This window comes from Gordonia sp. SGD-V-85, assembly GCF_001456905.1.
GTDB lineage: Bacteria > Actinomycetota > Actinomycetes > Mycobacteriales > Mycobacteriaceae > Gordonia > Gordonia hongkongensis.
On the sequence record NZ_LNQO01000026.1, the window covers coordinates 1 to 57,671 of the forward strand.

46 protein-coding genes and 4 tRNA genes (1 of these 50 running past the window's edge) are annotated in these 57,671 nt (G+C 65.2%); 23 read left to right on the plus strand and 27 right to left on the minus strand.

What is annotated here, in order from left to right:
- Window positions 1-859: 859 nt before the first annotated feature.
- Both AS181_RS21740 and AS181_RS21745 read left to right on the plus strand, forming a co-directional pair.
- The gene (locus AS181_RS21740; protein ID WP_058253622.1) at window positions 860-2,542 is read left to right on the plus strand and encodes an HNH endonuclease signature motif containing protein; all 1,683 of its coding nucleotides are present in this window, start codon (window positions 860-862) and stop codon (window positions 2,540-2,542) included.
- 160 nt (window positions 2,543-2,702) lie between these two features.
- Window positions 2,703-4,184, plus strand: coding sequence for a PE-PPE domain-containing protein (locus tag AS181_RS21745; protein ID WP_058253579.1), 1,482 nt, complete (start codon window positions 2,703-2,705; stop codon window positions 4,182-4,184).
- Between the two features lie 402 nt (window positions 4,185-4,586).
- On the opposite strand, the gene AS181_RS21750 is transcribed toward AS181_RS21745, so the two are convergent.
- From AS181_RS21750 to AS181_RS21765, 4 genes are all read right to left on the minus strand, one after another.
- Window positions 4,587-4,829, minus strand: a complete 243-nt coding sequence (locus tag AS181_RS21750) for a hypothetical protein (RefSeq protein ID WP_058253580.1) — start codon at window positions 4,827-4,829, stop codon at window positions 4,587-4,589.
- Window positions 4,830-5,008: 179 nt separating this feature from the next.
- Window positions 5,009-5,085: transfer RNA gene (locus tag AS181_RS21755), tRNA-Phe, on the minus strand.
- A 33-nt stretch (window positions 5,086-5,118) separates the two neighbouring features.
- A tRNA-Asp gene (locus AS181_RS21760) sits at window positions 5,119-5,195 on the minus strand.
- Window positions 5,196-5,242: 47 nt separating this feature from the next.
- Window positions 5,243-5,315 (minus strand) — tRNA-Glu (locus AS181_RS21765).
- Window positions 5,316-5,497: 182 nt separating this feature from the next.
- Here AS181_RS21765 and AS181_RS21770 point away from each other — a divergent pair.
- The 3 genes from AS181_RS21770 (at window position 5,498) to AS181_RS21780 (ending at window position 8,484) form a co-directional block, all read left to right on the plus strand.
- Window positions 5,498-5,573: transfer RNA gene (locus AS181_RS21770), tRNA-Lys, on the plus strand.
- A gap of 505 nt (window positions 5,574-6,078) precedes the next feature.
- Window positions 6,079-7,572, plus strand: coding sequence for a vWA domain-containing protein (locus tag AS181_RS21775; RefSeq protein WP_139114249.1), 1,494 nt, complete (start codon window positions 6,079-6,081; stop codon window positions 7,570-7,572).
- 48 nt (window positions 7,573-7,620) lie between these two features.
- Window positions 7,621-8,484, plus strand: a complete 864-nt coding sequence (locus AS181_RS21780; protein WP_231742644.1) for an SGNH/GDSL hydrolase family protein — start codon at window positions 7,621-7,623, stop codon at window positions 8,482-8,484.
- A 68-nt stretch (window positions 8,485-8,552) separates the two neighbouring features.
- On the opposite strand, the gene AS181_RS21785 is transcribed toward AS181_RS21780, so the two are convergent.
- The 5 genes from AS181_RS21785 to AS181_RS21805 form a co-directional block, all read right to left on the minus strand.
- Entirely contained in the window at window positions 8,553-9,956 is a 1,404-nt protein-coding gene (locus AS181_RS21785; RefSeq protein ID WP_058253583.1) for a lipase family protein, read from the minus strand.
- A 243-nt stretch (window positions 9,957-10,199) separates the two neighbouring features.
- Window positions 10,200-10,535 carry a LuxR C-terminal-related transcriptional regulator gene (locus AS181_RS21790; protein ID WP_058253584.1) on the minus strand — a complete coding sequence of 112 codons (336 nt, stop codon included), beginning with the start codon at window positions 10,533-10,535 and terminating at the stop codon, window positions 10,200-10,202.
- Between the two features lie 124 nt (window positions 10,536-10,659).
- Complete coding sequence (locus AS181_RS21795; protein WP_058253623.1) at window positions 10,660-11,736, minus strand: hypothetical protein; 1,077 nt, start codon at window positions 11,734-11,736, stop codon at window positions 10,660-10,662.
- On the minus strand, window positions 11,736-12,818 hold the full coding sequence (locus AS181_RS21800) for a sensor histidine kinase (protein WP_175404378.1): 1,083 nt from the start codon (window positions 12,816-12,818) through the stop codon (window positions 11,736-11,738). Before AS181_RS21800 ends, AS181_RS21795 begins: the two co-directional genes overlap by 1 nt.
- A 95-nt stretch (window positions 12,819-12,913) precedes the next feature.
- Window positions 12,914-13,579 (minus strand): response regulator transcription factor, encoded by a 666-nt coding sequence (locus AS181_RS21805; protein ID WP_058253586.1) that lies wholly within the window; start codon window positions 13,577-13,579, stop codon window positions 12,914-12,916.
- A 232-nt stretch (window positions 13,580-13,811) separates the two neighbouring features.
- Between AS181_RS21805 and AS181_RS21810 the strand changes: the two genes are divergently transcribed.
- From AS181_RS21810 to AS181_RS21825, 4 genes are all read left to right on the plus strand, one after another.
- Complete coding sequence (locus tag AS181_RS21810; RefSeq protein ID WP_058253587.1) at window positions 13,812-14,651, plus strand: SGNH/GDSL hydrolase family protein; 840 nt, start codon at window positions 13,812-13,814, stop codon at window positions 14,649-14,651.
- A gap of 700 nt (window positions 14,652-15,351) precedes the next feature.
- Window positions 15,352-16,872, plus strand: coding sequence for a sugar transferase (locus tag AS181_RS21815; protein ID WP_058253588.1), 1,521 nt, complete (start codon window positions 15,352-15,354; stop codon window positions 16,870-16,872).
- A 62-nt stretch (window positions 16,873-16,934) separates the two neighbouring features.
- Window positions 16,935-17,966, plus strand: coding sequence for a GDP-mannose 4,6-dehydratase (gene gmd, locus AS181_RS21820; protein WP_058253589.1), 1,032 nt, complete (start codon window positions 16,935-16,937; stop codon window positions 17,964-17,966).
- Complete coding sequence (locus tag AS181_RS21825) at window positions 17,963-18,982, plus strand: GDP-L-fucose synthase family protein (protein WP_058253590.1); 1,020 nt, start codon at window positions 17,963-17,965, stop codon at window positions 18,980-18,982. Before gmd ends, AS181_RS21825 begins: the two co-directional genes overlap by 4 nt.
- Here AS181_RS21825 and AS181_RS21830 read toward each other — a convergent pair.
- A complete protein-coding gene (locus AS181_RS21830) occupies window positions 18,950-19,393 on the minus strand; it encodes an acetyltransferase (protein WP_231742645.1) in 444 nt (147 codons plus the stop codon). The genes AS181_RS21825 and AS181_RS21830 overlap by 33 nt on opposite strands.
- 77 nt (window positions 19,394-19,470) lie before the next feature.
- Here AS181_RS21830 and AS181_RS21835 point away from each other — a divergent pair, with 77 nt between their 5' ends.
- The 11 genes from AS181_RS21835 (at window position 19,471) to AS181_RS21885 (ending at window position 30,106) form a co-directional block, all read left to right on the plus strand.
- The gene (locus AS181_RS21835; protein WP_231742646.1) at window positions 19,471-20,760 is read left to right on the plus strand and encodes a glycosyltransferase family 4 protein; all 1,290 of its coding nucleotides are present in this window, start codon (window positions 19,471-19,473) and stop codon (window positions 20,758-20,760) included.
- Window positions 20,757-21,335, plus strand: coding sequence for an acetyltransferase (locus tag AS181_RS21840; RefSeq protein ID WP_058253625.1), 579 nt, complete (start codon window positions 20,757-20,759; stop codon window positions 21,333-21,335). The genes AS181_RS21835 and AS181_RS21840 overlap by 4 nt, the downstream gene beginning before the upstream one ends.
- Window positions 21,332-22,465, plus strand: a complete 1,134-nt coding sequence (locus tag AS181_RS21845; RefSeq protein ID WP_058253592.1) for a glycosyltransferase — start codon at window positions 21,332-21,334, stop codon at window positions 22,463-22,465. The genes AS181_RS21840 and AS181_RS21845 overlap by 4 nt, the downstream gene beginning before the upstream one ends.
- A complete protein-coding gene (locus tag AS181_RS21850; protein WP_058253593.1) occupies window positions 22,452-23,300 on the plus strand; it encodes a glycosyltransferase in 849 nt (282 codons plus the stop codon). The genes AS181_RS21845 and AS181_RS21850 overlap by 14 nt, the downstream gene beginning before the upstream one ends.
- Window positions 23,284-25,317, plus strand: a complete 2,034-nt coding sequence (locus AS181_RS21855; protein WP_058253594.1) for a GDSL-type esterase/lipase family protein — start codon at window positions 23,284-23,286, stop codon at window positions 25,315-25,317. Before AS181_RS21850 ends, AS181_RS21855 begins: the two co-directional genes overlap by 17 nt.
- Window positions 25,314-25,970 carry a hypothetical protein gene (locus AS181_RS21860; protein WP_058253595.1) on the plus strand — a complete coding sequence of 219 codons (657 nt, stop codon included), beginning with the start codon at window positions 25,314-25,316 and terminating at the stop codon, window positions 25,968-25,970. The genes AS181_RS21855 and AS181_RS21860 overlap by 4 nt, the downstream gene beginning before the upstream one ends.
- Window positions 25,967-26,656, plus strand: coding sequence for an acyltransferase (locus AS181_RS21865; RefSeq protein WP_058253596.1), 690 nt, complete (start codon window positions 25,967-25,969; stop codon window positions 26,654-26,656). The genes AS181_RS21860 and AS181_RS21865 overlap by 4 nt, the downstream gene beginning before the upstream one ends.
- Complete coding sequence (locus AS181_RS21870; protein WP_058253597.1) at window positions 26,656-27,378, plus strand: hypothetical protein; 723 nt, start codon at window positions 26,656-26,658, stop codon at window positions 27,376-27,378. The genes AS181_RS21865 and AS181_RS21870 overlap by 1 nt, the downstream gene beginning before the upstream one ends.
- Window positions 27,375-28,664, plus strand: coding sequence for an O-antigen ligase family protein (locus tag AS181_RS21875; protein ID WP_058253626.1), 1,290 nt, complete (start codon window positions 27,375-27,377; stop codon window positions 28,662-28,664). Before AS181_RS21870 ends, AS181_RS21875 begins: the two co-directional genes overlap by 4 nt.
- Window positions 28,661-29,749, plus strand: a complete 1,089-nt coding sequence (locus tag AS181_RS21880; protein ID WP_058253598.1) for a YveK family protein — start codon at window positions 28,661-28,663, stop codon at window positions 29,747-29,749. The genes AS181_RS21875 and AS181_RS21880 overlap by 4 nt, the downstream gene beginning before the upstream one ends.
- Window positions 29,750-29,830: 81 nt before the next feature.
- On the plus strand, window positions 29,831-30,106 hold the full coding sequence (locus AS181_RS21885) for a cyclic-phosphate processing receiver domain-containing protein (RefSeq protein WP_058253599.1): 276 nt from the start codon (window positions 29,831-29,833) through the stop codon (window positions 30,104-30,106).
- A gap of 3 nt (window positions 30,107-30,109) precedes the next feature.
- Here AS181_RS21885 and AS181_RS21890 read toward each other — a convergent pair whose 3' ends face one another.
- The 12 genes from AS181_RS21890 to AS181_RS21940 all read right to left on the minus strand — a co-directional run bounded on the left by AS181_RS21890 (window position 30,110) and on the right by AS181_RS21940 (window position 45,510).
- The gene (locus AS181_RS21890; protein ID WP_231742649.1) at window positions 30,110-31,075 is read right to left on the minus strand and encodes a cellulase family glycosylhydrolase; all 966 of its coding nucleotides are present in this window, start codon (window positions 31,073-31,075) and stop codon (window positions 30,110-30,112) included.
- Window positions 31,076-31,283: 208 nt separating this feature from the next.
- Entirely contained in the window at window positions 31,284-33,302 is a 2,019-nt protein-coding gene (locus AS181_RS21895) for an acyltransferase family protein (RefSeq protein WP_091344479.1), read from the minus strand.
- A gap of 136 nt (window positions 33,303-33,438) precedes the next feature.
- Window positions 33,439-34,941, minus strand: coding sequence for a polysaccharide biosynthesis tyrosine autokinase (locus tag AS181_RS21900; protein WP_231742651.1), 1,503 nt, complete (start codon window positions 34,939-34,941; stop codon window positions 33,439-33,441).
- 121 nt (window positions 34,942-35,062) lie between these two features.
- Window positions 35,063-36,406 (minus strand): polysaccharide pyruvyl transferase family protein, encoded by a 1,344-nt coding sequence (locus AS181_RS21905; protein ID WP_058253602.1) that lies wholly within the window; start codon window positions 36,404-36,406, stop codon window positions 35,063-35,065.
- Entirely contained in the window at window positions 36,400-37,665 is a 1,266-nt protein-coding gene (locus tag AS181_RS25220) for a hypothetical protein (RefSeq protein ID WP_058253603.1), read from the minus strand. Before AS181_RS25220 ends, AS181_RS21905 begins: the two co-directional genes overlap by 7 nt.
- Window positions 37,665-38,984: an O-antigen ligase family protein gene (locus AS181_RS21915; protein ID WP_139114250.1), complete on the minus strand. Its 1,320-nt coding sequence runs from the start codon at window positions 38,982-38,984 to the stop codon at window positions 37,665-37,667. The genes AS181_RS25220 and AS181_RS21915 overlap by 1 nt, the downstream gene beginning before the upstream one ends.
- A 53-nt stretch (window positions 38,985-39,037) precedes the next feature.
- The gene (locus AS181_RS21920; RefSeq protein WP_082653009.1) at window positions 39,038-40,042 is read right to left on the minus strand and encodes a glycosyltransferase; all 1,005 of its coding nucleotides are present in this window, start codon (window positions 40,040-40,042) and stop codon (window positions 39,038-39,040) included.
- Entirely contained in the window at window positions 40,039-40,536 is a 498-nt protein-coding gene (locus tag AS181_RS25510; protein WP_231742653.1) for a glycosyltransferase, read from the minus strand. Before AS181_RS25510 ends, AS181_RS21920 begins: the two co-directional genes overlap by 4 nt.
- 488 nt (window positions 40,537-41,024) lie before the next feature.
- Window positions 41,025-41,573, minus strand: coding sequence for an acyltransferase (locus tag AS181_RS24730; protein WP_231742656.1), 549 nt, complete (start codon window positions 41,571-41,573; stop codon window positions 41,025-41,027).
- A 26-nt stretch (window positions 41,574-41,599) separates the two neighbouring features.
- Window positions 41,600-42,601 carry a nitroreductase family protein gene (locus AS181_RS21930; RefSeq protein WP_175404379.1) on the minus strand — a complete coding sequence of 334 codons (1,002 nt, stop codon included), beginning with the start codon at window positions 42,599-42,601 and terminating at the stop codon, window positions 41,600-41,602.
- Window positions 42,602-42,697: 96 nt separating this feature from the next.
- Entirely contained in the window at window positions 42,698-43,999 is a 1,302-nt protein-coding gene (locus tag AS181_RS21935) for a UDP-glucose dehydrogenase family protein (RefSeq protein ID WP_058253608.1), read from the minus strand.
- Complete coding sequence (locus AS181_RS21940; protein ID WP_058253609.1) at window positions 43,999-45,510, minus strand: sugar transferase; 1,512 nt, start codon at window positions 45,508-45,510, stop codon at window positions 43,999-44,001. Before AS181_RS21940 ends, AS181_RS21935 begins: the two co-directional genes overlap by 1 nt.
- Before the next feature lie 700 nt (window positions 45,511-46,210).
- Between AS181_RS21940 and AS181_RS21945 the strand changes: the two genes are divergently transcribed.
- Window positions 46,211-46,528: a hypothetical protein gene (locus AS181_RS21945; RefSeq protein WP_058253610.1), complete on the plus strand. Its 318-nt coding sequence runs from the start codon at window positions 46,211-46,213 to the stop codon at window positions 46,526-46,528.
- Window positions 46,529-46,558: 30 nt separating this feature from the next.
- Here AS181_RS21945 and AS181_RS21950 read toward each other — a convergent pair whose 3' ends face one another.
- The 4 genes from AS181_RS21950 to AS181_RS21965 are packed head-to-tail and all read right to left on the minus strand — an operon-like array spanning window position 46,559 to window position 53,349.
- The gene (locus tag AS181_RS21950; RefSeq protein WP_082653013.1) at window positions 46,559-48,409 is read right to left on the minus strand and encodes an ArnT family glycosyltransferase; all 1,851 of its coding nucleotides are present in this window, start codon (window positions 48,407-48,409) and stop codon (window positions 46,559-46,561) included.
- Complete coding sequence (locus tag AS181_RS21955; protein ID WP_058253611.1) at window positions 48,406-50,370, minus strand: hypothetical protein; 1,965 nt, start codon at window positions 50,368-50,370, stop codon at window positions 48,406-48,408. Before AS181_RS21955 ends, AS181_RS21950 begins: the two co-directional genes overlap by 4 nt.
- Window positions 50,363-51,805, minus strand: coding sequence for a glycosyltransferase family 2 protein (locus tag AS181_RS21960; RefSeq protein WP_058253612.1), 1,443 nt, complete (start codon window positions 51,803-51,805; stop codon window positions 50,363-50,365). The genes AS181_RS21955 and AS181_RS21960 overlap by 8 nt, the downstream gene beginning before the upstream one ends.
- Window positions 51,802-53,349, minus strand: a complete 1,548-nt coding sequence (locus AS181_RS21965) for a hypothetical protein (protein WP_058253613.1) — start codon at window positions 53,347-53,349, stop codon at window positions 51,802-51,804. The genes AS181_RS21960 and AS181_RS21965 overlap by 4 nt, the downstream gene beginning before the upstream one ends.
- A gap of 1,239 nt (window positions 53,350-54,588) precedes the next feature.
- Between AS181_RS21965 and AS181_RS21970 the strand changes: the two genes are divergently transcribed.
- Window positions 54,589-55,848: an HNH endonuclease signature motif containing protein gene (locus AS181_RS21970; RefSeq protein WP_058253614.1), complete on the plus strand. Its 1,260-nt coding sequence runs from the start codon at window positions 54,589-54,591 to the stop codon at window positions 55,846-55,848.
- A gap of 107 nt (window positions 55,849-55,955) precedes the next feature.
- Here AS181_RS21970 and AS181_RS21975 read toward each other — a convergent pair whose 3' ends face one another.
- A complete protein-coding gene (locus tag AS181_RS21975) occupies window positions 55,956-56,855 on the minus strand; it encodes an alpha/beta fold hydrolase (RefSeq protein ID WP_175404380.1) in 900 nt (299 codons plus the stop codon).
- A gap of 30 nt (window positions 56,856-56,885) precedes the next feature.
- Between AS181_RS21975 and AS181_RS21980 the strand changes: the two genes are divergently transcribed.
- On the plus strand, window positions 56,886-57,671 hold the 5' portion of the coding sequence (locus tag AS181_RS21980) for an alpha/beta fold hydrolase (RefSeq protein ID WP_058253616.1). 138 nt of this gene lie beyond the right edge of the window; the window shows 786 of its 924 coding nt (coding positions 1-786); it begins with the start codon at window positions 56,886-56,888; its stop codon lies off the right edge, out of view.

Sequence of the window (57,671 nt, forward strand, 5' to 3'; positions counted from 1 at the left end):
GTCGCGCTTCACATGCCATCCGGGTGGCCCGGTCCTTGAGTTCCTCACTGTACTTGCGTGGTGCTGCCATGCTCTCCATCCTTCACAGGTTCGAGAGCCTCCGACAGACCCGGGGCGGTTCAATGATCGTCGCGATCGCGAGGATCAAGAACCACTCGACGGCGGCGGTGCCGTACACGCTGCGGACGACCACCCTGGTCGTGCGAGTTCTCATCGAATGAGTATGGCCGGTCCGACGAACGGAAGCGGCACGATTGCGCCGTTGCCGCTGGTCGAGCTGGCACCCTCCGCTGGTTGAGCCGGCCCCGATCGGAGCGAGGCGCCCACCCCCGCTGGTTGAGCCGGCAACGAGCCGCCAGGCGAGTCGCCCACCCCCGCTGGTTGAGCCGGCAACGAGCCGCCAGGCGAGTCGCCGTGTCGAAGCCACCTGGCGACCACCTCTTCCCCCGCTGGTTGAGCCGGCAACGAGCCGCTAGGCGAGTCGCCCACCCCCGCTGGTTGAGCCGGCAACGAGCCGCCAGGCGAGTCGCCGTGTCGAAGCCACCTGGCGACCACCTCTTCCCCCGCTGGTTGAGCCGGCAACGAGCCGCTAGGCGAGTCGCCCACCCCCGCTGGTTGAGCCGGCAACGAGCCGCTAGGCGAGTCGCCGTGTCGAAACCACCTGGCGACCCGACGATCTCAACCGGCGCCAACCCGGACGGCACCATACCGCAACGCCCAGAGCACATTTCGTCGACAACGATGTCACTCCTGTGGAGACTCATCCGGAATTGTCGGTGATCGGGTTTAGATTGGTTGGTAACAGATCACCCAGCTCGGGGCGGGTGATGAAAATCAGGCGTCGGGGGGCGTTGTGCGGGTGTGGACCGATCTACCGGGCGAGTACGTCGCCGGGGTCGATCCTGCCCACGCCGCAGAGACCGACATGGTCATGTTGATGGCCGGCCTCGACGCCACACGACGCGGCGAGTCCTACCTCGCCTGGCACCGCTATCAGACGATCGCGGCGATGACCGACCGCCTGATCACCACCAGCGCGTCCGGGTTCGTCATGGACGGCCACGCCGACTGCGCGGCCCGCATCGCCCGCCAAGCCGGGGTGTCCCGCCGGCACGCCGAAACCCTCATCGACGAGGCCCTCGCACTGCGCGATCGGCTCCCCGAGGTAGCGGACACGCTGCGTGACGGGGTCCTGTCGCAGTGGCAGATCCGGTTGGTCATCTCCCGCACCGAACTGATCCCCACCGATGACCCCATCACCCCCGCGTTGGATGCCGAGATCGCCGACACCGTGCGCCGCCGCACAGGTGTGTGGGACCGAGCGCGCCTGCGCGACATGGTCGACCGCCTCGTCTTCCGCCACGACCCCGACGCGGTACGCCAACGCCGCAAAGACGCCATGGATCAACGTGGGGTATGGACCCACGAACTGCCCGACGGCACCGCCGAACTCACCGCGGTGATGTCGGCGGAGAACGTGCGGATCTCGGCCAAAGCCGTCGCCATCCTCGCCGACTCGGTCTGCAAGCGGGATGGCCGCACCCAGGGGATACGACGATCCGATGCGATGTTCGCGCTGTTGACCCGCACCAGCTTCGACTGCCAGTGCGACGATGAACAGCCCTGCACCGCCGACATCCCGGACCCGCAAAGCGTCCTCGACGCGGTCCGCGCCGAAGTCGTGATCCATGTCGTCACCGATGCCACCACCCTGGCCGGGGCACCCGGGGTCGGGTTCCTCGACGAACACGGCATCATCAGCGACGAACATGTCCGTGACCTCGCCGCCCGCCCCGACGCCACCCTCAGCCCGGTCACCCCCGCCCGCACCCAACCCACCTACGTGGCCCCCAGCAACAACGACGCCGACCAGCGGCGGACCGCCCAGCGCCCGGCACCAGCCGAGGACACCCGAGCAGACGCCGCCACGACCGGCACCCGCGGCGGAAATAAAACGGACGCAGCCGAACCCGATCGACCCGTCGAGACCACCGCGAGTGTCGCGGTGGTCTACCCGGCGACGCACCCCGGCAACGGATACCGGCCCACCACGTCGTGCGCCGACTTCGTACGCGTCCGGGACGGATATTGCACCGAACCCGGCTGCACCCGTTCAGCGTTCGCGTGCGATCTCGATCACGTCACCGAGTACGACCACACCGACCCCGCCCGGGGTGGGGCGACGTCGAGTGAGAACCTCAACGCAAAATGCCGTCCCGGTCACCTGTTCAAAACCCACGGGGACTGGGTCGATGTGCAATACCGCGACGACGACGGACGCCTGGTCACCGAATACGAGACCCCCGAAGGGGTCACCCTGCCCGGCGACGCCGAAACCCTGGAAGACACCTTCCCCAACCTGCGGCGTATCCGGTTCGAACAAGCCGCCCAAGCCCCACCCACCCCACGGGTGATCACCGCCGTCAACCCGGAGCGCACGCACAGCCGACTGGACGCCAAACTGGCCCGCCGGCGACAAGAACGCGCCCGAAACAAGCGAGCCCGCGAAGAACTCGACCGGTTGGACCCACCCCCGTTCTGACAAACACGAGCGTTCCCCTGATCGGGTGAAAACTCGCCGGTAACTTGTCCTTCTTCCTTGCGGCTGCGAACATTTGACGTGGTTTCACGATCGTGGAGACCGAATCAAACATGCCAATGGCCGGTGATCAGGTCGGCGGCGGGGGCAAGGGCGGGAAGACATGAACGGATTTCGACGGACGCTGCGCGCGTCTACGGTGGGTTGCGCGCTGTGCCTCGGCATGGTCGTCCCGACGGCACTGCCCACCACCGCTGCGGCCGCACCGGTCTTGTCGGCCGAGACGTTGGCCACCATCGAGGGACTGAACGACGACGGCGTGTTCCGACCCGCGGAACCCGACGACGGGCTCGGTCCGGACTGGCTGTCGACGACGTTCCCGCACGTCGATGGGAACACGATCGTGGTGGTGACGCCCGGAACCGACGACGGCACCCTGTTCCCGCGCATCAGGGGACTCCGTGCCGGCCGTCAGGTTCTGGTCGTCGACTACCCGGAAGCGCTGGGCCCATTGGTGTCTGGCCGGTCTGGTGCCATCCTGCCGATCTTTGCCCCGAGTTACGACGCCTCTCGGGATGTCGCCGTCGACAACAACCTCAAAGTCATGCGGGCATTCGCACAGCAGACCGAGGGGCAGCCGTACGTCGTCTACACCGGCTACTCGCAAGGCGCCGAAGCCCTGGGCAATGCTGCGGAGATCGCGGTCGGTCAGCCGAACGGGATCGACGTCGACAACTCGACGATCCTGCTCATCTCCGATCCGCGGAGCCCGTGGGGCCTGAAGGCGTGGGCCGACAACAACATCGTCGGCTCGGTGTTCGAGCTGTTCGGCGCCGAGAGCAACGGAGCCCGCGATCCCGGTGCCACCGGCGAGGAACTTCCGGTGACGTCCGTGATCGTGGTCGGCGATCCGGTTGCCAACTTCCAGTGGCGAACACTCCGGCCGGTGAGTTCGCTGCTCGTGAACGCGGCCGGATTCATCGCGATCCATTCGGGCCTGGGCGAAGAGAACTACGGCAATCTCATCGACTACACCACAGCGCCGACGACGATGAAAAGCCGCGACGGCAATACGACGTACGTCGTCTATCAACCGAAACACCACCCGCTCACGTTGGTCGCGATGATCCTCAACGACGCGGTGGGTATCGAGCCGAGTGAAGACGATCTCGAGCGATGGGACGCGGTCAACAACGCTTTCTACCCGCTGGTGACGCCGACCGAGTCGAACGCCGCGGTGCCGGTCGAGTCGTCGTCGACCGACGACGAGGACGCGGTCACCGCCCGCCTCGCGGAACCGGCGGACCTGGGCGAACCGCTGACCGAGTCGCCCGCGCCAGCCGAGATCGAGAGCCCTGACGCCCCCGCCGAGGTGACCCCGTCCGGAGGACGCCATCGCGCACCCGAGAACGAGAACGCAGACTCGGACACAACTCCGGAATCGACCCCGTCTGAGGGCGGGCGGCACCGCCTCACCGGCAGCGGACGGCACTCCGCAGAGCCCGAGTCGGAGGACTCGGAGCCGTCTGACACAAGCTCCGATGCCGACACATCGACTCCGGCCGAGTACACCTCAGACGTGTCAGACACCGATAGTGACACCTCGTCTGATTCGAGCGACGCCGAGTCCGGTGCGGCAGCCTGACAGCTGAAAGCCGACCGACGACAACGTATCCAACGTCCCTACCGAGCCACTTGGCGGTAGCGCCGGCTCCTCGCCTCTCGGCGGAGCCGCCGACAAGTCCAGCGCGGGGCCGAGCAATCACCCCCTCGACCCCGCGCTGGTCGAACTAGCAGCTGGCCGCTGGTTGAACCGGCAACGAGCCGCCACCCCAGCTGGTTGAGCCGGCAACGAGCCGCTGGGCGAGCCGCCCACCCCCAGCTGGTTGAGCCGGCAACGAGCCGCTGGGCGAGCCGCCCACCCCCCGCTGGTTGAGCCGGCACCGAGCCGCTGGGCGAGCCGCCCACCCCCCCGCTGCTGGTTGAGCCGGCACCGAGCGGAGCGAGGCGCCGAGTCGAAACCACCTGGCGACCTACATCGAGAACCTCACCCTTGCCCGATGAGGAACGCCGCCACCGCAAAGGCGATGAGCACCAACGAGATCGCGCACCCGAGCACCACTTGTTTGGCGGTCGACATGGGTGCGTACGGGTCTTTGTACTCGTACCGGTAGGTCGGTGGGCTGGAACTCTCGGCGTCGGCAGTATGCCGCGCCGAGCCGTGGCTGGGTTGTTCCGGGAATTGGTCATGTGAGGGTAGACGCGGCGTACCCCCCGGTATCGCGTTCACCGGACCATCATGCCCGCGTCACGGAGATTTCGCACCTCGCGTGCGTCGTACGATCGGGTGAATCCGTTGTGGCCGTTGCGATTCGGACCACAATCACGGCTCGAACCTTCGCGTCTCACACGTCCAGCGTTCGCTCGAACAAAGAATCCCCAGCAGTCTCAGACTGCTGGGGATCGTTGTGGTGGCCAGAGTCGGGATCGAACCGACGACCTTCCGCTTTTCAGGCGGACGCTCGTACCAACTGAGCTACCTGGCCGGAAGGTACCGGTTGACGATGAACCGAAACCTTTGGCGACCCTGACGGGACTCGAACCCGCGACCTCCGCCGTGACAGGGCGGCGCGCTAACCAACTGCGCCACAGGGCCTTGTTAAATTATCTGCGCGGACCTCGTTACCGAGTGCCGCGCAGGCGTACCCCCTACGGGATTCGAACCCGCGCTACCGCCTTGAAAGGGCGGCGTCCTAGGCCGCTAGACGAAGGGGGCCGGTCGTGTTCTCCGTTGGGAGCTCGCATAGCTTATGACAGGTCTCGCGCAAACCACAAATCGACTGGTCAGCCCCATAAACGAAGCATCGCGACCAGCTCGACGACACGCACACCGAGGGTCACGTTCGCACCGTTTGCACACGTTGTAAACTCATCGACGCCCCGGCTCGCCGGGGCCCTGCCCCTATAGCTCAGTTGGTAGAGCTACGGACTTTTAATCCGCAGGTCCCAGGTTCGAGCCCTGGTGGGGGCACCATCATGACGATCCGAAGAGGTCCAGTGCCGAGGTGAGCGTCGATTCCCGCTGCGGTACCACCAGGACGCTCGTCGGCGTACCCGACGGGCTTCCGGACACAATCAGATTCTGCTTGCCGCCCAGAACCGCAGTTCAGATAGACCGAATACCGACCCGATGGCAGACCAGTAGTTCTGCCCGCGCGGCCGTTCTGAACCGGAGGCACGACCGCCTGCCTTCGCGCCCGAGTCGGCGCGGATTCAGTCTGGCCCTTCGCCGGGAAATGTGCGAACTCGCCTGAAGCACAGCGAGACTCGGTGTCACCTGATCGGACGAACTCTGTCTTCACGGGGCTCGTGGGACGACGGTGCCTGACTACGATCCTCAGGTGACGCTATCCGCCCGGCTGGGCTCTCTGGCCATCCTCTGTCTCCTTGTGGCCGCCTGTAGCACGTCGGGCGACGGCAGCCCGAGCTCCCCGTCGGAGAGCACGACCGCGTCTGCCGATTCTTCCCCGGTGGTCGTCGTGCTCGACGGATCAGAGTCGATGCTGATCGCCGACGCTCCCGGCCCCCGCATCGACGCTGCACGCGCCGCCGTGACTGATTTTGCGACCGGCCTCCCCGACGGCACACCGTTCGGACTCGTCGCCTACGGGAACACGCTCAACGCGAAGACGACGCGCCAGGCGGCCGGCTGCCAGGACGTCACGACGATCATGGATCTGGCACCCATCGACAAGGGGGCAGCAACCGAAGCCATCGCCGGTGTCGAGGCCCAGGGCACCCCACTGTCGAAGGCTCTCACCCAAGGTGTCGAGCTGCTGGCGGGCAGCGGAGGGTCCGTCGTTCTGGTCTCCGATGGAGAGGCAAACTGTCCGCCCGATCCCTGCGACACGGCCCGGCAGCTGCGCGCTCGCTACCCCGACGTCACGATCAGCACCATCGGCTTCCGTTCGACAAACACCCAGCTGGAGTGCATCGCCCGCGAGGGCGGCGGTGTGTACATCACGGCAGACAACTCGCAACAGCTCGCCGCACGGATTGCCGCCGCCCGTGACGCCGACTCGGCGTCGACGAAGCTGACCAACACCGGACTGGCCGGGGTGAACCTGGGGTCTCGGGCCGATGAGATCAGAGCCACGACGCCAGGCTTCCCGGAACTGTCCACGGGAACGGTGGACGGCGACCGCGTGGTCGTGCGCTGGCGCGACTGCGAATGGGTATTCGCCGAGGGCGTACTGGTCGAGATCCGCCCGCTCGGATCGGCGGTCACGACAGTCGACGGGGTGACGGTCGGCACTCCGATGAGTCGCGTCGTCGAACTGTTCGGCGAGCCGGTTCGTGACGACAAGGCCATGTCCACTGCATATTTCGCAGCAGATGAACCCCGCGGTATCGCGCTCAAGGTTTCCTACGACGGCGATGTCGCCAGCGGTACCGTCAAGACTCTCACCCTGTGCACGTGCCTGCCGAAACCGGCTTCGAAGGACGAGGCCGACAACTGCGGGCCCACAGCCGATTTCCCGAAGCTTCGGGTCGTCGCCAGGGGTGTTGATTGCCAGAGCGCCCTCCGTCTCGTCGAACGCTACGTCGACGATCCCCGCACCCAACGCGGTGATCGCGGCGCGCAACTCGATTCGTGGGGATGCAACATCCTCGGCGCCGCGGAAACCGAGGCGGGTGAACCTGTCATCCGCTGCAAGCGGCCCGACGGCGCGCAGGTCACGGTCGAGGAACCCAGGAGCGCGTCGGATGTGAACGCCACCCCGACGAAGCAAGAGGTCTGCGACGCATGGCAGAAAGTCTCGGACCTGTACCGAACCAGGACTCTGATCAACTCCCGTGGTCCTGCAGGTGGCCTCGAAGCTGTTGCCGAACTTGGCGACCTCGCCACGAGGTACCCGGACGAAGCCGTTCAGTACGAGGGCACATACCTGGGGGAGCTCGCGGACAACGGATCGGTGAGTATCTCCGCCTTCACCTCGCAGCAGAACCTGAAGGCCTTTTGCCGGGCCTGAGGTACTGCGCCACTCCCATACATCTCACAGAAGAACCGGAATACCAACATGATCGACGGCCACAGCTCCCTGATGACCCGCGTCCGCATCACGACTCTCGCAGCCCTCGTCTGTCTGCTCAGCACCGTGCTGGCGGTGCCCGCGACGGCGTCCCCGGGTGGTCCCGAATACGTCGCGTTGGGCGACTCGCGCGCTGCCGCGCCAACGAACGGATCCAGCCTGCGCCCAGACGGTTGCGGGCGCACACCCGACGGCTACCCGGTACACGTGGCCTCGCGGCTCGGACTCACGATGAGGTCTGTCGCCTGCGTCAACGCCACCACCGCCAATGTCACGACGACGCCCCAACTGACGCTATATGGTCCGCGTCCTGTCCAAACACACGCGCTGTCCCGGTCGACGCGGCTGGTAACCCTGTCGATCGGCGGCATCGACCTGCAGTGGTGGTCGCTGGTGTCGTCCTGTTTCACCAAGACGTTTGGCCCCGACGCGCGCTGCCGCGACAACGCCTCGGTCACAAGACGAATCAACTCCGGCCTGGCCTCACTCGCACCCAAGATCGACGCCACGCTGACCCGGATCGGACAGCGCGCTCCCAACGCACGCGTCGTTCTCGTCGGCCACGGCGGCTACTACGGACAGAACGGCTGCCCCGGTCAGGCGAACATCAGCACCGCAGACGCTGCATTCGTCCTACGGTTCTTCGAGCGCTTCAACGCAGTGCTCCGAGACTCCGCTCGGGCACACTCGGTTGTTTTCGTCGACGTGGCCGGACCTGCCGCCGGACATGACGCATGCGCAGGTTCAGCTCGATGGTTCGAGGGAAACATCTCACGGTCGGCAACCCAGGTCCGCCACCCCACCCCGCTCGGCAGCAAGGCCATCGCGGACCTGGTCGTCGCGGCGCTCTGAACCGACCCGTGGTTGCGCCGGCCCCAGCGGAGCGAGGCGTCGAGTCAGAGCCACCCCAGATCGTCCTGTCAGCGGCACTCACTCCGCGCGGGTTTCCCGCGCAGACGGTCGTCGAGCCACGTCAACGTGTCGGGCAGGCCGGCGAAGATCCCGGTCATGTGTTCGGCCGGGTACTCGCGGTACGACGCTGACGCCCTGAGCGCGCACTGCTCGGCGAACAGGGCGCGAGCCTGGCTCGCCGGTATCCACCACTCGTAGGTCCCGTGGTAGATCCGCAGCGGCATCGTCGCCCGGTGATCCTTCATCGAAGTGATCGCGAAAAGACGCTCGGCGACGGGTGAACGGTAAGGATCGGGGTCGGCCGACAGAAACTGGGTGGGTATGTGCGACACACCCAGGACACCCATCCCACTGGTACACAGGTCCCGCATCGGAGACGTGGCCAACCAGCGTGCCGCGTTGTTCGCCATCGCGAGGACTTCGGGACGTTCCCGTGCGACACCGAGCATGGCGGCGTGGAACACCCCGGAACCGAGGTTGGCGTTCATGGCCCCGGCCAGGGAGCGGTAGTCGGCCGGCACACCCCCGTATGCCGCGCCGACGATCCGCCCGGCCTGCTCCGGGGCGTAGGAATCGGCAAGCTTCGCCGCGGCATTCGTGGCAATCGCGCCACCGGAGTATCCGTGCATGGCGATCGGTCCGGTGGCGAAGTTGTCGGGGTCGAGCCGGCCTGCCGCCCGCAGCGAGTCCATGATCACGTGCGCTGCGACGTACGGTTCGGCGTACGCCATCCGGGGTCCGGTGTGGTCGGGCATGATCACCGCGTAGCCGCGGTCCAAGGCCAACTGCGCGAACGGCGGGATGAGGTCGGTGGTGTTGGTGTCGGCGTGGTAGCCGTGAGCAAGCGTGTAACCGGGCGTGCACTTCGTCCCGAGCGCGACGATCGGCGAATTGTGAACCAGCACCGGACGCGACCGCGGTCCCTTCCATGCCTTGGCAGGGACGAGGAGGGTCGCGGTACCGAAGATCGGCTGATCCCCGGCGTCGACGCTCCGGAACTTGATCTGGCGAGCCGACCGCAGCGGAACCGTCATCAGCAACTGCGCCGTGCGCATGACATCGCGAGTGGCGATCACATCTCCGGCAGCAAAGCGTGCGAGGTCGGCCGGCCATTGATCGAAGAACCGGTCGCCGCTCGGCGAGGGCATGACCGCCTCGCGAAGTTCCTGCAACTCGTGAGAGGCACCGGGCGTCACCGAGCGGGCAGGTATGCGGTGCAACCTCTTCACCGGCGGTGCCGGCACAGCGGCGTCGATGGCCTCGGGAAGCGCGGAAGGCGCCGGACCGAGATTCGGCGGCTCGGCCAACCCCTCCGCAGTTCCTCCGATCGCACCGATCGTCATCCCCGTCGCCATCACTGCAGAAATCGCTGCGCGCAGCGCCCAGCCCCGCAGGTTCCACCATGCCGGCATCGCCGATACTCCTCGTCACACAAGCGATCACGGACCGGAACACCCCGCTGGTCAGCCACTTCTCGCATCGAAATCGAACCCCCGTGATGATAAAGGGTTGGCGTTAACTGTCGGCGACGGCCCTGTTGACTGTCCGACGCCGTCACAGACTCAACCCCGCATCCGACGCCGCTCGGAAGTAGAGAAATCGCAAATTCGATCCCGAACGCGTCCTGACGACGTTCAGATCATCACGGGGTCTCTTCAGGCGAGGTTCCGACCGTCACTCGGATGTTGTTGCCTGCGTTGCGCTTCAGTTGCCTTGTCAAACAACACAGTAAGGCTGGCAATCTCTTCGAGGGTGCAGATTCCGTCTTCGATGGCCCTGATGAGCAGGGCGATCTTTGACGGCGCGGGTCGGCCGACGACTCGGTACTTGTCGCGGATCCGAGTGAGGTGAGTATGCACCGTGGATTCACCGACGAAGAGTCGTCGGGCGGCCTGCTGCTTGGAATCACACGCGAGCCACACGGTCAGCACCTCGATCTCGCGCTTGCTGAGGGCAGGCCGCCCTACCGAATCAAGAGCCTGAATCGTCATCGTTGCACTCCTGCTGGTCTGCTGTGGCTGATGGGAGTGACGTTAAGACGGTCGCGGTGTCGGCGACAGACCGATCTTGCGGGGGCACCCGCGATGGTGCCACCGCCCCGGGGGGCATCGATAGTCAAGCGAACGGTCTGCCCGTACGTGGGACGGCCTGGGTTCCGAGACGAGGAAGCTCCTCTACCTCATCGGCGGTGATCTCGGTGCGTCGTGTGCCGGCGGCATCGGTCACGAGTACCGAGGCCACGGTTTCCCGGCCGGATGGCCACATGCGTACGCACACGCGCCCGCCCGCCGCTTCTTGCAAGGCGTGTGCGGCTGCCTCACGCACTGAGGCAATGACAGCGGGGTCCTGTTCTGGCGTACCGGAATCGTCGAGAAAGATGACCTCCACGCCCCGCTGTCGCGCGCTGTACGCGGCTTCGTCGAGCTCGAGCGTGGACAGAATCGGCGCTCTCAGCCGGTCGCGCAGGTGGGCCTCGAGTAGTGCGCACTCTCCTCGCTCAGCTGCGGTGAGGGGTTCGCCTGACGCGATCTTCTCGATCATCGGGCGGGCGAGGCGATCGAGGTGGCGTGCTTGCTTCTCGCGCTCATCGGCGCCGGCGGTTTGCGCAGCCAGTTCGGCGACGCGTTCGGTTGTCTGCGCCCGTAGCGAGAACACCGCCTTCGCCGTGGGCCGAAGAGTGAACGACAGGAGAGTCGCCATCGCCAGAGGGGCTGCGTCGATGGCAACAAAACTGATGCCGTACGCAGCGCCCCGACCGACAGCGACGGCCCACACTGCGAACACAAGCACCATTCCGAGCAAGCCGATCCACGGCGCGATCCGCCGGCCGCGGACATTCATGAAGCAGTAGATCGACGTCCCGCCGCCGTGTATCCAGGTCTGCAGAGGCGAACTCAGAACCGCGGGGGTCGCCGACAACACAAGCGCACACGCCACCGGCCCCGAGGCGGTCAGCATCAGAGTCGTCCCGAACGGGAGAGGGTCGCCGGGAACGAGGACGAGGACGAGCGTCGCGGCTATCAATATGATCGATCCCAGTGCCGCCACCCAGGGAGTCGTGTAACTGTTGACCGTGGCCACGGTCACGATGACCATGGCGACGAGGTAGCTACCGATGATGAGCCATGCACCGCGCGTTCGCATTCCGAGCAGGTCGCGAATATCCTCGCGCCCACCGGTCGGGCTCACCATCACCGCACCCACTCCAAGAACACACGAGTGCCGCGCATCGGCGCCGACTCGATGGTGGCGGAGCCACCGATGTGCGCCATCCGTTCACGAATGCTGATGGCGATTCCGAGCCGGTCGGCCGGCACCGTCGACGGTTCGAAACCATGCCCGTTGTCGGCTACTTCTATGTGCAGCCGGTCATCCGTGATCTCCACCGAGACAATCGTCTTCGACGCCCGCGCGTGACGGCCGCTGTTGCGCACTGCCTCCCCTGCCGCCGCCGCGATTGTATGGACCACCGTGGCGGGATAGCCGGCGTCTGAGCTGTCGATTGTCCGGCGAACCTCGAAACGCCGGGTCGGGTCCACCGTGGCCGTCACCTCGCTGAGATGCGTCAGAACAACGTCGACGGTCATCGTGCCGTCGGTGTCGGCGTCGCCGCGGATCCTATCGAGTGCGTGCAAGGTGGCCTGGGCTTGAGCGGCCAACTGCGTGGAGTTCCCTCGGCGAGCGGCGACCAGCAAGGTCGCCATGACGCCGTCGTGGGTGAGTTGATTGAACCGTTGCCGCTCGTTCGCGCGGGCCTGCGACGCGGCGGCGGCCGCCGCCGTTCGGTAGGCCTGCGCCCGCGTGTCATCGAGAACCGTTGCGGTACGCATCCCCATGACCGCTGCGGCGAAGTACACGAGCGAGAAGGCGAATGCCCACGCCATATCCGGAACGAACAGCCCGCTGCGTGCGACGTCGCGGGCCACGTAGTTGATCGTGACGCTCGAGATCACCACCACCACAAGCACGACAAAGGCGTAGGTCGGACGCATGGCCAGTGCGGCGGCGATCGCAGCCAATCCACAGAAAGAGAAGAACCATATGCCGGTGGTTTCGGAAAGGTGCGCGCCGTTCCAGCCGAAACCCCACGTGAACACCGCCGCCAAATAGCCGCCGGTAGCAAACCCTGCACACACTCGTAGGGCTCGAGGCGACCCTCGCCATGCGAGCGGCCCCAGCGCGAGCCCGGGACCGAACACGACAACCAGTGCGGGCACCGTCCACCACATGTGCATCACTGCCAGTGACGCCGCGATAGCCGGGGAGGTGAGCACCAGGTACACCAGGTAGCCACAGGCGATGAACACAGCGAATTGCCGCAGAATCCGCTGACCTGCGGACTCGTCGAGTGCGACGTCGTGATCAGACGCTATCTCCGCCGTCGAAGCCGCCGCGGTATCGGTAGCCATCCGTCCTCTATCGCTCGAAACATCAGATGCTGCCGAGTCGGCGCGGGTCGCCCCACTGCGGCGTACTTCGTTCTGATCCGTCCGACGTAGTCACTGACCGTGTCCGGGGACAGGTTCATGGATTTGGCAACTCCGGCAGTGGATTCGCCTGCGGCATACAGCTCGAGGACACGTCGCAGCTGTGGTGGTAGGTCGACGAAGTCGTCGTCGGCATCGATCGCAGCCGCCCAATCCACCGTCGGAGTCTCCTCCCCCGAGAGCACCGCTCGGATGGCAGCCAGAAGTACGTCGTCGTCAACGTTCTTGCGCAACACCGCTTTCACCCCCGCACTGGCTGCCAACCGGACCAGATAGGGTTCGTCTCCGGAGGTGTAGGCAACAGCCGGGATGTCGAGTTCAGCGAGACAGTCGACGTTGATCTGCGGTGAACTCCCGTCCTCCAACCGCAGATCGAGGACGACCAAGTCGAGATCTCGGGTCACTGTCAGCAACTCCGACACCGTCGCCGCGCCGGCGGTGAACTCCAGGTCCGGCTGGTCCCCGAGAATCGCCCGCAGCCCGGCGACGATCGACGGGTGATCATCGACGACTCCGATCCGCGCGCGCTCGCCCCGTCGCACCACCATTGCGCAATCATGACCGACGCCCCTCGACCACGGTGGCAAAGTTGCACGGATCACATCCGCTCGCGCCTCGGGGACCGCGTGTTGACATCACTGACGCTAGCCCGTCGACTCGAAGCTCTGTATCGACTGAACGGGCTGTTCTCAGCCGGCCACAGGGCGCCATCGGACCGGCCTGTCAGACGGTGCCCAGACCCCTCGTAACGTTCACCGACACGGCTGGGATACTCCTGCCGTGACCCGATTCCGCCTCGCACTCGTCGCCGTTCTCGCCATCGCGATCAGCTGCGTGTCGGTACCGTCGCTTCTCGCCGCGCCGGCTGCACCCGCTTACGTCGCCCTGGGAGACTCCCGCGCCGCAGCGCCGACGCTGACCTCGGCACAGCATCCGGACGGGTGCGGACGTACCCGCGACGCCTACCCGACGCACCTCGCCTCCCAGCTCCGGATGAATTTCACCTCCGTTGCCTGTGTGAACGCCACCACGGCAGACGTCACGACCCGCCGACAGACGACATCATTCGGCGCCCGGCCCGTCCAGATCGACGCACTGTCGTGGTCCACACGCCTCGTGACTCTCTCGATCGGCGGCAACGACCTCCGCTGGTGGTCGATCGTCTCCTCCTGCTTCACGCCCAGGTTCGGCCAAGATGCCCGGTGTCGCCAGGATCGAGTCATGGCCGACCGGATGACCTCGGCCCTGACAGCCGTGGCACCGAAGATCGGCGCAACTCTGAGCACCATCGCCGCCCGTGCACCCCTCGCTCGCGTGGTCCTCGTCGGTCACGGCGGTTACTACGGCCGAACGGGCTGCCCCGGCCAGGCGAACATCAGCAACGCCGACGCCGCGTACCTACAATCCTTCTTCAAGAGATTCGACGCCATCCTCCGAACCGCCGCCGTCACCCGATCGATGACGTTCGTCGACGTCGCCTCCGCTGCCGTCGGACACGACGCATGCGCCGGAGCAGCACGCTGGTTCGAAGGGAACGCCTCGCAGTCCCAGACCCAACCCCGCCACCCGACGCCTCTCGGAAGCCGTGCGATCGCAAATCTGATCGCGCGATCACTCTAGGTCGAGCGCTCCACAACCGAAGAGCTACGAGCCGGTCCTCTCGTCGGGACAGCGCGAAGCGGACAACAGACACGCCGCGTCGGTACAAATCTGTGCCAACTCATCGGCGCGTTACGGCGCTTCGACGAACCGCCACGCGGCAGCATTCTTCACTCCCGACGTCCTATCGGCCTCCCTTTTCCGGCGTGATTCGTGAGCGTTGGGATTGCATCCCCGGCCGCTGGAAAAAACGACTCACAAACAGTGGCGGTCAATAGTCAACCGCGGTTCATCAACCTGGGATTGTCAACTAGAAAATCGCGGGTGATTGTCATCACAGGCCATCCAGCCCTTTGCCGTACTCGCCAGTAGGCATCGGACAAGCAGTACATGCAGGTCAGACCACCGAGAGACGGTGCCGAGGTGGCCCATCGATGTCGTGTCAACACGCTGATCGCGTTTCGAGACAGTCGACAAGAATCACGTGACAAACGTTTCCGGGCCGCTTTGACCAAGACAGATGAATCGACCCGACGTCGGGCATTGAGTCATTCGTCCCACTTACCGGCCTTCCTCGACAATGCGGTGCCACGGACCAGACAAACGTCGAAAAGAAACCGTGTGAATGGCGCGGAATGCGTTGTAGTGTTCCGATTTGCCAAGGCAGCGAGCCGCTCGAATACACCGGCCGTTCGCCTGTTGTTTCACTCAGGGGGAGTACATGAGCGTTCCCATCGACCGGGTCACGCGTGCCTTCGTCGGCACGGAGCGTACTCCTGACGCGACGCCGACGACGCCGCACCGATGGCTGGTCGCGTACGCGCGGCACGTCGCCTGGACCGACCTGGCACTCATCTCGATCGCCGTCCTGGCGGGGCAATTCCTGCGGTTCGGCGCCGACCCGTTCCGGCCGATCGGACGCGACGGTATCCCCGCACTCCTGGTCACCGTCACCCTCATCGTGGGGTGGCAGACAGCGCTGCGCGTCACCCAGTCCGGTGACCCGCGCATTCTCGGCGCCGGGCCGGTCGAGTATCACCGTGTCCTGAGCGCGTGCTTCGCATGCTTCGGCGTCTGGGCGATCGCCGACGTGGCCTTCGCACTGGGTATCGCCCGCGGCTTCATCGCCATCGCGCTGCCGGCCGGCACCCTGATGCTCGTCGCCGGACGATGGGGCTGGCGACGACATCTGTTGCTGGGCCGCGAAACCGGACGATACCTCCGATCGGTCCTGGTCGTCGGCTCGCGATCGTCCGCGCGGGCACTCATCGATCGGTTGGACGAGAATCCCGCTCTGGGTTACCGGGTCGTCGGGGTCTGCCTCACCGATGTGCCCGGCGCCGCTGCCACACCGCGATTCTCCGGACTCGCGACCCACCTCGGGGGCGCCGACGTCCCGGTCTTCGCCGGCCACGACCGCGCTCCCGAACTGGTCCGCACCTGCGGGGCCAACACCGTCGCGGTCACGTCCGCCGACGCTCTCGGACACCGGGCGATGCGCGAACTGTCGTGGGAACTCGAGAACTGCGACGTCGAGATGCTCGTGGCCCCGGGACTGATCGACGTCGCCGGTCCGCGGATCACCGTGCGGCCCGAGGCGGGACTCCCGCTGCTCCACATCGATCGTCCGCGGTACAAGGGTGCCAACCGTTTCCTGAAGCAGACCTTCGACAAGGTCCTGACAGTGGTTGCGCTGGTACTTCTTTCGCCACTGCTCGCCCTGTGCGCACTGGCCGTCAAGCTCGACAGCAGAGGTCCGGTGTTCTACCGCGCCGAACGCATCGGCACCGACAACACCCCGTTCGTCATGTGGAAGTTCCGGTCGATGGTCGTCGACGCCGACACCATGCGTGCCGGTCTCGCCGTCCGCGACGACGGAAACGGGGTCCTGTTCAAGCTCCACACCGATCCGCGGGTCACCCGCGTCGGCCGGATCATTCGGCGCTACAGCCTCGACGAGCTGCCGCAGTTGTTCAACGTGCTGGGCGGGACCATGAGCCTCGTCGGTCCGCGCCCGCCGTTGCGCGAGGAAGTCGAATCCTACGACCTGGTCGTCCGGCGGCGCATGCTCGTCCGGCCGGGCATGACCGGCCTGTGGCAGATCTCCGGACGCAGCGACCTGTCGTGGGAGGACTCGGTGCGTCTCGATCTCTCCTACGTCGAAAACTGGTCGCTGACCTCGGATCTCGCCATTCTGTGGCGCACCGCGAGTGCGGTCCTGTCCCGCCGGGGCGCCTATTGACCGCCGCGTCCGACCACCCTCCGCACCACCACCACGGATCGACACCATTCGAAGGAAGCATCATGAAAAAGGCCCTGATCACCGGGATCACCGGTCAGGACGGCTCCTACCTCGCCGAGCTGCTCCTGTCCAAAGGCTATGAGGTACACGGACTGATCCGACGATCGTCGTCGTTCAACACCGCCCGGATCGACCACCTCTATCAGGACCCGCACGACCCGTTCGCCCGACTCTTCCTGCACTACGGCGATCTCAGTGACGGCGCGCGACTGGTGACGCTGTTGGCGTCCATCGACCCGGACGAGGTCTACAACCTGGCCGCGCAGTCACACGTCCGCGTCAGCTTCGACGAGCCCGAGCACACCGGTGACACCACCGGCATCGGCTCGGTCCGGCTGCTGGAGGCGGTGCGCCAGGCCGGGATCCGCTGCCGGTTCTACCAGGCGTCCAGCTCGGAGATGTTCGGCGCGTCTCCCCCGCCGCAGAACGAGGACACCCTGTTCTACCCGCGCTCGCCGTACGGCGCGGCGAAGGTCTACTCGTACTGGGTCACCCGCAACTACCGCGAGGCCTACGGTCTGTTCGCGGTCAACGGCATCTTGTTCAACCACGAATCTCCCCGTCGCGGAGAAACATTCGTGACGCGCAAGATCACCCGTGCCGTCGCCCGGATCAAGGCCGGTGTGCAAAAGGACCTCTACATGGGCAACCTCGACGCGGTGCGCGACTGGGGCTACGCACCGGAGTACGTCGAGGGCATGTGGCGGATGCTGCAGGCCGACGAACCCTCCGACTACGTACTCGCGACCGGCGTTCCCTTCACCGTCCGCGACTTCCTCCAACACGCCTTCGACCACGCCGGCCTCGACTGGCACGACCATGTCGTCTTCGACGAACGCTATCTGCGCCCCACCGAGGTGGACTCGCTGATCGGCGACGCGTCGAAGGCCGAACTGGACCTCGGGTGGCGAGCCGCGGTCCGCGCGCCGGAGCTCGCGCGGATCATGGTCGACGCCGACATAGCAGCCCTGAAATGCGAAGGCACGGAATGGATCGACACGCCGCACCTGGTCGCTTGGAGCCGGGCGTCATGACTCGACCTGTTCGACGACGTGGCTGGGAGTCCGGCCCGCTCGACCCGCTGACCTCTGTGTACGTCGCGGGCCACCGCGGACTCGCCGGATCGGCTCTCGTGCGTGCGCTGCGGCGCCGTGGTATCTCCGACATCATCGGGCGGACCAGCCGTCAGCTTGACCTCCGTGATCGGCACAGCGTCTTCGAGTTCTTCGCGCACAACACACCTGACGTTGTGATCCTGGCCGCTGCCCGCGTCGGCGGGATCGCCGCCAACAACACCTGGCCCGTCGATTTCCTGTCCGAGAATCTGCGCATCCAAGTGAACGTTCTCGACGCGGCGGCTGCGTACGGCGTGGAACGCCTGCTGTTCCTGGGGTCGTCGTGCATCTACCCCAAGTTCGCCCCGCAGCCGATCCGGGAGGACGCGCTGCTCACCGGCGCCCTGGAACCGACCAATGACGCGTACGCGGTCGCCAAGATCGCCGGGATCATGCAGGTGCAGGCGACGCGACGCCAGTACGGACTGCCCTGGATCTCCGCGATGCCCACCAACCTGTACGGACCGAACGACAACTTCTCCGGCGAGACGAGTCACCTGTTGCCGGCGATGATCCGACGCTACGAGTCGGCGCGCCGGGGGGCCGCGCCGAGCGTGACCAACTGGGGCAGCGGGACGCCGCGTCGCGAACTCCTCCACGCCGACGACATGGCCGAGGCCTGCCTGTACCTGCTCGAGTATCACGACCACCCGCGCCAAGTGAACATCGGTACCGGCGTGGACCATTCGATCGCGGAGATCGCCGAGATCGTCGCCGACGCCGTGGGTTACGACGGCGCCGTCGAGTGGGATGTCAGCAAGCCCGACGGAACGCCGCGAAAGCTGCTCGACGTCAGCACGATCCACGAACTGGGTTGGCGGCCGACGATCGGTCTCGAACGGGGTGTCGCCGACGTGGTCGAGTGGTACCGGGCGGCGCACCACCCGGAGCCGGGCCGGTACTCAGAGGTCGGGGCCGGCGATGTCCGGATCTGAGTCATCGGTGATCGCCGACGACACCACCACCGTCGCGGGCGCGACGTCCCGGGAGACCACCGCAGCGGCGCCCACGACGGCGCGTCGGCCGATCGTCACCGGGCCGGTCACCCGCGCACGCAACGCAATCCACGCACCGTCCTCGACGACGAGCTCCCCGTGCGCATCGGCCGGACACCGCAACACCGCGGCCTGGGACAGCACGACGTTCGCGCCGATCCGGATCGAACCGGCGCCGTCCAGCGTCACGCCCTCGCCGATCCACGAGTCCTCGCCGATCGCGAGCCGTGCCGGACTGGTCACCCGTACGCGTGGCCGCATCAGCACACCGCGACCGATCTGCGCACCGAACACCCGAAGCACCGCCAGGCGAAGCGAATTGGGCACGAACACCCACCCGCTCGCACGCATCACGAAAGGCCAAGCCAGCGATGACAACTGAGCTAACACGATCCCCATCGTATCGAATCGGGCGCCTTTCGGGCCCGGTGAGCCCTGCCGAGCCACCGGTTCGGTCCGGGGGCCGCAAGTGTGTCGACTTCATCGCGATCAACTACGCCCCCGAGGTCACCGGTATCGCGCCCTACGTCACCGACATCACCCGGCGCCTCGCCGCCCGCGGGTGGAGCGTGCGCGTCATCACCGGTTATCCGCACTATCCGCAGTGGCGGCTCGACGGTGACATGTCGGACTACACGTCCACCGTCGTCGATCACGGGGTCATCGTGGTGCGGGTGCCGCACAGCATCCCGGAAGGTACTGCGCTGGTGCCCCGCTCACGCATGGAACTCGAGTTCGGGCTGCGCGCCATCGTGGCACACCTGCGACCGGAAGCGGTCACCGTCATGGCCAGTCCCCCGCTGATCGCGTCGGCGCTGGTGATGATGCGCCGCAAGGTCGGGCGCCGCGCGCTGTCACCGATGGGGGTGTGGGTCCACGACCTGTACAGCCAGGCGGTCAGCGAAGCGGCGGCCGGCGGCGGCTTCAGCCGCACCCTGGTGAGCAGGCTCGAGAAGTTCGCACTCTGTGCGGCCGACGAGGTCGCGGTGGTGCATCCGCGCTTCGGCGAGATCATCGTCGACCGTCTCGGGGTCGACCCGGCGGCGGTGACCCACGTCCGCAATTGGACGCAGGTGCGCCACGAGCCACGCGCGCCTCGAGACACCGCGCGGGCCCGGCTCGGCATCCCCGTCGACGCGATCGTCGCGGTTCACGCCGGCAACATGGGTCAGAAGCAGGGCCTGGAGAACCTCGTCGAGACCGCCCGCCTGATCTCCGAATCCGCTGATGCCGCAGTGCGGAAGATCCACCTGTATCTCGTCGGGGACGGCAACCAGCGTCGGTTCCTCGAAGATCGCGCACGCGGCTGCGCGGACGTCACGTTCGTCGATTCACTGCCCGACGACCAGTTCCACCTCATGCTCTCCGCCGCCGACGTCCTGGTGGTCAACGAGAAGCCCGGTGTGGTCGAGATGTCGCTGCCGAGCAAGCTGACCACCTACTTCAGCTACGGGATCCCGGTGGTGGCAGCTGTTTCCGATGAAGGGATCACCGCTGCCGAGGTCCGGCGTTCGCGCGCCGGTGTCGTCGTCCCGGCCGGCGATCCGGCCGCGTTGCTCTCGACGATCGCACACATCGCCACCGACACCGCCGCGGCCCAGACGATGGGCGAAGCCGGCGAGAGGTACTCGGAGGAAGTGCTCGGTGCCGACGCCGCCGTCGAGAGGTTCGAGATGTGGCTGCACAAGCTGTCGCACCATGCCTCGGTGTGGGCATGACCGTGACGACGCCGACCACGACGACCGCGCGCTCGGAGATGCTGTCCGAGCTGGAACCCCGACGCCTGCGCGACTACATCGTCGACAAGTCCGATCGCGGGCGCAATCGCGTGTGGATGGTCACCTGGCTGGGTGTCGGTGCCGTGCTCCGTAGCGGGGTAGGCGGCACGCTGCTGCGCTCCTCCGTGCTACGCGCCTTCGGCGCGCGCGTGGGCGCCAGGTGCGACATCCACCGGAGCTTCCGGGTCCACTTCCCCTGGAAATTGGACCTCGGCGCGGGGGTTCGTATCGACCGCGAGGTGTGGATCATCAATCCGGAACCGGTGTCCGTCGGCGCCGACTGCTCGCTCGGGCCGCGCACGGTCATCTGCTCGGGCGGACACGATCACCGCTCGCCCACCTTCACCCGCACGAGCGAGTCGGTCGTCCTCAGTGCGCGATGCCACCTCGGCAACGGGGTCACGGTGCTGAAGGGTGTTGTGCTGCAACCCGGTACGCGGGTTCCGGCGGGCGCGGTGGTGATCCCGTCGATCTCGGCGAAGTCGCGTCGGACGACGTCAGGCGGCCGGCCATGAAGATCCTGCAGGTACTCACACTCCTGTCACCGACCGGCGAGTTCGGCGGGCCCGCAACCGTCGCGGTCAACCAGAGCCGCGCGCTGGCCGCACGGGGACACGACGTCACGCTGATCGCCGGCTCACGCGGCGGGCCGGCGTCGGTCCCCGACGTGCCGGGTGTTCGTGTCCACACGTTCCCGACGCGAACCGTCGGCCGCGGGCACAGCTGCTCGCGCATCGTCGCGCCGTCGATGCTGCGCTGGATACGGGCGCACGCAGACACTTTCGACGTCGCCCACGTCCACCTCGGACGTGACTTCGTGACCCTTCCCGCCGCACGCCTCCTGTCGAGGAGCAACGTCCCGACTCATGTGCAGACACACGGGATGATCAATCCGCGGCCGTCGCTGCCCTATCAGGTGATCGACCGGACCCTCACGATCCCGGCGGTGCGCGACGCTCGAACGGCGTTCTATCTCAACGACATCGAGCTGCGGAAGCTGCGAACGGCGGTCGGCGACGCACCCCGGTACTCCTACCTAGGCAACGGCGTGCCGCTGCCCGACACGGTCTCGGCAGCCCCGCGAGACGGACTACCCGAGGTCCTCTTCCTCGCCCGGCTGCATCCCCGGAAGCGAGCGGTCACCTTCGCCCGCGTCGCCACCGACCTCGCGCCGCGATTCCCGGCCCGCTTCACGATCATCGGACCCGACGAGGGCGATGGGCCTGCCGTCGACGAGGTGCTGCGCACCTTCTGCGCGACGCACGACGCCGAGGTCGCCGACCGCGTCCGGCGCGAGCCGCCGGTCGCGACCGACCGGGTGGCCGGTCGACTCGCACAGGCCACGATCTACGTTCTCCCGTCGATCCACGAACCGCTGCCGATGTCGGTCCTCGAGGCGATGGCCGCCGGGCTGCCGGTGGTGGTCACCGACACCTGCGGATTCGCCGGTCTGGTTGCCGATGCCGACGCCGGCCTCGTCGTCGACGACTCGATGCGCGCATTGTCCGCGGCCCTGACCGGTCTCCTCGCCGACCCCGACCGGGCGCGCGCGCAGGGCCTGCGGGGGCGGCGCGCCGTCGAACAGCACTGGGGCATCACGTCGATCGCACAACAACTGGAGGAGCACTACGATGCGGTCAGCTGAGCTCGCCGACACGACGGACAGCGTGGAGACAGTCAGCATCTCAGTCCTCGTTCCGTCCTTCGATCCGGGTGCTCACTTCGAGCCGGCGATCCGGTCGGCACTGCGCCAGTTGGGTCCACACGACGAGATCGTCATCCAGGACGCCGGTTCCACGGATGGAACCCAGGACCTCATCGCCGCTCTCGCCGAGACGGACCCGCGGGTGAAAGCCGTGATCGAGGCGGACGAGGGTCAATCGGACGCCCTCAACCGAGCGCTGGCGCGTGCCACCGGACAGTGGGTGCTCTGGCTCAACGCCGACGACGTCCTCGTCGAGGGAGCACTTGTCGCCATCCGTGCCGCGGTTCGTGAGTCACCCGGCGCGACGGTGCTCACCGGAGATCATCAACTGCTCCGGGCGGCCGGTGATGTGGTCGGGACGTACCGCGGCAAGCCCATCGAGACGCGAACCCTGCTGCGACGGTCCACGTGCGCGTCGTTCTCCGGGTCGGTGATCATCCGCCGCGACTATCTGGAGTCTCTCGGCGGGTTCGACGCGCATCTGCACTGCACGATGGACTACTCCCTGCAGTTCCGTATCGCCGAAACCGCGCCGGTACAACAGTCGATGCCGGTTCCGATCGGCGCCCTGCGTTTTCACGATGCTTCGAAATCGGCCAACCTGTGGCGGACCTTCCTCGTCGAGTCGTTCCGACTGCGGCTGCGATATGCGACGTCACCGACGGAACGCCTGCTGGGCCTCCTGGGCACCGCCGAGCAACTCGTCTCGTTCCTCGTCTTCCGGATCCGGTTGACGCCGGGCTATCGAAGGTTGCGCGGTGTCCTCCGCGATTGAGCAAGGTCACGCCGACAAACGGCTGCGCACCGACGCCACCGTACGGATTCTGGCCCGGGTGGCGAGTTCCGCGATGCTCGGTGTCTTTCTGCTGCTCCTGGCCAGAGCACTGCCCGTGGACACCTTCGGGCAGTACATCCTCGCCTACACGCTCGGCGTGGTGGTCGGCCTCGCCGCGGGTTTCGGTGCACCGATCCGGGTGATGCGTGTCAGCGCATCCGACGACACCCCCACCGCCGCAGCTCTGTACGTCGCGCACACCGTCGCGGTATCCGGCGTCTTCCTCGTCGCCGTAGCGGGTCTGATCCTCGCCGGGTTGCCCGCGATCGTCGTCGCGGGCGTGCTGTTCGCCTACTCCGACACCGTCCAGAACTTCGCGCAGAGCTTCCTGGCCGGCACCCATGCGCACACCGCCGCCAGTTGTCTCGTCGTCGTCCAGCGTGCCGTACCCCTCGTGGTGTGGGGCGTGTTGGCGCTGTCCGGTATCGGCCTCGATGCCGCCGCACTAGCCGTGATCTTCTCGTGCACGGCGGTGACCGCACTGGTGGTGCCCGCGGTTCCCATCGGAGTCCGGGGATTGCGGTGCGCCGCCGGTCAGCTCCGCCGGCCCGGTGCTGAAACCGTCCGTTACTGGGCGCTCGCGATGTCGGGAACACTGGCACAGCTGCAGGTCTCGGCGCTCGCCGTCTTCGCCACCCCGCTGACCGTCGGCTATTTCGCGATGGCCACCCGCGTCACCGGGCCGCTCACGCTGCTGTCCGCCGCGCTGTCGACAGTTGCGGTCCCCGAACTCGCTCGCACCGTCGACGACGCGTCGACGTTCGACCGGATCTACCGCCGCTACCGGAACCTCGTCATCGTCTACTGCGTCGTCGTCATCCTCGCGGCATGGCCGGCCGCCTGGGCCGTCGTGCACGTCGTCGGCACCAAATACGAACCTGCTCAACTGCTGTTGACCGGTGTGATCATCGCGGCCGGGATCTCGTCGCTCTCGCAGGCGATCAGCGCCAAGCACATCGCCGCGGGACGCCCCGACTCGGTGACCGCAGCGATCGTCCTGGGTGGTGGGGCCACCCTCGCCCTCCTGGTCCTCGCCGGCGCGCTCGACCACGTCGGCGCGATCTGGCTCGCACCCATCGCCGGTCAACTCCTCGTACTCGCTGCCCTGCTCTCCGACGTCCACGAAGGTGGGAGAATGACCCGACTCGTCCGAACTCATTGGGAAAAAGCGCTTCTCGCGGTCACCGTCGTGGTTCTCACCGCCACCGCCGGAGTGGCCTTCGCAGTCGCCCGCGAACCCGCAACCGACACCGCGGCGCAGAGCGCCGGGGTCGAGGTCACCTCCGCCGCATCGACGTCGCGGTCGGCGAACGGCGCTGGGGTCGGAGGCGCAGCGACCACCGATGCGGCGGTGAAGATCCTCGTCGTCGGTGACAGCTTCACCGAGGGAACAACATACGGCGGGAAGGGCAGTTCGAACTGGACCCGCATCGCCCAGGGCCGGCTGTCCGACGCCCGACCCGACACATGCCCCGTGCTGTTGCGGGTGTCCGGCCGGGGCGGCGCCGGGTACCTGACCACCGGTATCAGGCACACCACGTTCGCCTCCGAGGCGCAACGACTGCTCACGCCCGACGTGTCGGCGATCGTGCTCGTAGGCAGCGGCAACGACCTCTCGCATCCGTCCAAGCAGTACCGCGCCGCGGTCGACGACACCATCCGGGCCGTGCGCAAAGCCCGACCGGACCTGCGCGTGGTGATCGTCGGACTCTCCTGGATCCACGACGGCCCGATCGGCCCGGACTATCTGCGCGCCAACAGGTTGCTCGCGGACGCGGCGAAGCGGCACGGCGTCTCCTTCATCGATCCGAACAGATCCGGGTGGTACTCCGCCCCCCGCGACCATTCGATCGTGGGTGCCGATCACCGTCATCCGACCGACGAGGGGCATGCCCTCATCGCGGATCACATGACGCCCGTCCTCCAAGGTCTCGCGCGGAAAGGCAAGTGCGCATGAGCCCGCTGCGAGCCACCCGTGATCGCGTGCGGGTCAGCCGCGTGGTGACCGCTCTGGGAGTCATTTTCTGCCTCGTACTGATCCTCACGATGGGGATGCTCACGTACTCGTTCCAACACGACACGGTGCAGGCGACGTCGCGCGTCGTACTCACCTATGAACGCGACGCACTGCAACCGCCAGAGGATTTCGATCCCGCACCCACGATGCTCCTGACGCGGAGTATCGAGTCGTACTCGTCCTTGGTCACGAGCGAGAACTTCCTCCGTCGGGTGATCGACACCCACCACATCGCGATGAGTCCCGCCGACCTCCGCCGTGCGGTGTCGATCACGGCCCCACCCGAGACGACGATCATGGATTTCACCGTCCGCGGCGACGACGCGCGCACCGTCGAAGCTGCCGCCATGGGCGTCGGACGTGAATTCACCGCAGCGCTGGCAGAACTCGAGTCACCCGCGCCGATTGCATCGCTCGTGCTCGGGCCGGCCGATGCCGGCCAGACATTCCCGGATGCGCTGCTGCGCAACGCTCTGCTCGCGACCCTGGCAGGTCTGACCGCACTGGCGCTCGCCGTGATGTTCACCCGACGCCGCGCCGACCGACCACTCCCCCACCCCACACCGCCCGCTGATGTCTGGAGGACACCATGAAGCGACCCAACAAGTGGCTCAGCCTGATCGTCTGGCTGCTCCCCGCGTCGAAGGCCAAGAACGCAGCGCTGCGTGCCCTCGGCAACGCCATCGGACACGACGTGAGCCTGGGACCGAACCTCGTGCTCGGCTGCGGACCGTTTCGGATCGGAGACCGCGGAGTGATCGCCCCGTTCAACATCTTTCGGCAGATGGCACGAGTCGAACTCGAGAAGGACAACTTCATCGGGCGGCTGAACCAGTTCACGTCCGCGCCGTCGTATCAGAAGTTCAGCGACCGCGCCGGGGTGTTGTCGATGGCTGAACAGGCCGCCGTCACGAACCGTCACTACTTCGACTGCTCGGGCCGGATCGAGATGGGGCCCTACAGCGCGGTGGGCGGCACCCGGAGTCTCCTGCAGTCCCACGAGATCGACATCGTCGAGGACCGGACCACCATTGGCACGATCACGATCGGCGAGCGGAGCCTCACGGCGACCGCCTGCCTCATCCTCAAGAACGCTGCCGTTCCGCCCTATTCGCTCGTCGCCGCCGGCTCGGTGGTGACCGCGTCGACCGATTCCGCCACTGGCGATGCCGGACTGTATGCCGGCGCTCCGGCGCGATGGCGACGCGACCTCCCCGAATGCAAGTGGTGGTACCGGTCGTCGTACATGACGCCGGTGCGGGAGGTCGAGGGTTTCTGATGGTTCCGACCCCCAAATTGCGGCTGCCGACGACGGCCTTGGCGCTGATGGCCGTTGCTGTCGTCGCCCTGGTTTCGGCGTGCGATACCGCGGCTCAGGCCGAACGATCCGACGATCGTGTCGCGTCGGCGCAGGGCGCCGCCGTACACGTCGACTATGCCACCGCGGCCGCCGTGCCACCCGGTTTCGTCGCCGTCGAACGTGGCCGCAACAGCCACCCGCTCCGCGTCTCGGACGGGCGTCTGCTGCACGGCACCTCGTCGGCATCCGGTGCGGCGTCGTACATCTCGACCGACCTCTCGCCCGTCCGGGTCACCCGCATCGGCGCGACGGTGAGTTTCACCGGAGACGATGCCGGGGCGGTCGCCCTACTCGTCAGCGCAAAACCGGTCCCGCAGAACGAGTCCGACGCAGCACCCGACGCCGCGGTGCACTTCGTCGCGACCCGGACGCGATGGTCGTATGCGATCTGGCAGGCGGGTGACGCCGGACAGACGATCCTGGGCCAGGGCACCTACCGGACCGCGTTCGATCGTGACGCGGCCCGGTTCGAGATCAAACTGGAGGCGGGCCGGGCGAAGGTCTATCTGCCCGACGCCACGTCGATCGTGTTCACCGACAACCGCATCGCCGAGTTCGGCGGCAGCTGGGCGACCTGGGAACTGTACGAGGATGCCCCGGGCACGAGTCCGGCGTCGTTCCGCGAGTTGTGGGCGTCATGACCATGATCTTCGCGACGCTGCTGGTGGCACTGGGACTCTTCGTCGCAGTCGCCTACGACAGGCAGTGGGCTCAGCATGTCGATCGGTTCCTGTGCAGCTGGCTGATCGCGTTGACGGCGTGGCCGGTCATCGTCATCTACGCCGTGGCCCCGGCGTTGTGGTCGTCGGCCGACGCCGCCGGCGCGATCTTCGCGGTCCTGCTGTACGGCCCCGCAGCGGCGATCAGCGTGGCGGCCGCACTGCATGCGGTGGCCACCCGCTACTTCCGCATCGACGGTTCGGCGGCGATTCTCGCATTGCTGATGCTGTACGCATGCGCGGCCATGATCGTCGACGGGTCGGGTCGGATCGTCAATCTCCTGATGTCGATGGCGCTGCTGGTGGGATTCGTGTTCCGCTACCGATCCTTCGAACTCGACGACGTGGCCAGGTCCGCCCGCATCGCCCTCGTCGCGACGACAGCGATCCTGCTGGTCTCGGTGCTGTTCAACTCGTCTCGGGTCGTCGGCGCATGTCGGATCGACAAGTGCACCGATCTCGGCGCGGTGCTCACCTCACCGTTCGCCGGCAACGGCAACCTCGCGGGGATCACCATCACGGCACTGCTGCCGTTCGCCGTGTATCGAGTGGCCATGTGGCGTGTGCTCGCCGCGGTCGCCGGGGTCGTGTTGATCGGCCTGCTGGCCGGCAGCCGAACGGCTTTCGGCGGAATCGCAGTGGCCGGTGTGCTCGGGGTGTTGCTGGCCGTCCCGTCGATCACCTCTCGCGTGCGCAACCTGATGGTGGGTCTCGCACTCGTGGCGAGCGCGGTCTACTCGCTGTTCCCGCTCTACATCGGTTACACCAACGCCGATTACAGCTTGCGGGGTTATCTGTGGAACCAGGCGCTGCGGGAGATCCCCGATCAGTGGTTCTTCGGCCACAACCCGGCGTTCTGGGTGGAGTCCGGCGCGTCGTTGTTGTTCAAGGCCAACTACTCCCCGCACAACGGCTGGCTGGAGATTCTCCTCTCGGTCGGGGTCTGGGGCGTCGTACTGATCGTCCTGGCCGCCGTCGTCAAGGTGGTCCAGACGACCGACGGCACGACACGGGCATATCTACTCGCCTACTTCAGCACCATCCTCGCCCTCAGTTCGCTGGAGGCGGTGTACGTCCCGTACTTCCTCGGCATCGCGCCGTTCGCGGCACTCCTCCCGTACTTCCTGTACCACCTCCGTTCGCCCCGATCCCTTTCACCCGTGCGCAGTCACGAGGTGTCAACCGAGTCACAGATGGAGCTCCGATGAAAGTCCTCAATGTCATTGCCGCGAAATGGATGCTGGTCGTGGCATTCACCCTGATCGGTCTCATCGCGGCCATCGGGTACTCGCTGCTACAACCCCAGACCTACGTGGCGACCGTCCGGACGTACATCGCCACCGGCACCTCCGACATGTTGGAGGCCTACCAGGGGAATCAGGCGGCCCGCGCAAGTATCCAGACATTCGCGGTGCTGGCCACCGATCCCACTGTCGCGCAGCGGGCGATCGACAGGTCGGGAGTCGACATCTCGCTGCCACAGTTCCTCTCCGAGATCTCGGTCAGTGTCCCGCCGCAGACTGTCATCCTCGATGTCTCGGTCCAGAACTCGACGTCGGCCGACGCGGAGCGGTTGTCCACGGCACTCGCCCAGGAACTCGTCGGCACGGTCACCGCTCTGCAGGAACCGACCAGCGGCGGTCCGGGTGCGCTGCGCCTGGTGGTCGTCGACCCGAATACCCAAGGCGCCGTGCGTGAGCAGCTCATCGACCCGATACTCCTCGGCATCGGCGCGGTGGGCGGCGCACTCGCCGGCTCACTGATCGCGCTGATACTCCACAGGCGACGCGGTGGCATGTCTGATGTGGAGGGATTCGACACTGTCCCCGACGGCCCGACCACCGGTGACATCGAAGTCACCATCAATCGCCCGTCGAGCGCGATGCGAAGCCAGCACCAACCGCTGGTTAAGCCGGCACCGACCCAGCCCCCGCTGGCTGAGCAGGTGACGACCCACCAACCGCTGGTTGAGCCGGCACCGAGCGAAGCGAGGCGCCGTGTCGAAGCCACCCGCCCCCCGCTGGTTGAGCCGGCACCGACCCACCAACCGCTGGTTGAGCCGGCACCGAGCGAAGCGAGGCGCCGTGTCGAAGCCACCCGCCCCCCGCTGGTCGAGCCGGCACCGAGCGAAACAGGCAGCCGCCCCCCGCTGGTTGAGCCGGCACCGAGCGAAGCGAGGCGCCGTGTCGAAACCACCCCCCGCCACGCCACTTACACAGCTCGCCACACCCTGAGCCGGCACTCCGCCACGCGGCACGGCGGCGGATTCGCGGGGCCTGGCCGGTCCATCTGACAGTTTCGCGAAGCGGTACCTCCGGGAGCTGGCGTAAAAGAAGATGCCCTAGCCGCCCTCGCCCGGGCATGATCGTCGGTCATGAAGTTGTGGGTCGACGACCTCCGCATCCCGCCAGAAGGCTGGGAGTGGGCCAAGACAAGTGCTGAAGCAATCGACCTCCTCGACGCCCGAGTCGAGGAGGTCGATGTGATGTCACTCGATCATGACCTCGGCGGGGATGACACGACCCGGGCGGTGGTGCTGTGGATGTGCGAGCACGAACGTTGGCCGCGCGAAGTCCGGGTGCACAGCGCCAATCCCGTTGGCGTCGAGTGGTTGACCGGGATGATCGACCGGTATCAGCCCTGCGCGTAGTCCTCAGCCAAGAACTGCTTGCAGAGCACCGACAACTGGTTTCGGCGAACCGTCGAAGCGGTACAGCCCAAAGTTCGAGTTGTCTTCCGCCTTGTTGGCGGACAGGTCGCGAGTGGTGAAGAGGAAGATCGCTGCTATCCACGGCAGGCCGTTGGCCCGGTTCACAGCGTCGACGATGATGTCGGACTGGACGGCTTCGGTGGTCGATGCAGGGGTGTTCCCGGTCGGCTGACCGAACTCGGTCACCCACATCGACTTCGTCGAGTCACCATTCGCCACCATGATCGCCCGCCCCTCGGGCAGAACGGCCGCTCCCCCGCCGTCACCTGCCCGGGGGTCTGCGGTGATCGGATACGGCAACGTATACGGGTGTACGCCAATGCCATTGAAGTACGGCTTCGCGCCGAGGGCGTACATGTCCGAGATGAAGGTGACATCTCGCGTTTCGGTGCGGAGACTCGACAGTCCGCCGGTGATCACCTGCTGGTTGGCGCCTGCCGCTCGGATGCCGCCGAACGCAGCTTTGAGCAGTGGAACGTACTCTCCAGCGGTGGGCGGGATCAGATAGTGGGCGAGGTTCGGCTCGTTCCACACCTCCCACGCCGCCACCCGTGACGAGTACCGAAGTGCAACCTGCCGGGCGAACTCACCGAAAGTCGACGGGTCGGCGGGAGAGTTTCCGTTCAGGAGCGGGTTCGCACCTGGCTTCTGCGCCCAGACCGGCGCCGGTCCCTCGAGGTTCATCAGGATGGACAGGCCTTTGGAACGCGCGGCGTTCACCGCGGAATCCAGGCGTGTCCAGGTGAAGGTGCTAGGACTCGAAGGTTGCAGCAAGTTCCACTTCGCAGGAATCCGAATAGCCGTCGCGCCGGTCGCCTTGATCTGCTCGGCCTCGCCCGCGAAGTCGGCGCCGACGTACTGGGTCGAGATCGAGGCCACGCCGACGACGACACGAACTGCTGCGTGCACTGGAGATCTAGAGATCACTGTCGTCGCGGCTACAACCACGACAACGACGAGTGTGAATATGAAGCGACGCATGAGCCCTCCAAGCCGAGTCCCACTCATTGTCTCTGCATCGGCACGCGCGTGCTGAGGTTTTCGACCTAAACGCCTCCACCTCGACCTCGACCGTCAGCTCCGCGAGTGCGCTCCTGTCTCGCGTCTGCCCAACCGGTCAGGCAAGCGCCTTCTCTATTGATGAAATGAGCTGCGGTGACAGAGTTTTGGCGTAAGTGGCAGATACATGTCCGTTGGTGTCGCGATAGACGATGACGTCGCCGATGACCGCGGGACAGGCAGCCTGATCACAGAACGATGCGGTCATATCGAGCAGTGTTGCACCGGGAAGCTGCCGCGCCGCACCTATGAGTGGATCGGGGGTCGCCAGCGCGACCTCACGAGGTGTCGAGCAGTTCCCCGTGTTGTCGCTGCCGCCCAGAGAAACGCGAGTGAGACAGTTCAGGGTCTCCTCTGGCACAGCTGGGTTGTCGGCAACGACGAGAACCTTCGTGCCTCGTGATGCCACCGGTCTCCAAGCGGCGAGATACTGGTCGACGTCTCCGAACTCCCTGCTCGCCGAAGTGATCACGAGGTCGTACCGCTCGCTGAGCAACTTATCCTGCATTTGCGGCAGAACTGTCTTGTCGCAGTCACCACCCGAGCGGATGACCCACTGGCATCCGTTGCCAACGAACGTGGTCATGCTCCATCGGTTTTCACGCAGATACGGCGATAACGCCGGGAGAAGCATGGCGGCATGGGAATCGCCGACCACCGCGATTCGTCTCGCATTTGGACCGTCGTAGCCGTAGACACAGTTGCGGAGCTCACGGCCTTGTTCCCGATAACAGCGGTAAGCGCCTTGAGTATCGTCCGCGAACGAATCGATTCCCGGCAGGAGTGGTTTGGACGGATCCCGTAACGGACATCCGGGAACTTCCAGGGCCGCGGCACCTAGACATGAAGGTGCATCGTCCTCCCGTGGGGCAACATCGGCGACAACAAGCTCCTGATTGGCCTGCGATTGGGCACTTCGCTGATCAGCTGATTCGACGACCAGGGCACCCATCAGAGCCGCGACTCCCAGGAATGCACCGGCGGTCACCCATCCGGTTGTTGCGCGCCACGGCAATCTGCCGCGGCTGCGCGAATCGGACTCGAGCCACGACGACCGACGAATCGGATTCTCGTACAGGTGAAACGTCACGACGGTGAGAACCGCTGTGGTGACGAGCGCGGTCAGGTAGTACGGACCTCCCTCGGGTATTACTGCCGCGAGCAACACGATCACCGGCCAGTGCCACAAGTACAACGTGTAGCTCACTTCGCCTACGTACACCGACGCCCGATTGGTCAGATGCGGAACAGCCCGTTCCTTGACCCCGATGAACGCAGCGATCACCAGCGCCGTCGACAGCACGGGTAGCGCTGCGCCCGGCCCGGGAAAAGTGCTGTCCGCACTTATCAGGAAGAGCGAAGAAAATACCCCGGCCAGACCGACGTAAGAAAGGAACGGCCTGATCTTCGAAGGGATACGAGCAAGAACAGGGGTACAGATCGCGAGCAGTGCGCCCACTCCGAGTTCCCAGATACGTGTAAAAGTCGAAAAGTACGCGGCGGTGGGAGACGCGAACGATTGCCAACAAGCCCACCCGAACGATGCCAGGCAGATCGCGCCCATCGCCGTTGCGATCCATGCCTGTCTTTTCGGGGGGTAACGTCGCCCTCGCCTCGAGAACCTTCTTGTGGCCGCGAAGAGCGCCACCAGCAGAACCGGCCAGACGAAGTAGAACTGCTCCTCGATCGACAGTGACCAGTAGTGCTGTAGCGGTGACGGGGGCTGGCCTTGCGCGAAGTAGTCAGTCCCGGTCCTTTCGAACCGCCAATTCGACAGGAAGATGGTCGCCCAGAGCCCGTCGATGAACGCGCCCTTCGCTCTTGTCTCGGTCAGTAAGACATAACTGACGATCACCGTTGCGACGATGACCAGCATCGCGGACGGGATGATCCGACGCGCACGATGCACATAGAACTTGCGGAACGACAGCTTGCCGGTTCGCGAGCGCTCTCTAATCAGAACGCCTGTGATGAAGAAGCCCGACAACACGAAGAACACGTCAACGCCGACGAATCCGCCTCGCGGCCAACCGAACAAGTGGTCGGCCACGACCGCCAGAACCGCGACCGCACGCATGCCCTGGAGGTCCAGGCGGACATGAGAGCGACGGGCGTGCGATGCTGCCGATCGCTCCTGCGCAGGTGATTCAACCGTCACAATGATTCACTCCCCGGCGTTACCCTCGAACCCCACCCGATAGCTTCGGTGATGCCTAGGTCGTGGATCCGGTAGCAGTCCCCACGCGAGGAACGTCGCCTTCGACACTCGCCTGATCCCGGGCAGGAGCCACGTGCTTGCCCGTTGCTCGCTCCCTCCCGGCCATCTGCTGTTCATAGGAGTAGTAGACATACCTCGAGTCATGAGCCGAGACGTCGTTGAGAACTATGCCCAAGATCGACGCCTGTGCGGTACGGAGCGAGGAAAAGGCGGTTGTCAGGTCCTGAGATCGGGTTCGTCCAGCACGAACAACCACCAATGCTCCGTCTGTGAACTGCGACAGGATCGCTGCGTCGGCAACCGGGAGTACCGGCGGTGTGTCCACGATGACGAAGTCGTAGCTTGATTGCAGGGCCTCGATACCGTCCTTTGCCCTGTGAGATCCGAGTAGCTCCGCAGGGTTTGGCGGCAGAGCGCCGGCGACCAAGACGTCCAATCCATGTACCGGACCTGCCTGTACGAAGTCGGAAATCACGCCGTCTCCCCGCAGGAAGCTGGTCAGGCCCACGGCTCCGGTGAGACCCAGACGACGAGCAATAGAGGGGCGTCGCAAGTCTGCGTCGACCAGCACCACGCGGTTGCCGTCCTCCGCCAGTGCCGCCGCAAGATTCATCGACGTGGTCGTCTTACCCTCGCCCGGCCCGGGACTGGTGACCAGGATGCACCTCGGCGGTTCGTCCACCCGCACGAAAGCGAGGTTGGTTCGCAGACGCCGGTAGCCCTCAGCCGCCCGGGACGAACCAACCGAGAAGTCGATCACCGGGTTGCCGTCCAGATTGTTCTCCGAGGGGACCTCGGCGAGCACCGCGGACGACACACTCCGTTGCACTTCGTCGCCGTTGCGGAGCCGAGTGTCGAACCGCTCCCGCAACACCGCGATGAGAAGACCCAGCACCAGTCCAACCAGGACTGCCAGCACCGTGTTGCGTGCCGTACGCGGCGAGAAGGGTTCGTCCGGCTGAACAGCCGGCGACACGACTGTCAACTTCGCGAGTGGCTGACTTGCTTCATTCGGCTGCTCGAGCGTCGTCACGTACGAGGTCATCGCCTCGGCGACACCGTTGGCGAGCTGGGTCGCCAACGCGGGATCACTGTTCTCCGCCGAAATGCGGAGCAGCACGGTGTCCGGATTGCTGGTCGCAGAAAGCGACTCGCGAGCATCGTCGATACTCATCTGAAGGCCGGAGTCGTCGAGAGCCTCTCGGATTATCACGTCCGAGTCGACGAGTTCCGCGTATGAAGCGACGCGCTGTTGCGATGCCAGCGAGCCCTGATACGCACTCTGCGCGTCTGCCTCAGTTCCGGATGTCACGTAGAGCTTTGCTGAGGACACATACAACGGGGTCTGCAACAAGCAATAACCCAACCCGAGGCAGCCGATCACCGCGCCGGACAGCGCAACAATCCACCAGTTTCGCCTGACAAGAAACCGCAGATGGTCCATCGAGAACGAGCGCGCCGTCGGCGCGCCGTCCGGGGCGATATTGCTACTCGTCAAGGTCTTCCTCCAACTATTCGACTTTTTCATAGTTCGTCTGCGCATGCGATCGATATGGACCATCGATGACGCAGAATCGCTCGTCGGCTCCGGCGATACTGCGTGTCACTCCCTCAGCGAACTATGAAGCGCGCTCATGCACAGAATGTACGGGCTCTGGGGTATCAGAACGAAACGGTGGCAGAATAAACGCTTTCAAAGCCAACTCCTTGAGGTGGCGACGCAGTTCTGGGCTGACACCTCCGGTCTGGTCAACAACCTTCCCGAGACGTTCGAAGAATATTCTGCTGACGTCAGAGTCGACTTCGATCGCGCCGTCTGGACTGCGCAAATGCTCGTAGAGGCCTGCAACCTTGCCCTGGGTTGAGAGGGTCGATGACGGCGTCCCCGACAGTGACGCCAAGACGGCCAGGTGCATACGTCCAGTCAAAACCATCAAACCTCCACGGCACACCTCGTACACCTGCGACGGCGTGAGCAAGTCATTAACGAGAATAATGCCGGGGTCGTCAAACCGCGCGGCGAGATCGCGGAGATAGACATTGTCACTCTTTGTCGCGCGCACGACGTGAGGGAGCAGAATAATCGAAATTCCGGCTGACCTGAGCCGTTCCACAACTCGAACGTAGTGCCCGATCAGGTCGGCATCACTCCCGACGAGACCGCTCATGTTCAGCACTACGAACTCGACCTCTGCGGTGACAAAGTTATGAAGTTCAGTGGGAAGGGTCCGATATGACGCGGCGAGGTCTGGTGCCGGATGGGCGAATACTATGTCGGCGCAGAGGCCGGCCTTGCCCGCAACACCGGCAGATACCATCCTCGACTGCGACACCGGGTCGCGCAGCCACAGATCCGCATGCTTGTTGACGATCCGCGCTGCCGTCAGGCACGAGGGACGGGCGCGGTCGCTCCAACTGAAGCCCAGCACAGCTGCTGGCACTGACGCGCGGCCGAACAACCCAGTGACCGACCACCGATTGAGCGAGGCGACGAGGTTGTAATTGCCGTCCATGATGTCAGCCCCCACCAGCATCACCCTGGACACGCCGTGCGTGAGAGTCCCCAGCTCGAAAACATCGCGCATGTGACCCGCGCCCAAACCGTAGATGAGCTCGGGGAGCGGAACGACTTCGACGTCAAGCGGATTCAACCAGTCGGGAATCTGAAAGTCGTTGACCGATCTGACCACCAATGTCACCGGCCCAGACGCGTTCCACACGGCCGATTCGACCAAGGCTTGGTCACCGATGTTGCCGCCGCCCGGCGGCGCCACGATGAGAACCCTGCCTCCCTGGCGCCTATCACCTCGGTGGCCGATCCCCGACTGTCTCTTCACTCTGCCCGCCGCAAAGACGACGCGATTCAGCCCGTGGATCGCGAGGAAGGCCAGCGGCTGGTCCAATAAGGCGCGGGCGCCGGCCTTCAGACTCGACAGCAGTGACTCAAATGCAGACCTCAACATTTCAGACGACGCTCCTCTGCCCGAATCAGGCGGGTTGCAACGACGGATGACGCACAGGTCCTGACACCGGTCCCGATCGCAAGACCTACCTGCGATCCGCCGGCTCCGCCCAGGAATGAACCCACTGCGACCGCCAATAGCGTGAATGGCGCCGCCACGAGTTTGACGACGGATGACTTGGAAACTTGCCCGATGGCGCGAAGCGACAAACCTGGTCCAACGCTCGCAGAATTGAGCGCGAGGGCCAACGCGGCCAGAGGAAGAATGGAAAGTGCGGCATCGGTTGACGAACCACCGATTGCTGCCAGCCATGAATTCGGTACCGCCGTCACGATGAGCAGATAGGCGGCGACGACACCGAACACGACGCCCGCCAACGCGAACGGAACGATCCTCAGCCGCTTGATGTCTCCCCTGGCAGCAGCTCTCGCGCACAGAGGCCCCAGCGCGAAGATCAATCCGACGAACAGAACCGAGGCGGGAGTGAGGAGCAATAGCGCAACCCGAACCTCGCCCGCAGCGTCAAGCCCGGAGACAGAACCTACGATCAAGATCGAGATCTGTGTGAGGCCACCCGCCACGATGTAGTCGAGCATGTAGAAGCTTCCAGGTCGGCGCAACCGGCGGACCCAGGACCGCACATGGTCAAACGGTAGCCGGAAGCCATAGCCTCGAAGGCCGACGATAAATGCGGCCACAGCGCCCAATCCCCATGCGCAGATCATCGACCACAGCGAATTGACTTGGATGAGCACCACCAAGAGCGCGGACTGAGTCAGCAACCACGCCCCCTCCGCAGCGAATGCTCGGGTCAAGCGACGCTCTGCGACGAGCACAAAACGCAGACAGTCCTGGGCGGCCGCAAGCGGAGCGAAGACGACGAACACCAGCACCGCGGTCCGATAGTCAGGCAGCAAGACCAGTAGGAGCGGCAACACCGCGAGCGCAGCGATCGCGCCGAGGACCAGAGAGCTGGCCACTGCTCCACGGGCCCTCGCGCTCGGGTCCATGTCCGCGACTGTGCGCTCGCCGAACGACACCGGCTCACCGGTATACGCGCGCACGAGTCCGACGAGAATCCCCGCAATCGACATGATGACCGCGTACACACCGACGGCGTCGGTCGTCATCGCACGAGCGACAGCCATGGTCAGCAAGAAATTCGACGCATTCGAACAGACCTGCACGCCAATAGCGAACGTAAGGCGGCCCGCTCGGCGCTGGTTCGCCAGCGTTGTCGCAACGCGCGTTGAGGTCATCAGGGGTGCCGTCCTGAAGCCTGGTTCGGTCCGCGCAGCGTGACAAGCGGGCCTGAACCGATCAGCGCTGCCACGACGACCAGCAACTGTGACGATCCGGCGTCCCGCATGTACGGGTGGATGAGCATCGCCACCACCATCACTGCGGCGAATACGAAAGCGGCACGCCGTGATGCGTCGAACTGTGAGTCTGGCGCGCCGGCACGTCGAGACCGACCGAATCGCAGCTGGTACATGAGGCTCGCGTACATCGCGATAAACCCGACGAAGGCGAGCAGACCGCCGGCGACCAGCACGGAGATGTACTGCGATTCGACGTACGCGAACACGCGGTCAGTGCTTCGTATAGGTCCGTGGCCGAGTAGGACGTTGTCCAGGAAGAGGGGTAGGTAGTCTTCTCTCCAGACTTCGATTCGAAAGGCTATAGTCTGCGGGAGGATCGAGTCCTGATACGTCGCGGATTGCTGCTCTTCGAGCCGCCGTGAGAAAAGGTCACCGAGTGGCGTGAACGCGGTGACGGCGACCGCCACCAGAAGCGCCCACGCCGCGACTCGAGTCGAGCGGCGAATACCCACCGCGATGAGACTGGCTGCGGCAGCCACCAGGACCATGTCGAACGTCAACGCAGAACCTAGTCCGGCGACAATTCCTACGGCACAGAACAACTGGGTGAACTTGTGATCGAAGACACTCTGGCCGCGTGCCCAACCCACGACAAGCAGAACAAGGGCGAGGGCCATGATGCTGGCGAAGGCGTGCCATGAATTGAACAGTCCGATGCTGCGACTGATCTTCCAGTCGAGCGGTTGCAGAATCCGTTCGCTACCCGTGAGTGCAGCCGTCATCGACAACACCGGCGCGACACGCAATGCCTGCAATAGCCCCAGCAGACCCATCAGCGCACAACCGATGAGAACGTAGCGTATCGCCAGTCGCGGCAGTCCCGGCAATGCCCTGCCATACGAGGCGCCGAAATAGATGGCCAGAAGCGCCAACGGTCCAAAGCACACGGATGCGAAACTCAGATTCCCCAATGTGGGATCGAGGAATTGGTGGTAGGCGGTTGCCACGAACAACGCAAGGATGTAACCCAAGATTCCGATTGCGAGCGGACCTGCTGAGTTCACCTTCGCACCCGCTACGACGAACCCAAGAATGAGGAGCAGTGCGACGATCTCGGACAGCTTCAGTCCGGGCACGACGAGCCCTCGCTCGGTTCCGGATAGCAGCGGCATCAGTGCGATCAGGACTGCGATGCAATGAGTCCAGGGCGACACGACGCCCGCTTCTGCCACCGCCTGAAGCTGATTGTCTTTCAACCGAGAAGGATCAACTGTCCCGGTGTCTCCGCTTGTGTGTGAGGGTGGCGCACTCATCGCTTACCTCGCAGTGAGGGCGTGCGGCGCCCACCGAAGGGGGCCCGTGCTTCAGCGGACTTCACGACCCGACGCAATTCGTCGATCGCAACCGACTGGTCTGCTCGTACCTCCTCGAATCGCGTCCGTGCAAATCCGGCGAGTGCGTCGGCATCCCTCAACGCACGGGTGACGGCCTCCGAGATCGCTTGTGGATCAGAGGGATCAACATAGATCGCGGCGTCAGCATGGAAGTCACGCAATACTTCGAAGTCGGAGGTGACCTGAGGTTTGGCCGCGGTTATCGCCTCATATCCCGCTCTCTGCATCGTGTGTTCTCGCGTCGTCAGCGCAATCACCACGTCGCAGTTCGCGAGCTCTGCCTCGTAGTCCTCATCCGTGAGGTATCCAGTGAACAGCACGTTGGTCGGCGCAGCGTGTCTTATCGATAACGGCGCCTTGCCGGTGAATCGGAACTCGATCTCGTCGGTGACGAGATGCCCTGCTGCGAACAGTAGTTCGTCGATAGGCTCGTCGTTTGCGTACCCCAGTGGACACAGGACGACATTGGGTTTGTGCGCGAACGGTCGACCACCAGGCTCAGGCATGCGTTCGGGCAGCGGATCGTGGAGAACGATTGCTTCGACACCCGCCCGGTTGCACTGCTGCTGCAGTGCGGAATTGGTGACGATGCACGATCCCCCCCGCAGAAGCGCGAAGGTCAGCTTCAAGAACGGTCGCCATTTGGGGTTGAGAAAGGCACCGGTGTGAAGGTCGGCGATGACCGGGAGACGCGGGAAGCAAACTCGAACAAGCACGAGCAACGGAAATGGCGGAAGCATCAGAATCACCGAACTAGGCCGCTCCCGTCGGAGTTCGCGCACAGTCTCGATCGCGGCGTATAGGTACTTCGTCGGGAAAGACCTTCGCGCAGTCGCTTCGGACAGGAAGATCGCCTTGATGCTCAGCTCTTCGGCGATCGCCCTACTACGGCCATGTGTTCTCACCCAACTGACGATCATGAGCTGACCCCCTGCGAAACGATCCTCTTTCCGACCGCTCGCTGGATGTCCTCGATTCCGAGATCCGGAGCTTCGACGACCTCGGCGAGACCCAGACGACCGACGAGACTCGCGATCTGGATTTGGTGGTCGTCGACATGCTCCCCCCGTGAGCGGCGGCGGGGGACGACGACAGGGTACTTACCGAGTTCGAGGATCCGCATGATGCTGCCCACCCCGGCGTGAGTGATGACAACGTCTGCGGCGAGAATGTTCTCGTCCATTTCTTCGCTGCCCAGCGCTCTGTGTACCTCGCCGGGGACGTCCTCCCGAAAACTGGAGCCGAGCTGCCACACGGTACGAGATAGATCGAGTCCACTACTGAGCAGGGAGTCGATGAGCGGATCCAGCCTGTACGGCCGAATCGTTCCCAGAGTCACAAACAGTTTCGGCGAAGTGCGGGTGTCCGCTTGCACAGCTGATCCGTCCTGCACGCACTCGTACGAGTCGAGCACGGTCCTGCGATGCCGCCACCTCGCGGTTGACCAGGCTGGGTGTTGAGTCTCCAGGTCAACCAGATGTGTGGCCGCCAGCATACGACCAGTGAGCGAAGGACCGTCTGTGCGAGACACGCTTTCGATGTACAGTCCGCGAATCCCATGCCGACGAGCAGCTAAGAGGCCGGGTAGCGCAAGCGCCGCTCCTGTACTGATTGCCTGGTCGAACGGCCCGTGCCGCGGGAGTTCGCGTGCGAGCTGACGGTAGACGGTCCACGCTGTTCGAGCATCTCTCGGCTCGATGTACGGCACATAGAGGACGTTGCGGCCACGCAGGAGTGCGCGACTCTGCGTCGTGTCAAAAGTGATCCACAGCGAACTGTCCGACGCCCCCAGACTTTCCGCCAGTCTGTCCAACTGGGCGAGGTGGCCTCCGGTCGACGCGATCAAGAGAAGACGCCCGACAGCGGATCTCTCAGAACTTCTCGGCGACTCCTGCTGTTGGGTCATCGAGCGCCTCCAAGTGCGATTGAATCCCCCGACTCAAGCGGCAGCTTGCCGTCTTGCAGGTCGGTGGGAAGGAAGTTCTTGAGGCGAGCAGGGACGCCCGCGTAGAAACCATTGGGCTGCAGATCGTCTACCACCACCGCTCCGGGAGCGACGACACACCCTTCCCCGATCGTCACCCCTGGACAAACCGTTACCGAGGCACCCAGCCACGCGCCGGCCCCAACGACCACGGGCTCGAATCGAGTGGGAGTGGCGGCCCTCTTGTGTGATGTCCCGACAGCGTGTGTCCCGGTCATCACCGTGCAGTTCGGGCCGAAATGAACACCGTCCCCCACGGAGATGCCGCCGGTGGGGAAGATCGATACGCCGGTGTTGATGAAGACCCCGTTTCCGATCTCCAGGTTGCGCAGCTCACCGCGGAAGATACCTGACGGGAGGATCCGTGCCTTTCCGATCCGCGCGCCCGCCCAGCGAAGAAGCGCTCTTCGCACGATCGCAGGCACCAAATGGGATGCGCCCGGTCCGTTTATCAACCAGCTGCTCATGTACGCAGCAAGACTTCGTCCGCTCGTCATCGGATCCCCACCCTGTGGCGCCCAGAACGCAACGGAGACACCGTCACACGTGCATCCTCCGCCGGGTGCCCGACAGCGATCATCATGATGACCAATTCATGCTCGGGGAGATCGATCTCGCGCCGAAGGCCACGGTCCTGAGACTTCGTCGCGCTCCAGTTCAAGCAGCACGCGCCGATGCCGCGCGCGTGTAGTGCGTACAACAGCGTCATGGCGTACAGGCCGCCATCGACGTATGCCTGGTTGCGTTCCCCGGGACTCAGCATCGTCCGGAGGTCGTGCGTAACGAGCAAGACGTGACTAGCCTCGTTACCGAACCCCTTGTTTCCATTCTGGTGCTTTAGAATCCGGTCAGCTTCAATGCCTCTGGGTACGATCCGACACATGGAGCCCTGGCGGTTGCACACCGAGGGCGACGTAGACGCGAGCAGTGCCGCCGCTTCGATCTCGGCCATGGGCACCATGTCGTCGGTGTAGCTCCGGACGCTCTCACGCGACGCAACGAACTCGTCGAAGCCCGCGGCGAGTCGCCCGCCTGGAAGCGAGAGTTGCTTGATGCCACCCTCCCGTGCATCTAGGCCCAGGAAAAGGGCGAAGCGCTTTCGGACGTCATCGGCCCACTCAGGCGCAGGCCCGAGCTCAGCGTCGAAATAGTCGAAGTAGTCGTCCACTGCACCCAGCGCCATGCTCTTCGCGTGGACTACGTGGCTGTCGCGGTTGTCAGGCAGTTCTTCAACCGATGCAGCGAGTCGCTCGAGCACCTCACGTCCGAACCAGGGCCGGGGTTGTCTGAGCGCGAGGCCCTTCTCGATTCGGTGCGAATCCATGACGACCCTCGCGCACGTGGAGTGCTCATCGAGCGCGGCGCGACCGGAGAACCTGCGGTAGCGCCGCCAGTCTGCGACATATCCACGCAGCATCTCGAACTCGTCACGCGTTGAGCGTGCGCCGGGAATCTCTGCTATCCGGCTTTTCAGTCTGTTTTTCGTCGAATTCAATGGAATCCTCTCGGCCTCTCGGCCGCGCAAGACACTGCGGCGCATCCCGTCAACGGGTCTGCCGCCGGCCTCGGTCGGTTGTTGTGGATCCCCCCACTACGCGCGGTAAAGCCAACCCGCCCCGCTCCAGTTCTCGGCGTTGAGACAGTTGCGTCCGTCGATGATCTTCCGCTGCCGCACATACGGCTCGAGGTCGCCGGGACTCAGCGTGACAAACTCTTGCCACTCGGTCAGCACCAGCACCACGTCAGCCTTCTCACATGCGTCCGCAGCCGACAGAGCATAGTCGAGGGTGGGAAAGAGCTTCCGCGAATTGTCCATCGCTTTGGGGTCGTACACCGCGACCGACGCACCCTGTAGTTGGATCTGACCGGCAACATTCAATGCCGGGCTATCACGCACGTCGTCCGATTTCGGTTTGAACGCGGCCCCGAGGATCGCAATGCGCTTACCCAAAAGCGACCCTCCACACACCTCACGAGTTAGTTCAACCATTCGCGTTCGTCGCCGCATGTTGACGTTATCGACTTCCCGAAGGAAGCTTAGAGCCTCAGCGGCACCGAGTTCACCTGCCCGCGCCATGAAGGCCCGAATGTCCTTGGGGAGACAACCGCCGCCGAAGCCCAGCCCAGCGTTGAGGAACTTGCGCCCGATCCGGGCGTCGTAACCAATTGCATCGGCGATCGCCTTGACATCAGCGCCAGCTGCGTCACAGACCTCGGCGATTGCGTTGATAAATGAGATCTTGGTTGCCAAGAATGCGTTGGCAGAGGTCTTCACGAGTTCGGCAGTTGGAGGGTCGGTGACGATGAACGGGGTGCCGTCCTCGAGCATTGGAGCGTAGATCTCTCGACACACCGCTTCAGCACGATCACCGGGGAAGGTCCCCAACACGACACGGTCGGGGTGGAGAGTGTCTTCCACCGCGAACCCTTCACGTAAGAACTCCGGATTCCAGGCGATCTCTACACTCACGTCCTTTGCGAGTTCGTCGGCACGCAGGGACAACTTCTCCGCAGTGCCGACCGGAACGGTCGACTTCCCGAGGATCAACGCGTCGCGGGTCAGCAGCGGGACCAATTCTTCTATCGCGGACTCAACATATTGCAGGTCGGCGCTGTATTCCCCCTTCTTCTGTGGAGTTCCCACCGCGATGAAGAAGACATCCGCGAAATCGGCCGCTTCCGCGTAAGACTCCGAGACCGTGAGGACCCCGGAGTCGATGTGACGTTTCAGGAGCTCGGGCAGGCCAGGCTCGTAAAACGGCACCTCACCGGCGGCGAGCTGAGCGCGTTTCTCGGGCACAACCTCGATTCCGAGCACCTCGTGTCCGAGCTCGGCCATACATGCTGCATGCGTCGCGCCGAGGTATCCGAGTCCCAGTACAACCATTCGCATCAGTACGCACCATCTTTCGCTACGACTGCCTTGACCGTCTTCCACAAGATCAGGGCGTCTTGCATGATTGACCAGTTCTCTACATAGGAAAGGTCAAGTCGCACAGACTCTTCCCAAGACAGGTCCGATCGTCCGGACACCTGCCAGAGACCGGTCATCCCGGGCTTGACCAGCATTCTGCGGGCTACACGCCCGTCATACTTCTCGACCTCGTCAGGCAGCGGCGGCCGAGGGCCGACGAGACTCATCGTCCCGCCGAGCACGTTGAGGAGTTGGGGCAGCTCGTCAATGCTGTACCGACGAATGAAGGCCCCGACACGGGTCACCCGTGGATCGTTCCGCATCTTGAACAGAACCCCGGCTCCTTCGTTTTGCGCTTTGAGGTGGGACTTCTGAGAGTCAGCGTCCTGCACCATCGAACGGAACTTCCACATCAGGAAGGGCGTGTTGTTTATCCCGACACGTGTAGCGCGGTAGAAGACCGGCCCCTTGGAGTCAAGCTTGATCGCCAACGCCACGGCCACGAAGACCGGAGCGAGTACCGCAAGGATCGCAGCCGAGCCCAGCCGGTCGACCGCCGCCTTCCGGAAGCGGTTCGCGCCGTCATACCTCGGCTTGTCGATGTGTAGCAGAGGCAGGCCGGCGACTGGGCGAACCATAACGCGGGGTCCGGCCACGTCAGTGACGCCAGGCGAGACGACCATATCTACATCGAGTCCCTCGAGGTCCCAAGAAAGCGCCTGCATCGCGGCGTGCCCGAGCGCCTCCGCTGAGGTCACCGCCACCGTTGTGGCGCCGGACCTGACGACCGAGGTGGAGACGTCGTCGAAAGTCCCGAACACGGGCACACGGGCATCGCCCACAGCGACGGTCTCCCGCGATCCGGAATGGGTGGGTAGGCAGATTCCGACGACCCCGTATCCCAGAGTCGGCTCTTTGATCAGCCTCTCCATCAATGGCACCGCAGAACCGAGATTGCCGACGATCAGCACGTTCTCTAGGTTCTTCTTCTTCAGTCGCTGATTTCCGAGCCTCTGACGCCAGCCCCACCGAGCCAGTACAAGTCCGATCGTTCCGATCGGCAGGGCCAGTGCGAGAAACCCACGCGCGATGTTCAGACGGAAGAGGAGGTCGATCATCGCAAGGACGCCGAAAACAGACAGGCACGCAGAAACGACCCGGCTGTACTCCTGCGATCCAGACCCGGCGATTCTGCGATCGAGAGTGTGGAAGGCCCGAAGGGCCAGCAACCAGCAGATACCCAATGCGACGGACACGATGATTATCGGGGTCTTCGTCGCAGCCACCGGCTCGAGGGCGCTCCCTGCACCGAACCGAACGAACTGAGCGAGAGCTATCGACGCGACTACGATGGCAGCATCGGTCCAGGCCAGTCGCGTCAGGTATCCCTGCATCCAGGAGCGTTCGCGTGCGCGCCCCGCAGAACGGAGTCGCCGAACGCCACCACCCTCCGGACGCCTCAGGGTGTCGTAGGCCTGACTATTGGCCACCGCCTACCTCCTCACGTCTCAAAAGAACTAACTTCTCGAATTCCAGAGCTCAACGACGAGATCTTCGGCCTGCGAGCTTTCGCCATCTCCAGTAATGGCGAGTCGAACCATCGATGCGAGAGTATTTCAGTCCGATCACACTCACAACCTGAGAGTGATAACTGCACAGATCCGAGCGATATTTAATGTGATCGGAAAGTTAACAGAATCTTGCACCCCAGCGCGAAACGACCTTTACGACCCACGCAGGCTGCAACGAGGTTGCAACATCTGAGCCGGAGCTTGGCCGTCGGGATTTGTCAATTCGAGCCAATACTGCTGTCCAGCAACGTATTACGCCTTCCCAGACATGGCCACACACCCGGAGGCGCTCAACCGCCATCCCAAACCGGCGATATGCGATCGCTAATAGTCGGCCGCGAAAGTGGACACAGATTTACACCCGCGAATTCGATCCGGCCGCAAAATCGGACACGTTTAATACAGTGGCTACTTTTGCAGGCTAATGATCGTACGCACTGTTCGAAGTAGCTGCGTCTCCGGTTGGTTCAGAACGGTCATCCGGGGGTCACCGGTTGTCATCATCGCGGGCGTCACGTCGTTTGAGGCGCTTGTCTTTCGGGGTGCGCCCGATGAGACGGCGGCCACATACCGGGTTTTGGTCTCGCAACGGTTCCGTCGACATGCCCATACTGTCCTGATGCCCGACCCGTTCCACGCCCTGGTACTGATGAACCTTCTCTTCGTCGTGGGTGCGTGGTGCCTCGCCAGGCCGAGTTACAGCGCCGCCGCGGTTCTCGTGGCCAACAGTGTGGCGTGGGCGCTATGGAATCAGCCGATCGAGGGCCGGGTGTTGGTCTCGTTCAGCATCGAGCACGGGATAACCGAGTCCGACATGTTGTCGGTGCTCGCTGTGGTGATCGCAACTATCACTATCTACCGGTCACGGGTCAGAAGCAGGCGGTCGGACGAAGAGGCGCTTTCGTCAGCCGGCGATGAGCGACTCAATCGTCGGTAGGGCTCACCGTGGCGCGGCGCTCGACGGCGTTCAACCTGCAGGTGTCGATCCCTTGATCCGATAGATCCGGAATTGCGGTTTGCCAGTCGGCGTCGTCACCGTCATGGCGACCGTCGCGATGCCGGCGCCGTCGGCCCAAAGCGTTGGATAGCGAACGTTGATGGCGTCGAGCGAGCCGAGGCCGGTCGGTCGCTGCGTGAGGATGTACTGCACGCCCTGCTCGGCGGGTGCGTTCAGCTTCGCGAAGAAGTCGAAGTCGCTGCGCACGACGAACTGTTCGGGCCGCTCGGACTCCAGCCAGACGCGCGAGACCCCGAAGGTGTCGACGAGAACAGAGCCCTCCGGCAGATTCTGGCTGTCCAGCCAGGCGGCGACGTTGCCCGAGACCTCGCCGAACCAGTAGAACCAGAACTCCGACGGCGGGTGGCGATCAGGCCAAAACGCCGAGCGCAGGCCGTACTCCTCCTTGCCCAGCGCCGGGTTGAGCATCGACGACGCCGTCACCGGTAACGAGGTCGCCAGGACCAGCGCCATGAGTGTGGTGAGGGTGGTCCCTTCGACACACGACCTCCGCAAGCTCCGGTCGCTGCTCAAGGAGCGGCGGGTGTCCGACCTCCGCAAGCTCCGGTCGCTGCTCAAGGAGCGGCGCCCTTCGAGGCTCGTCGCTAACGCTCCTCGCACCTCAGGGAGCAGACGGTGGGCGGGCCCGCACGCGACGAGGACCGCGACGACGATCAGCGGCGTCGACGCCAGGTAGAAGCGGAACCAGCCGAAGGTCGAGCCGAGGATCACCGCGTACATCTGGAACAGCAGAACCGAGCCGAACACCACTGCCGGCACCGCGGCGTCGACCCTGCGCAACCGGACCGCGATCCAGGCCACGACCGGCAGCACCGCGAACAGCAGTGGTTGCATGCCGAGCAGGTTCGCGACGATCACCTCCGCCAGCGGACCCGCTCCGACGTCGTCGGCCGAGACGATCCCCGCCGCCGCCACCTGCGCCGAGTTGCCGTACTGCGAGGAGAACTGGGAGAACGCATTCCCGTCGAGGAGCCAGCCGAGGCCAGCCCACACCGCGAACGCGAACGCCGTGGGCATGGCCACGATGGTCGCGTCGTGCACACCGAAGGGGGCTCCGGACCGCCACCCCGCGCGTCCGGAGACTTCTTCGGGACGGTGCCGACGGGTCGACACCACGAACACCCCGACCGCCACACCCGCGGCCGCGGGTAACGCCTCGTAGCGCGTCAGGTACGCCAAACCCAGGGCGACGCCGGCGATGACCAGATCGAGCACACGTGATCGATTCACCCACAGCAGGATTCGACGGCATGTCCACAGCAGGAAGAACAGGAACGGCGCCTCGCTCATCCCCGTCCCCGCGTACAGGATGATCATCGGGTTCAGCGCGAACGCCGCGACCGCGATCCAGCGCAGCAGGCGGCCGGCACCGTAATCGAGGGCGATGCGCCGAACCTGCCACCCGGCACCGGCCATGAACACCGCGCTCATGACCGCACCGGCGAATCCGACGCGACGCAGCTCCGGCCACTGGTTCAGGGGCCAGTGCGACGACAGTTCGACGAGCGGGATCTCGATCAGACTCGGCAACGGATTCCACACGAAACCGATCGCGCCCAGGTGCGGGTCCCGGCTCCAGATGGTGAACCCGGCGTTGCCCACGCGACTGCTCGCGTCGGGATTGATGTATCCGACAGCGAGATACAGGTACGCACCGACCGCCAGATACCCGGCGACCAGACCGGCGAACAGCGCGATACCCCACCACTGCGTCGCGGTGAGCCGTCGACGGCCCTCGGTCACCGGCGGCTGCACACCGACCGCCGGCGACGTGGCGTCGTCGTGAAGCTCGACGGTCATGTAGTCGAGCCGCCAGCGGGACCGCTCGAGCCGCCGAAGCGTCTGCGATACAACATGATCGCAACCGCGACGAGGACCGCGATCGCGACGACGGCGGCGCTGATACCCAGCCACAACACCCAGCTGGTGCCGACCTGGTCGACCTCGGCCTGCGGACCGTCCGCTCGCACGGTCATCAGCTCGGGCTGACCCGCGCGGCCGGCCACCAGTACGTCACCGCGGAGGTTCGCCAGATCTCCCTGCTGGTCATCGAGATACGCAAACAGCGGGTCGACCAGTTCCCACGACCCCGAGGTGCTCACCAACACCACCGTGCGCGAGTTCTGCGAGAACGCCTGGATGGTGCCCAGCCCGTCCGGGATGGCCAGCCGGATCTGTGCCACGAGGTCGACGAGCGTCGACGAGTCCTCGGTGTTGATCGGCGGATTCAGCGGGCGGGCGTTCGCCGCGTCGGCCACCACGAGTGCGCCGGTGTTGCTGGCGATCGCCTGATCCAGCGGCACCAGCACCGGCGACAGTGCGGTGGCCGAACTGCGCTGCACCGACGCGATCAGCTCGGCGGCGGCGTCGAGCTGCGCCGGATTGGTGTTGTCCAGCGCGACCTGAACGGTCGGCTGCCACCCGAGCGGCACCGACGAGAAACCACCCATCCGAACGGGAGTCGTGCTCGACGACGCCGTCGACGACGGATCGATCTGGAACGTCAGCGGCACACTGCGAGGCGAACACGCGCCCGGGGCCGGCTCGTAGGACACCCGGAACTCGAGCGGCTCGTTGGCCGCCACCTGCGCGGCAGGGATGGTGAACTGTGTGTCCAGCGATCCGGACGCATCCAGCGCACTCGTGTGCAGGATCTCGCCGCCGGTGACGGCCATGACATTCGCGCGCTCGTCGTCGCGGACCGGGGTGTAGCGCGCCTTCAGCGCGACGTCGACCGCGCCGGGCCGACCGAGGGCGAGGATCGTCGGATCGAAACCCGGTACCAGCGAGGCGGTTCCGAGAGCCTCCACCGACAACCGATCGGAGAACTTCCCGAAGGTCACCGAATCCGAACCCTGCACCTCGCGGTCTCCGACGGATTCGACTGCAGCAGCGTCTGTCTGGGCAAGATCGGTCAGTCCGTCGCGGAACAGGGCCACCTGGTCGGGCAGGGAGTCCTGATCCCCGCTGATCACCAACGCGGCCCCGGGTTGTCCCGCGCGTTCCAGCCGGATACTCCCCGGGCCGCCCTCCTCGCGGATGACGACCGCCCGGTCCAGCGGACTGGCCGCTCGCGGCAACCGGGCATCGGCCGACTCCACCACGTCGATCGCAACACGTTGCGGACGATAGTGATTCGCGATGGCGGCGACGACGCCGAGCGTGGTCTGCGCGGCCGCGGCACTCGGGTCCACCGGGGTGTACACGGTCACCCGGTTGACCACGGTCCCGAACACATCCTGAATGGTGGAAGGCACCGTCGCGGCGCCCCGGAAGACTACGTTCAGGCTGGTCAGCGCGACCTCCGGCACCGGTCCGCACACCGAATCGTCGGTCCCGTTGCGCAGTGTCAGTCGCAGATCCGCACGGCCGTTGTCGCCCACGGGCACTGCGGTCAGCGGAACGGAGAACGCGGTGCTGAGCTGCCGCGGACCGAACCTCGGTACGACGACGGTGCCGATGATCGTGCCGTCGGTGCGGGCGACCTGGATGAAGGCGTCGGTCACGTTGGTCGCCGACGCCACCACTCCGGTGAGCGTCGTCGGGGACATGCCCTGGGGTACCGGAATGCTCACGCCGGCCGGGACGTCGGCGCCGTCGATGGTCACCGATGTCCCCATGCCCAGCTGCCGCCAGTCGAGCGTCGTCGTTCCATCGCCCGGGGCTGCAGCGGCCGGCGCCGCAACCCCTACGCCGATGATCAGCGCCGCCAGGACCACCCCCAGCGTGCGACGCAGTCGAGCAGAACTGTTACTAGGCATTCTCAGGACCTTTCGGGGGTCGGGACACACCGGGCATGGCAGAGAGCCCGTGCACGGTCTTTTCCCAGTAGGAGGGTTTGTAGATGAGCTGGGCCATACTCTTGATGGCCGCCATGGACTGCAGGAACCAGTAACCGGGGACGAGGAGAGCAGCGCCCAGCAGGTAAGGCTTGCCGAGCGTGCGCGTCGACACCACGCCGAGCATGATCGTCGCCAGATTCCCGACGGTGAACATCAGCAGGCAGAGGTAGTAGACAGGCCCGGGGAACAGGCTGTTCATGAAGTCGGGTTTGCCCGCGAACCACACGAGCAGCAGCGTCCAGAACAACAGGTTCATGGTGTTCGCGATCGGCATACCCGCGGTCAGATTCGAGATGCGAAGTGCTGGTACGAGTCCGAGCTCCCGGACCATGCGGACCGGATGACGGGTGTGCACCAGGAAGGTCTGGAGGTACCCCTTGTACCAGCGTGACCGCTGGCGGACCCAGTTCACCACATCCGCATTGGCCTCTTCACCGGTGAGCGAGTCCAGCACCACGGTCCGATATCCGTAGCGCGCCAGACGGATTCCGAGGTCGGCGTCCTCGGTGACGTTGAACGCATCCCAGCCGCCCACCTCGCGAAGCACGTCTGTCCGGATGTGATTCGACGTGCCACCGAGCGGGATCACGCAGTTCGACGCGCTCAGCGCGGGCAGCATGTACGAGAACCACTGGTCGTACTCGATCGCGAACCAGCGGGTCAGCAGGTTCTCGCGCTCGTTGTAGTAGCCCAGCCGCGCCTGGACCGATCCGACGTCTGGCGGACTGGCCGCGAAGACCGCTGCCGCCCTGCGTAATTGCAGCGGGTCGGGGATGTCTTCGGCGTCGTAGATGGTGACGATGTCGCTGCGTTCCGACGGCAGCTCCATAGCGACGTTGCACGCCTTGGGCTTGGTCCGTGGCTCACTCGGCGGGACCAGCACCGGTGTGATCCCATCCAGGTCGGCATGCTCGACAGCCGCCCGGGTCTCGTGGTCGTCGGCCTCGAGGACCAGCAAGATGTCGAGTTTGTCTGCGGGATAGTCGATCTTGCCGACACCGGCGACGAGGTTGGCGACGATCTCGGGTTCGCCGTAGACCGGCAACAGCACGGTGTAGACCGGCAGGTCGTCGTCGGGGATCGCGCGAGCATCGTCGTCGGACACCCGCAGGACGCCCCGCCCGGACATTCCCCGGGTGATCAGCACGAACTTGTCAACGCTGGACACCAGGAAGTACACGGCGCAGATGCTCAGGATGACCGCGAGCGACACCCGCCAGGTCAGTGCGAACGCGACCGCGGTGCCCACGGCACCGATCACCAGGCCGACGCGCTGCCCCCGGCTGAGCGGATGACGTGCCGACAGGTTGGACACATGAGCGGCGGTCGTGCGGGTCCTCGCAGTCGTCCTCACCGAGACGGACTCTCGACGGCGTCAATCATCGACCACGCGAGATCGGTCAGCGCGACGTCCAGTGCCGAGTCGTCGGCGACCTGGTCCTGAGCGTCGGAACCGCCGCGAATGAGCCAGCTGATCGGTTCGGCGACGGTCGTGCTGTACGTGGGCGGCTGCGGCTTCGCGACGTTCGACGATCCCGCCTGGTCGCGGGCAGCCATGAGATAGACGGCGATATAGCGGTCGCCCGTCGGGGTCGGAACCCGCCATCCCCAGAATCGTCCGGTCCACAGCGCCTGTTCCGAGGTGCGCACTGACTCGAGAGTGTTGGCGAGACTGCCGATCCTGGTGTGCCGGCCTCCCGCCGACGCCGGCGTCGCGAAGATCGTTGCCGGAGGCGTTGTCTCGTACCAAAGGCCGCGCCGGTAGCTGGAGAAGCGCCCCAGCTCTGTCGTGGAGAAGACATCGAGATACGCAGTCGACAGCGGCCCGTTCTCCGGACCGGTCAGGCCCGTCGAGATGCGGTACCGACGAACGTCACCGCCGGACCCCATGACCTCGTGACCCCAGTCGAACACCTGCGGCTCGGTGATGCCAATCCCGACCGTCCGCAGCTGCTCGAGCCATTGCGCACCGATCGGCGGTGACACAACAGGTTTCGGCGAGTCTGGCGCGAGCGGGGTCACCGCCAGGATCACCAGCGCCACCAGCCAGGCCGACGCCAGAGTGGCGATCGACTGCTTGGGCAAGCCGACGTGAGCGGAGCCGGATCGGCGGACACGCAGCCGCACGAGAATCGCGGTCGCGGTCACCACCGCCGTGGGGACGGTGTAGGCCAGGACCGGGGTGTACTGAAACACCCATACCAGCCCGAGCCCGACCACGGCTGACAACGCCGCGGTCGCAACGGCGACGCGCGGGCGGCGTCGTAGCGACATGTAGGTGACCACCAGGGCGACCGCCACGGACAGCGAGCCGAACGCGACTGTCGAGCCGCCGAGCACCTGCCCCATGAGCAGGTAGTTCGGCGGGAAGCAGGTCAGCAGGAACAGCCAGATGAGGTAGTCGCGGACGACGCGTCGGATCCCGAAGACCACGATCGACGCCGCGAACACCCAGATGAGGAGCGGGATCAGATCGGCGTGCCAGAACGCCGCGACGGCCGGAATCCGCGGGATGACCAGAGCCGCGGTCAGTCCGAGCGCGCCGCCCACGACGACGACCAGGATGCGGTCGAACTCGCCGTCACCGATCTCACGGCCCCGCGACGAGACGTCGAGCCCGAAGGCGATCATCAGACACCACAGGGGTACGAACAGCAGGTATGCCGTCGGCGCCCCCTGGCGGAGCGCGTCGAACTCGGCAGCGATGGCCGGCGCGAACGCCAGCATGCCCGCACCGATCGTCGACGCGTACCGGGCGCCCATCGACATCTCGCGCGGCGAGGTCAGCGTCGCTCGCCATGTGCGACGAGCCGCGCCTTGTGCCGGCGCCGAAGCCGCGTCGGCGTCGACGTCCGCAGATGGCGGCGACGCGGGCACGACCGAATCGAGAACAGTCATCGAGATCCTCCCCAGGACGGCGCCTGAGCAGTGGGCTCCAACGCCAGACGCGGCATCGGTGCCAACCCTGCGGGCCTCCCCTGGCGACCGAATCGCGAACTAAAATGAGAGTAACGCTAAAAAGAAAGTTGATGGAGACCATCGACCGCACCAATTTCATGAGCCGCGGCCGTGGCGGTGCCGATTGAGGACTCGACTCGGGGTCGAGGAGTCTCTCATCTTTGATTGCGCTACAACATATTTGGCGCATCTATCGCGTCATCCGGGATCGCCTACTGGGCCGCGGCATGGTCCGAACTCACGCGACTTACGGCGCAAATTTGTAGTTGATGTCACACCTGAGAAAGTGGGTCACCTGACCGTGTCGCAACGCTAAAGACGCTGCGCTACAGCCATTCACAAATGTTCCATGTGGTTCGGCAACAATGTCGGGACGTTTGGGTGGTAGGGCCACTGCGGAATGTCATCGACAAGTAATACTTGTCAGTCAGCAGTCGCAGCGGGATCGTCGTGAATCCATTCGCGAGACCACGTCGACGTCACGCGGTGCTACTGCGTCGACTTCTGGTCGTTCGACAAAGGCGGTGTTGGCGCTCTGCGTCCTCGCGACCGGACCAGCAGACCTCGGCCATCCGCGTCGGTGACAGTGATCGGTCGGCGCATCCACCGTCATCGGTTGCGCCCTCCGCTTTGGGCCCACCGATTTGGCACGGGTGCGTCAGCCGACGCGTCGGACCGCTCGTCAACCTCGTGAGGGACGACCCTCGGGCGGCGGCCTGGCCGTTGCACCCGTCGAACCTGAGGACCCGTCGGCGCGGTCGGCGTGGCAGGCGGCATCGCCGACAACGGGGACAACTGGCGGCACTCGGCACGGCAAGGCGCCGCTTACACCACCAACCGCAGGCCGATCGGCGTGGCGGGTTACGGCGGACCCGCTGAGCGCAAGGAGGCCTACGCGCCACTCGCGAAGGTGTCGCCGGACTTCGACCTGCCGGCCACCGCCGATCTCTGTGGGGATGACGAGCACCGAGTGGGCGTTCGTCTGCATCACGAAGGCCGCTACCTGACCGCCCGTGGGGCTCGTGGTCATGGCGCGAATCACCAATTCTGGGCGCGAACTCGAAACGGGTGTGACTGGAGTCAACTACTGACAACAGTTACCACACTGTCGACGAAAAACGCTGCACAGTCGATGAATTCGCGGTTCCCGGCTTGTGGAAACTCCTCGAAATCGAACGAATGTTCCGGTACCTTGGAGTCATGCCAGAGCTCGCCACTCTTCTCGATCAGCTCATCGAGACCACCCCACCCGCCGACGACCCCACGGGCCGATCAACATTCGACGCGCTCGAGACGCTGCGCTTGATCCGCAACACCGTCGACCACCAGATCGTCACCCACGCAGCACAACTCGACGAACTCGGCGTCGCTGAGAAAGCCGGCAGCACCACCAAGAAATTGCTGATCGAGTCAGGCCATGCACCGGCCGCTGCTCTTCGCACCATGCGCAGTGTCGACGCCCTGCCCGCGCTTCCAGCCCTGACCCGTCACGCCGCCGACGGGCGGCTGTCCAGCGAGATCGTCGATACCATCGTGCGGGGGATCAACGAGATCGAGAAGCGATGTCACAAAGCCCTTTCCGATGACGAGCGCTCCCGGTACGAACTCGAACTCATCGCCCAAGCACTATCCGGCGCAACACCGACAGAAGTGCTCAAGCATGGCCGAGCCATCGCCAATACTCTGGCGGACACCTCCGACACCCGCGTACCGGCCGCCGACGACCCATCGCTGAACTCGGTCAACGCCCACACCACCGACGACGGCCGCGTCGAAATCCGCGCCGACCTCACCCAGGTCGTGGGCGAGAAGTTCCTGACGATGATCGATGAGCGCTCGTGTCCACGCCCCGAACCCGACGGCGCCGAAGATCGACGCACCGCTGAACAACGCCGTGCCGATGCGTTCGAGCTGATCCTCGACCAAGCAGCGATCGGCGCGACCATAGATACCGTCGGAAGCCCCCGCACGCAACTGATGCTGACCATCCCCGCCACCGGAGACCCGGCAACACTCCCGTGGACCGGAACAGTCAGCCGAGTGACCGCGAAACAAGCAGCGTGCGACGGCTCGCTGACGGAGATCATCCTCGACAGTGAGGGCGTACCGCTGCAGATGGGTCACACCCGCCGGTTGTATCCGGCACACCTCCGCAAAGCGATCATCGTGCGTGACACCTGCTGCATCAAATGCGGTGCACCACCGTCACATACCCAGGTCCACCACATCCGGTCATGGGCCGACGGCGGACCCACCGATCTCGACAACGGCTGCCTGCTCTGCCAACGCTGCCACACACAGGTCCACCACCACGGCTGGGACATCGTCATGGGGTTTGACCGGCACCCCTGGCTCGTCCCACCCGCCAGTATCGACCCGCAGCGCCGACCACTACCCGCCTACAACAGACGCACCATGCGACTCGACGACGCAGCCTGACCACACCCCGCCAGAGACCAACAGACTTTCGCGTAGCACCTTCCGCACCCGGGTGATGCCCGGGACCGCATCCGTCCCTTGACAACTCAACAGTGTGTGCGGCGGCTCTATCCGTGATCCGCCACTGACGCTCGATCGCGGAACACCACTGCGTCGAGAGCCTCGGTGAACGGCGGAATGAAGAAGCGCGCGCCGAGGACGCAGCAGGCGTGCCCGCCGTCGACCTCGAAACGCTGTGCGCCGGGGATGCCGTCGATCAGCAGCTGCTGCCGTTCGGGCTCGACGACCCGGTCGCGGATGGAGACGACGACGGCGGTCGGGACGTCGACCTCGTGGAGCCAGTCGCGAGAGTCGAACTCGCCCAGCCCGTTTCCGAAGTCACCGAGGTGCGACAGCGGCGTCGAGAAGAACTGTCGAAGGGCCCAGATCGAGGTGTGTGAGGTCGTCTTGTTCAGACTCTTCTCGGACACCCGCGGCAGGATGCGGTAGACGGGGCGGAGGATACGTCCCATGCGTTCCGACGACGCGCGGTGCCGGGGATCGTGCGTGCTGAAGAACGGGCCGGTCGAGCAGAGCACCAGACCGGCGACGCGTTCCGGGTGGCGACGCCACACCAGCTGGGCGATGCCGCCGCCCATCGAGAACCCGGCGACCGTGAACCGGTCGATACCCAGGACGTCGGCGAGGGCGACGACGTCATCGGCGCAGTCACGGAGGTCGAAGGTCTCGGACTCGATGCCGCGGCCGTGCCAGCGCGCGTCCAGGGTGATGACGCGATAGCGGTCGTTGATCGCCGGGATCGTCGGGTACCAGCAGAGCAACCCGGTGGTGAGCACCGAATGCAGGAGGAAGACGGCGGGTGCGTCGCGCGGGCCCGAGTCGGTGACGAACGCCCGCCCGCGCCCTGGGAGGTCGACCATCCGGCCCTCCGGGATGTCCCGAGCCGGGTACGGGGTGAACACGTGGCGGATGGCGCGCGCGGTGCCGTGAACGAACTCGGGGATCACGCCACCAACGGTACGTGAGATGCTGATCACATGATCGACATCGCCCGTCCGAAAATCGAGGGGTCGATTGCCGTCGCCGACGGTGATCGTCGGATCGGATTCGCCGAGTACGGATCGGCCACCGGACGGGCCATCGTATGGCTCCACGGGACGCCCGGCGCGCGGCGCCAGATCCCCGTCGAAGCGCGTGCGTACGCGCTCGAACGCGGAATCCGCCTCATCGGACTCGATCGGCCGGGCGTGGGGTCGTCGAGCCCGCATCGGTACGACAACGTCGCCGCCTTCGCACCCGACCTCGCCGAGGTCCTCGAGGCACTGGGCATCGACGACTTCGCGATCATCGGGCTGTCGGGCGGCGGGCCATACGCACTCGGGGTCGCCCACGCCATGCCCGACCGGGTGACGGCGGCGGGCATCCTCGGCGGTGTCGCGCCGACGGTCGGACCCGACCGCATCGAGGGCGGGGCGATGCGGCTCGGCACGCTGCTCGCACCGCTCGTCAGCGTGGCCGGTGCGCCGATCGGCCAGGTGCTGAGCGTCGCCCTCGGCTTCGCCCGGCCGATCGCCGAACCCGCGATCTCCATCTACGGTCGACTGTCCCCGCAGGCGGACCGAGAACTGTTGGCACGCCCCGAGTTCCGGGCCATGTTCCTCGACGACCTGCTCCACGGCGGAAGCCGACGCATGAACGCGCCATTCGCCGACGTCGTCGTCTTCGCGCGGGACTGGGGCTTCCGTGTCGGCGACGTCAGGGTGCCCGTGCGCTGGTGGCACGGCGACGCCGACCACATCATCCCGTACGCCCACGGCGAGCAC

What these genes read in the sequence shown, in the direction of transcription:
- AS181_RS21745 (WP_058253579.1), top strand. Translation starts at nt 2,703, where the DNA reads ATGAACGGATTTCGACGGACGCTGCGCGCGTCTACGGTGGGTTGCGCG.
- AS181_RS21780 (WP_231742644.1), top strand. Translation starts at nt 7,621, where the DNA reads ATGATCGACGGCCACAGCTCCCTGATGACCCGCGTCCGCATCACGACT.
- AS181_RS21785 (WP_058253583.1), bottom strand. Translation starts at nt 9,956, where the DNA reads ATGCCGGCATGGTGGAACCTGCGGGGCTGGGCGCTGCGCGCAGCGATT.
- AS181_RS21790 (WP_058253584.1), bottom strand. Translation starts at nt 10,535, where the DNA reads ATGACGATTCAGGCTCTTGATTCGGTAGGGCGGCCTGCCCTCAGCAAG.
- AS181_RS21795 (WP_058253623.1), bottom strand. Translation starts at nt 11,736, where the DNA reads ATGGTGAGCCCGACCGGTGGGCGCGAGGATATTCGCGACCTGCTCGGA.
- AS181_RS21805 (WP_058253586.1), bottom strand. Translation starts at nt 13,579, where the DNA reads ATGGTGGTGCGACGGGGCGAGCGCGCGCGGATCGGAGTCGTCGATGAT.
- AS181_RS21815 (WP_058253588.1), top strand. Translation starts at nt 15,352, where the DNA reads ATGAGCGTTCCCATCGACCGGGTCACGCGTGCCTTCGTCGGCACGGAG.
- gmd (WP_058253589.1), top strand. Translation starts at nt 16,935, where the DNA reads ATGAAAAAGGCCCTGATCACCGGGATCACCGGTCAGGACGGCTCCTAC.
- AS181_RS21825 (WP_058253590.1), top strand. Translation starts at nt 17,963, where the DNA reads ATGACTCGACCTGTTCGACGACGTGGCTGGGAGTCCGGCCCGCTCGAC.
- AS181_RS21830 (WP_231742645.1), bottom strand. Translation starts at nt 19,393, where the DNA reads ATGCGTGCGAGCGGGTGGGTGTTCGTGCCCAATTCGCTTCGCCTGGCG.
- AS181_RS21840 (WP_058253625.1), top strand. Translation starts at nt 20,757, where the DNA reads ATGACCGTGACGACGCCGACCACGACGACCGCGCGCTCGGAGATGCTG.
- AS181_RS21845 (WP_058253592.1), top strand. Translation starts at nt 21,332, where the DNA reads ATGAAGATCCTGCAGGTACTCACACTCCTGTCACCGACCGGCGAGTTC.
- AS181_RS21850 (WP_058253593.1), top strand. Translation starts at nt 22,452, where the DNA reads ATGCGGTCAGCTGAGCTCGCCGACACGACGGACAGCGTGGAGACAGTC.
- AS181_RS21860 (WP_058253595.1), top strand. Translation starts at nt 25,314, where the DNA reads ATGAGCCCGCTGCGAGCCACCCGTGATCGCGTGCGGGTCAGCCGCGTG.
- AS181_RS21865 (WP_058253596.1), top strand. Translation starts at nt 25,967, where the DNA reads ATGAAGCGACCCAACAAGTGGCTCAGCCTGATCGTCTGGCTGCTCCCC.
- AS181_RS21870 (WP_058253597.1), top strand. Translation starts at nt 26,656, where the DNA reads ATGGTTCCGACCCCCAAATTGCGGCTGCCGACGACGGCCTTGGCGCTG.
- AS181_RS21875 (WP_058253626.1), top strand. Translation starts at nt 27,375, where the DNA reads ATGACCATGATCTTCGCGACGCTGCTGGTGGCACTGGGACTCTTCGTC.
- AS181_RS21880 (WP_058253598.1), top strand. Translation starts at nt 28,661, where the DNA reads ATGAAAGTCCTCAATGTCATTGCCGCGAAATGGATGCTGGTCGTGGCA.
- AS181_RS21885 (WP_058253599.1), top strand. Translation starts at nt 29,831, where the DNA reads ATGAAGTTGTGGGTCGACGACCTCCGCATCCCGCCAGAAGGCTGGGAG.
- AS181_RS21895 (WP_091344479.1), bottom strand. Translation starts at nt 33,302, where the DNA reads ATGCGTGCGGTCGCGGTTCTGGCGGTCGTGGCCGACCACTTGTTCGGT.
- AS181_RS21905 (WP_058253602.1), bottom strand. Translation starts at nt 36,406, where the DNA reads ATGTTGAGGTCTGCATTTGAGTCACTGCTGTCGAGTCTGAAGGCCGGC.
- AS181_RS25220 (WP_058253603.1), bottom strand. Translation starts at nt 37,665, where the DNA reads ATGACCTCAACGCGCGTTGCGACAACGCTGGCGAACCAGCGCCGAGCG.
- AS181_RS21920 (WP_082653009.1), bottom strand. Translation starts at nt 40,042, where the DNA reads ATGATCGTCAGTTGGGTGAGAACACATGGCCGTAGTAGGGCGATCGCC.
- AS181_RS24730 (WP_231742656.1), bottom strand. Translation starts at nt 41,573, where the DNA reads ATGAGCAGCTGGTTGATAAACGGACCGGGCGCATCCCATTTGGTGCCT.
- AS181_RS21935 (WP_058253608.1), bottom strand. Translation starts at nt 43,999, where the DNA reads ATGCGAATGGTTGTACTGGGACTCGGATACCTCGGCGCGACGCATGCA.
- AS181_RS21945 (WP_058253610.1), top strand. Translation starts at nt 46,211, where the DNA reads ATGCCCGACCCGTTCCACGCCCTGGTACTGATGAACCTTCTCTTCGTC.
- AS181_RS21950 (WP_082653013.1), bottom strand. Translation starts at nt 48,409, where the DNA reads ATGACCGTCGAGCTTCACGACGACGCCACGTCGCCGGCGGTCGGTGTG.
- AS181_RS21955 (WP_058253611.1), bottom strand. Translation starts at nt 50,370, where the DNA reads ATGCCTAGTAACAGTTCTGCTCGACTGCGTCGCACGCTGGGGGTGGTC.
- AS181_RS21965 (WP_058253613.1), bottom strand. Translation starts at nt 53,349, where the DNA reads ATGACTGTTCTCGATTCGGTCGTGCCCGCGTCGCCGCCATCTGCGGAC.
- AS181_RS21970 (WP_058253614.1), top strand. Translation starts at nt 54,589, where the DNA reads ATGTTCCGGTACCTTGGAGTCATGCCAGAGCTCGCCACTCTTCTCGAT.